Origin of the sequence: Yinghuangia soli (assembly GCF_021502675.1) — a bacterium.
In the GTDB taxonomy this organism is placed as follows: domain Bacteria; phylum Actinomycetota; class Actinomycetes; order Streptomycetales; family Streptomycetaceae; genus Yinghuangia; species Yinghuangia soli.
The window spans coordinates 369,374-414,188 of the sequence record NZ_JAKFHA010000002.1; the positions used below are offsets into that span (position 1 = coordinate 369,374).

General features: G+C 72.0%; 44 protein-coding genes, 4 tRNA genes and 1 pseudogene. 24 read left to right on the plus strand and 25 right to left on the minus strand.

Annotated features, from left to right (window positions below; genetic code table 11):
- Positions 1-121: 121 nt before the first annotated feature.
- The 4 genes and pseudogenes from LZ495_RS05845 (at position 122) to LZ495_RS45215 (ending at position 3,857) form a co-directional block, all read left to right on the plus strand.
- On the plus strand, positions 122-484 hold the full coding sequence (locus LZ495_RS05845) for a hypothetical protein (protein WP_235050881.1): 363 nt from the start codon (positions 122-124) through the stop codon (positions 482-484).
- The gene (locus LZ495_RS05850; RefSeq protein WP_235050882.1) at positions 481-2,520 is read left to right on the plus strand and encodes a hypothetical protein; all 2,040 of its coding nucleotides are present in this window, start codon (positions 481-483) and stop codon (positions 2,518-2,520) included. The genes LZ495_RS05845 and LZ495_RS05850 overlap by 4 nt, the downstream gene beginning before the upstream one ends.
- 468 nt (positions 2,521-2,988) lie before the next feature.
- Positions 2,989-3,642 (plus strand): annotated as a pseudogene (locus tag LZ495_RS43800) (DUF5753 domain-containing protein); the annotation flags it as partial.
- 98 nt (positions 3,643-3,740) lie between these two features.
- Positions 3,741-3,857 (plus strand): DUF397 domain-containing protein, encoded by a 117-nt coding sequence (locus LZ495_RS45215; protein ID WP_372498525.1) that lies wholly within the window; start codon positions 3,741-3,743, stop codon positions 3,855-3,857.
- Between the two features lie 163 nt (positions 3,858-4,020).
- On the opposite strand, the gene LZ495_RS05865 is transcribed toward LZ495_RS45215, so the two are convergent.
- The 8 genes from LZ495_RS05865 to LZ495_RS05900 all read right to left on the minus strand — a co-directional run bounded on the left by LZ495_RS05865 (position 4,021) and on the right by LZ495_RS05900 (position 9,487).
- A complete protein-coding gene (locus LZ495_RS05865; RefSeq protein ID WP_235050884.1) occupies positions 4,021-5,262 on the minus strand; it encodes a phage major capsid protein in 1,242 nt (413 codons plus the stop codon).
- A 256-nt stretch (positions 5,263-5,518) separates the two neighbouring features.
- Positions 5,519-5,809: a hypothetical protein gene (locus LZ495_RS05870; protein WP_235050885.1), complete on the minus strand. Its 291-nt coding sequence runs from the start codon at positions 5,807-5,809 to the stop codon at positions 5,519-5,521.
- Positions 5,806-5,985 (minus strand): hypothetical protein, encoded by a 180-nt coding sequence (locus tag LZ495_RS05875; protein ID WP_235050886.1) that lies wholly within the window; start codon positions 5,983-5,985, stop codon positions 5,806-5,808. The genes LZ495_RS05870 and LZ495_RS05875 overlap by 4 nt, the downstream gene beginning before the upstream one ends.
- A 207-nt stretch (positions 5,986-6,192) precedes the next feature.
- A complete protein-coding gene (locus tag LZ495_RS05880; RefSeq protein WP_235050887.1) occupies positions 6,193-6,633 on the minus strand; it encodes a hypothetical protein in 441 nt (146 codons plus the stop codon).
- Complete coding sequence (locus LZ495_RS05885; RefSeq protein WP_235050888.1) at positions 6,596-6,871, minus strand: hypothetical protein; 276 nt, start codon at positions 6,869-6,871, stop codon at positions 6,596-6,598. Before LZ495_RS05885 ends, LZ495_RS05880 begins: the two co-directional genes overlap by 38 nt.
- Entirely contained in the window at positions 6,868-8,973 is a 2,106-nt protein-coding gene (locus LZ495_RS05890) for an AAA family ATPase (RefSeq protein ID WP_235050889.1), read from the minus strand. The genes LZ495_RS05885 and LZ495_RS05890 overlap by 4 nt, the downstream gene beginning before the upstream one ends.
- The gene (locus LZ495_RS05895) at positions 8,970-9,200 is read right to left on the minus strand and encodes a hypothetical protein (protein ID WP_235050890.1); all 231 of its coding nucleotides are present in this window, start codon (positions 9,198-9,200) and stop codon (positions 8,970-8,972) included. The genes LZ495_RS05890 and LZ495_RS05895 overlap by 4 nt, the downstream gene beginning before the upstream one ends.
- A gap of 77 nt (positions 9,201-9,277) precedes the next feature.
- Positions 9,278-9,487 (minus strand): DNA-binding protein, encoded by a 210-nt coding sequence (locus LZ495_RS05900; protein WP_372498526.1) that lies wholly within the window; start codon positions 9,485-9,487, stop codon positions 9,278-9,280.
- Between the two features lie 129 nt (positions 9,488-9,616).
- On the opposite strand from LZ495_RS05900, the gene LZ495_RS05905 reads away from it, so the two are divergent.
- Both LZ495_RS05905 and LZ495_RS05910 read left to right on the plus strand, forming a co-directional pair.
- Positions 9,617-10,120, plus strand: a complete 504-nt coding sequence (locus LZ495_RS05905; protein ID WP_235050891.1) for a helix-turn-helix domain-containing protein — start codon at positions 9,617-9,619, stop codon at positions 10,118-10,120.
- Entirely contained in the window at positions 10,101-11,300 is a 1,200-nt protein-coding gene (locus LZ495_RS05910; RefSeq protein ID WP_235050892.1) for a tyrosine-type recombinase/integrase, read from the plus strand. Before LZ495_RS05905 ends, LZ495_RS05910 begins: the two co-directional genes overlap by 20 nt.
- Before the next feature lie 96 nt (positions 11,301-11,396).
- Here LZ495_RS05910 and LZ495_RS05915 read toward each other — a convergent pair.
- Positions 11,397-11,472, minus strand: a tRNA-Lys gene (locus LZ495_RS05915).
- Between the two features lie 1,001 nt (positions 11,473-12,473).
- Between LZ495_RS05915 and LZ495_RS05920 the strand changes: the two genes are divergently transcribed.
- Positions 12,474-14,036: a substrate-binding domain-containing protein gene (locus tag LZ495_RS05920; protein WP_235050893.1), complete on the plus strand. Its 1,563-nt coding sequence runs from the start codon at positions 12,474-12,476 to the stop codon at positions 14,034-14,036.
- Between the two features lie 98 nt (positions 14,037-14,134).
- Here the strand turns inward: LZ495_RS05920 and LZ495_RS05925 are convergent, their stop codons facing one another.
- The gene (locus tag LZ495_RS05925) at positions 14,135-14,737 is read right to left on the minus strand and encodes a winged helix-turn-helix transcriptional regulator (RefSeq protein ID WP_235050894.1); all 603 of its coding nucleotides are present in this window, start codon (positions 14,735-14,737) and stop codon (positions 14,135-14,137) included.
- A 197-nt stretch (positions 14,738-14,934) separates the two neighbouring features.
- Between LZ495_RS05925 and LZ495_RS05935 the strand changes: the two genes are divergently transcribed.
- Entirely contained in the window at positions 14,935-15,870 is a 936-nt protein-coding gene (locus LZ495_RS05935) for a thioesterase family protein (RefSeq protein WP_308267659.1), read from the plus strand.
- A 150-nt stretch (positions 15,871-16,020) separates the two neighbouring features.
- Here LZ495_RS05935 and LZ495_RS05940 read toward each other — a convergent pair whose 3' ends face one another.
- The 5 genes from LZ495_RS05940 to LZ495_RS05960 form a co-directional block, all read right to left on the minus strand.
- Positions 16,021-18,216 carry a DEAD/DEAH box helicase gene (locus tag LZ495_RS05940; protein ID WP_235050895.1) on the minus strand — a complete coding sequence of 732 codons (2,196 nt, stop codon included), beginning with the start codon at positions 18,214-18,216 and terminating at the stop codon, positions 16,021-16,023.
- Between the two features lie 269 nt (positions 18,217-18,485).
- Positions 18,486-20,216 carry a hypothetical protein gene (locus tag LZ495_RS05945; RefSeq protein WP_235050896.1) on the minus strand — a complete coding sequence of 577 codons (1,731 nt, stop codon included), beginning with the start codon at positions 20,214-20,216 and terminating at the stop codon, positions 18,486-18,488.
- Positions 20,217-20,360: 144 nt separating this feature from the next.
- On the minus strand, positions 20,361-20,735 hold the full coding sequence (gene crcB / locus LZ495_RS05950; protein WP_235050897.1) for a fluoride efflux transporter CrcB: 375 nt from the start codon (positions 20,733-20,735) through the stop codon (positions 20,361-20,363).
- Positions 20,732-21,223 (minus strand): fluoride efflux transporter CrcB, encoded by a 492-nt coding sequence (crcB, locus tag LZ495_RS05955; protein WP_235050898.1) that lies wholly within the window; start codon positions 21,221-21,223, stop codon positions 20,732-20,734. Before crcB (LZ495_RS05955) ends, crcB (LZ495_RS05950) begins: the two co-directional genes overlap by 4 nt.
- A gap of 161 nt (positions 21,224-21,384) precedes the next feature.
- The gene (locus tag LZ495_RS05960; protein ID WP_235051083.1) at positions 21,385-21,726 is read right to left on the minus strand and encodes a metallopeptidase family protein; all 342 of its coding nucleotides are present in this window, start codon (positions 21,724-21,726) and stop codon (positions 21,385-21,387) included.
- Positions 21,727-21,871: 145 nt separating this feature from the next.
- Between LZ495_RS05960 and LZ495_RS05965 the strand changes: the two genes are divergently transcribed.
- The 4 genes from LZ495_RS05965 to LZ495_RS05980 all read left to right on the plus strand — a co-directional run bounded on the left by LZ495_RS05965 (position 21,872) and on the right by LZ495_RS05980 (position 23,282).
- A tRNA-Glu gene (locus LZ495_RS05965) sits at positions 21,872-21,944 on the plus strand.
- Between the two features lie 86 nt (positions 21,945-22,030).
- A tRNA-Asp gene (locus LZ495_RS05970) sits at positions 22,031-22,105 on the plus strand.
- A gap of 37 nt (positions 22,106-22,142) precedes the next feature.
- A tRNA-Phe gene (locus tag LZ495_RS05975) sits at positions 22,143-22,216 on the plus strand.
- A 172-nt stretch (positions 22,217-22,388) separates the two neighbouring features.
- On the plus strand, positions 22,389-23,282 hold the full coding sequence (locus LZ495_RS05980) for a phosphorothioated DNA-binding restriction endonuclease (protein WP_235050899.1): 894 nt from the start codon (positions 22,389-22,391) through the stop codon (positions 23,280-23,282).
- Positions 23,283-23,355: 73 nt separating this feature from the next.
- Here the strand turns inward: LZ495_RS05980 and LZ495_RS05985 are convergent, their stop codons facing one another.
- The 3 genes from LZ495_RS05985 to LZ495_RS05995 form a co-directional block, all read right to left on the minus strand.
- Entirely contained in the window at positions 23,356-23,760 is a 405-nt protein-coding gene (locus tag LZ495_RS05985; RefSeq protein WP_235050900.1) for a VOC family protein, read from the minus strand.
- Positions 23,761-23,850: 90 nt separating this feature from the next.
- Positions 23,851-25,008: an aminotransferase class I/II-fold pyridoxal phosphate-dependent enzyme gene (locus LZ495_RS05990; RefSeq protein ID WP_235050901.1), complete on the minus strand. Its 1,158-nt coding sequence runs from the start codon at positions 25,006-25,008 to the stop codon at positions 23,851-23,853.
- A gap of 63 nt (positions 25,009-25,071) precedes the next feature.
- Positions 25,072-25,440 (minus strand): MerR family transcriptional regulator, encoded by a 369-nt coding sequence (locus LZ495_RS05995; RefSeq protein ID WP_235050902.1) that lies wholly within the window; start codon positions 25,438-25,440, stop codon positions 25,072-25,074.
- 59 nt (positions 25,441-25,499) lie between these two features.
- On the opposite strand from LZ495_RS05995, the gene LZ495_RS06000 reads away from it, so the two are divergent.
- Together LZ495_RS06000 and LZ495_RS06005 are read left to right on the plus strand one after the other, a co-directional pair.
- Positions 25,500-26,429, plus strand: coding sequence for an aldo/keto reductase (locus LZ495_RS06000; RefSeq protein WP_235050903.1), 930 nt, complete (start codon positions 25,500-25,502; stop codon positions 26,427-26,429).
- Positions 26,426-26,923: a nitroreductase/quinone reductase family protein gene (locus LZ495_RS06005; RefSeq protein ID WP_235050904.1), complete on the plus strand. Its 498-nt coding sequence runs from the start codon at positions 26,426-26,428 to the stop codon at positions 26,921-26,923. The genes LZ495_RS06000 and LZ495_RS06005 overlap by 4 nt, the downstream gene beginning before the upstream one ends.
- Positions 26,924-27,106: 183 nt before the next feature.
- On the opposite strand, the gene LZ495_RS06010 is transcribed toward LZ495_RS06005, so the two are convergent.
- Positions 27,107-27,598 (minus strand): GNAT family N-acetyltransferase, encoded by a 492-nt coding sequence (locus LZ495_RS06010; RefSeq protein ID WP_235050905.1) that lies wholly within the window; start codon positions 27,596-27,598, stop codon positions 27,107-27,109.
- Positions 27,595-28,476, minus strand: a complete 882-nt coding sequence (locus LZ495_RS06015; RefSeq protein ID WP_235050906.1) for a LysR family transcriptional regulator — start codon at positions 28,474-28,476, stop codon at positions 27,595-27,597. Before LZ495_RS06015 ends, LZ495_RS06010 begins: the two co-directional genes overlap by 4 nt.
- 181 nt (positions 28,477-28,657) lie before the next feature.
- Between LZ495_RS06015 and LZ495_RS06020 the strand changes: the two genes are divergently transcribed.
- Entirely contained in the window at positions 28,658-29,188 is a 531-nt protein-coding gene (locus LZ495_RS06020) for a DUF6817 domain-containing protein (RefSeq protein ID WP_235050907.1), read from the plus strand.
- A gap of 57 nt (positions 29,189-29,245) precedes the next feature.
- Here the strand turns inward: LZ495_RS06020 and LZ495_RS06025 are convergent, their stop codons facing one another.
- Complete coding sequence (locus LZ495_RS06025; protein ID WP_235050908.1) at positions 29,246-29,794, minus strand: YbaK/EbsC family protein; 549 nt, start codon at positions 29,792-29,794, stop codon at positions 29,246-29,248.
- 394 nt (positions 29,795-30,188) lie between these two features.
- On the opposite strand from LZ495_RS06025, the gene LZ495_RS06030 reads away from it, so the two are divergent.
- Positions 30,189-31,412, plus strand: coding sequence for an LLM class flavin-dependent oxidoreductase (locus LZ495_RS06030; protein WP_235050909.1), 1,224 nt, complete (start codon positions 30,189-30,191; stop codon positions 31,410-31,412).
- A gap of 161 nt (positions 31,413-31,573) precedes the next feature.
- The gene (locus LZ495_RS06035; RefSeq protein ID WP_235050910.1) at positions 31,574-32,116 is read left to right on the plus strand and encodes an SMI1/KNR4 family protein; all 543 of its coding nucleotides are present in this window, start codon (positions 31,574-31,576) and stop codon (positions 32,114-32,116) included.
- A gap of 169 nt (positions 32,117-32,285) precedes the next feature.
- Here the strand turns inward: LZ495_RS06035 and LZ495_RS06040 are convergent, their stop codons facing one another.
- Both LZ495_RS06040 and LZ495_RS06045 read right to left on the minus strand, forming a co-directional pair.
- Positions 32,286-33,164 (minus strand): MOSC domain-containing protein, encoded by an 879-nt coding sequence (locus LZ495_RS06040; protein WP_235050911.1) that lies wholly within the window; start codon positions 33,162-33,164, stop codon positions 32,286-32,288.
- Between the two features lie 163 nt (positions 33,165-33,327).
- Positions 33,328-33,753, minus strand: coding sequence for a nuclear transport factor 2 family protein (locus LZ495_RS06045; RefSeq protein ID WP_235050912.1), 426 nt, complete (start codon positions 33,751-33,753; stop codon positions 33,328-33,330).
- Between the two features lie 128 nt (positions 33,754-33,881).
- Between LZ495_RS06045 and LZ495_RS06050 the strand changes: the two genes are divergently transcribed.
- Positions 33,882-34,757: a carboxypeptidase regulatory-like domain-containing protein gene (locus LZ495_RS06050; protein ID WP_235050913.1), complete on the plus strand. Its 876-nt coding sequence runs from the start codon at positions 33,882-33,884 to the stop codon at positions 34,755-34,757.
- A 112-nt stretch (positions 34,758-34,869) separates the two neighbouring features.
- Complete coding sequence (locus tag LZ495_RS06055; protein WP_235050914.1) at positions 34,870-36,030, plus strand: CapA family protein; 1,161 nt, start codon at positions 34,870-34,872, stop codon at positions 36,028-36,030.
- Positions 36,031-36,138: 108 nt separating this feature from the next.
- On the opposite strand, the gene LZ495_RS06060 is transcribed toward LZ495_RS06055, so the two are convergent.
- The gene (locus tag LZ495_RS06060; RefSeq protein ID WP_235050915.1) at positions 36,139-36,585 is read right to left on the minus strand and encodes a nuclear transport factor 2 family protein; all 447 of its coding nucleotides are present in this window, start codon (positions 36,583-36,585) and stop codon (positions 36,139-36,141) included.
- Positions 36,586-36,761: 176 nt separating this feature from the next.
- On the opposite strand from LZ495_RS06060, the gene LZ495_RS06065 reads away from it, so the two are divergent.
- On the plus strand, positions 36,762-37,877 hold the full coding sequence (locus tag LZ495_RS06065; RefSeq protein ID WP_235050916.1) for a S1C family serine protease: 1,116 nt from the start codon (positions 36,762-36,764) through the stop codon (positions 37,875-37,877).
- Positions 37,878-37,931: 54 nt separating this feature from the next.
- Positions 37,932-38,828, plus strand: a complete 897-nt coding sequence (locus tag LZ495_RS06070; RefSeq protein WP_235050917.1) for an RDD family protein — start codon at positions 37,932-37,934, stop codon at positions 38,826-38,828.
- 49 nt (positions 38,829-38,877) lie between these two features.
- Here LZ495_RS06070 and LZ495_RS06075 read toward each other — a convergent pair whose 3' ends face one another.
- Positions 38,878-39,069 (minus strand): ferredoxin, encoded by a 192-nt coding sequence (locus LZ495_RS06075; RefSeq protein ID WP_235050918.1) that lies wholly within the window; start codon positions 39,067-39,069, stop codon positions 38,878-38,880.
- A 281-nt stretch (positions 39,070-39,350) separates the two neighbouring features.
- Between LZ495_RS06075 and LZ495_RS06080 the strand changes: the two genes are divergently transcribed.
- The 3 genes from LZ495_RS06080 to LZ495_RS06090 all read left to right on the plus strand — a co-directional run bounded on the left by LZ495_RS06080 (position 39,351) and on the right by LZ495_RS06090 (position 44,752).
- Entirely contained in the window at positions 39,351-40,121 is a 771-nt protein-coding gene (locus LZ495_RS06080; RefSeq protein WP_235050919.1) for an ABC transporter ATP-binding protein, read from the plus strand.
- A 4-nt stretch (positions 40,122-40,125) separates the two neighbouring features.
- Positions 40,126-42,678 carry an FtsX-like permease family protein gene (locus tag LZ495_RS06085; protein ID WP_235050920.1) on the plus strand — a complete coding sequence of 851 codons (2,553 nt, stop codon included), beginning with the start codon at positions 40,126-40,128 and terminating at the stop codon, positions 42,676-42,678.
- Positions 42,679-42,862: 184 nt separating this feature from the next.
- Complete coding sequence (locus LZ495_RS06090; protein WP_235050921.1) at positions 42,863-44,752, plus strand: serine/threonine-protein kinase; 1,890 nt, start codon at positions 42,863-42,865, stop codon at positions 44,750-44,752.
- The last annotated feature ends 63 nt before the right edge of the window (positions 44,753-44,815 follow it).

A 44,815-nucleotide genomic window follows, 5' to 3' on the forward strand; every position in this document is an offset into this window, starting at 1 on the left:
CCCCCCCCCCCCCAACGCACCCTTGTGTGGGCCCCGGCCGGGGGGGGGGGGGGGGGCGCCCCCCCCCCCCCCCCTCGACGACCAGACGGCGCGGAATTCCGTCACGATCCCTGACGCAACTGTGGTCCAGACGGGGACGGTTGACGGCCCGAACCATGGCTATACCGCCACGGTTGCCGAAGGGTACGGACTGGTCCGTACCCCTGACGCGGATCACTCCGGCAGTTCCCGCAGTGATGACGTCGGCGGTACCGACCCCATCGTCGCCGAGGGTGCGCAGAATGTGCGTACCCCTGACGACGAGATCCGTACTGCGGATGCCATGTCCGATGCCGACCTGCGGAAGGCCGCGCGGAAGCTGCAGCGGGACGCGCTCCGGACCACCAAGGGTTCGGTGACGATCCAGACGCTGCAGACCGAGCTCGGCCTGTCGCGCCGGCGGGCTGCCGAGCTGCGGCGCGGCGTGGTCGGGGGCCGGTCATGACGGTGACGATCGAGGGCCGTCCGGACGACGAACCGTCGGCGTTCTCCCGGGCCGTGGTGCCGCTCCGTTCCCCGGAGTCGCAAACCGCGGTGCGGCGGCCGGACACGGACGAGATGCTGCGGCAGGCCGGTTTGGTGGTCGGCGCGGTGGTAGCCCGCAGCACCATCCCACTGTCCGCCGGAGCGGCCGGGACGACCACCCACACGACCATCCCGGCGACCGGCAAGACGACCAGGCGGCGGCTCGTTCACCGCGTCACGGGTGGTCGTCGGGTGGCTCCCCAGGTGGTCGTCCGCGCGGCCGGCCAGACGCTCGTCCTGGGCACCGTCGGGACGGTCCGCGGTGCCGGTCATCTGTGGCGGTGGGTGCGCGCCGAGGAGTACGCCGACCACCGTGCCGAGAAGCCGGAGTTCGTCGAGAAAGTCCGGGCGCGGCGCCGGAAGTCGGCGGCGTGGGCGGTCGGCGGTGTGGCCGGGTGGGTGACAGTCGACTCGTTCCCGCTCGTCGACAAGCCGGTCGACTGGATGCTCGGCCGTCTCGGCCTGGTCGGCGACGTCCTCGGCACGGTCGGAGGTATCGCGCAGTGGCCGGCCGCGCCGTACCTGCTCGGCGCAGCGGTGTTCGGCACGGCTGCCGTCGCGGAGCGGAACAGGCGCAGGCCGGCCGACGACGGGCCCGCGCTGGTGACCGGCCGCATGGGCAGCAAGGCGGTTCGGGAGGCGTTCGCCGCGGCGAAGCTCGGCGCGGTGCGCGTGGTCGGGCCGGTCGCCCGGGACGGCGGTGCGTGGGTCGCGATGGTCGAGTTGCCGGGCGGCATGCCGGCGGACAAGGCCATCAGGAAGTGCCCGGAGTTGGCGTCGGCGTTCGGCACGGATCCGGCGCAGGTCGACGCGGCCGCGGTCCGGGGCCATGGCGGGCGGGTGCTGCTGCGGGTGTACGACGAGCACCCGTTCACCGGCACCTCGCCGAGCAATCCGCTCGCGCGTCCCGGTGCGGGCCCGGTGGACATGTGGGAGCGGGTCGAGCTGTTCCGCGACATCCGGGACCGGCCGGTGACCGTCTCCGCGTTCGAGGGCTCGTTCCTGTACGGCGGGCAGCCGGGCGCCGGCAAGTCCATGTCGGCCCTCGCGTTGCTGATGGCGGTCGGCCTGGACCCGCGCGCCGAGCTGTGGCTCACGCCCGTGAAGCGCGGCGTCGACACGCAGGCATGGCACCCGATCTGCACGCGGCTGTCCGTGCCAGACGACGCGGGGTCGGTCGTGTCCCTCCTCGAGGACGCGGTCGAGGAGATGGGCCGACGGTACGACGTGATCCTCGGGAAGGGAGCCAAGAAGCTCGCGCCGGAGATGGGCCTGCCGCTGCTGTTCCTGTGGGTCGACGAACTCGCAGGCCTGTGCCTGGATCCCGAGCACGGGAAGGCCGTGAAGGAACTGCTCCGCAAGATCGGCGCCGAGGGCCGGGCGGCCGGGATCGTGCCGGTCCTGCTCACCCAGAAGCCCGAGGACAAGGTCATCCCGTCGTTCCTGCGGGACCTGGTCAAGTACCGGTGGGCGGGCCGGTGCTCGACACCGGAGATGTCCGACACGATCCTCGGGCGCGGCATGGCCGGGCGGGGGTTCTCCGGGATGGAGTTCGCCGAGGAGCACCAGGGCGCCGGCCTGTTCCTCGCCGAGTCGTCGACGCCGCGGCGCGTGCGCGGCTTCTACACACCCGACGAGCGGGCCGACGACGTGGCCCGGCGCGCGTACGCGCTGCGGAAGGAGGCTGGGACGCTGCCGGGCGCCGGCGAGGACGACCCGCGGGCGGTGCTCCTGCAGACGGTGCTCGGCATCATCGGGGCGGACCGCGACCGGATCACCTCCGCCGAACTCGCCGACAAGCTCGACCAGGCCGACGACGTCGACCACCTCGCCACCCTGCTCCGGCCGCTCGGCGTGACCCCGAACCCGACGCACTTCCCCGGGGTCGGCACGCGCCGCGGATACCGGCGCGACGACGTCGAAACGGCCCTCAACCGGTTTGGGACAACGGGGTAAGGAGGGCGGAAGAAATCACGCCGAGCCCGTAAGGATCTCCCGGGACACGCAAGAGGGGCGCAAGGCCGCGACCTGCGATCTTGCGCCCCTCACGGGCCCTCAGAGAGCCGCTCGTCCCCCTCCGCGAGCCGTCGGCGACCGCCGTCCCTCCGGGTGGCGATCCCGGGCGGTGTCCGGAAACCGCCGTACGCGTTGTACCTGGACAACTAGCTTCAGTCACAGACACCTTCCCCATGACAGGAGGGCACCATGAGCCACAGACCGCCGCCGGGAAACGCGGCGTTCGTCGCAGCCAGGCACGCGCGCGGCTGGTACTCGCAGGCCGAACTCGCCGAAGCTTTCGAGCACAAGGCCCGGAGTCTCGGCGTCCGACTGGACGTCAGCGTCCGCCAGGTACGGCGCTGGGAAAGCGCAAACCCGCCGTGGCCCAACCCCGAATACCAGATGGTGCTTCAGGCCCTGTTCGGGATGGACCTGACCGCCCTCGGGTTCACCCCGCCGTACGGGACCGCCGTCCAAGCCGAAGCCGTGCAGAACGTGCGCGCCGCCCGGCACACCGGATGGTGGCGCGCCATCGTCGACGACCTGCCCGACCACCTCGACCGGCTCGCCGCACTGGAATCCGAATCCGTCGGCGTCCGCTCCTACCAGACCACGATGATCCCCGGGCCGCTGCAGACCTACGGCTACGCGTGCACAGCCATCCGCGCGACCGGCCCCGCCCTCAGCGACGAAGCCGTAGCCCAGCGCGCCGAGCTGCGCATGGAACGGCAGCGCCGCTTCCGGCCGGCCCCGGACCACCCGGTCTGGTTCATCGTCGACGAGTCCGCGCTGAGCCGCACCCTGGGCAACCCGAACGTGCTGTGCGACCAGCTGGCGCACCTGCTCGCCGAAGCATCCCGCCGCCCGGAACTGCGCATCCAAGTCCTGCCCTTCGACGCCGAGACCGCCATCCCGCAGCCCTTCGTCATCTACGACCTGCCGTCGCCGGCACGCCGCGTCGTCTACCTCGAGGCCGTCGGCGACGCGATGTGCACTGACGCTGTCGAGGTCGTGGCGGGATACTCCATCTCGTACGAGAGCCTGCAGGCGGCCGCGTTGTCGCCGGCGCGCTCACTGGAGCTGATCACGAGGAGGTTGGCCGACCTGTGGAACCCAGACGCGACACCCTCCCCGGGTGGCGTAAGTCCAGCTACTCGGGAGACACCGGATGCGTGGAAGTGGCAGCCGGAACCGCGACCGTCGGCGTCCGCGACAGCAAGTCCGCAGACTCCCCGGTGATAGCCGTCGGGCGTGAGGAGTGGGGAACGCTCCTCGACGCCGTCCGGCACCGGTAGGACCGCAACGTGAAGGCCCGCCCCCGGGGGAACCAGGGGCGGGCCTTCACCATGAGCGCTCAGGTCCACATGATGCACGACCGCCCAGACAACGGGCAGTGCCCGGCCCGAGGGAGTCGTGGCCGGGCGCTGCAGTCCGCGGGGATGAGGAGGCGCGGACGGATCAGGCGGTCAGGTCGATCTCGACGATCGCGGACGGCTGGAAGATCTTCAGGCCCGCGTCCATCTCCGCGCGGAAGCGGATCATGTTGCGCTGGAAGTCGGATGCGCCCACACCCTCGCCGAGAGCGTCCGGGTCGTACATGTTCTCCGACCAGTCCAGCCGCACGTCCTCGACGACCTGCAGCTCGGTCGCCATCCCGAAGTTCGCCAGGTGCCCGACGCCCGCGGTCTGCGCCGTCGTCGTCACCACCGGCAGGCCCCAGATGCGGCGGGAGTTCACGTCGACGGTCTGTACCGGCCCGCCGAGGAAGTAGTCCGCCTCGTTGTTCGCCAGCAGCTCGACCGACTCCCAGTCGTTCGGGTGCAGCACGTACGCCGCACCGTCGACGAAGGACAGCACCTCGAGCTTCGTCTTCGCCTTCCGCAGCGTCGTCAGCAGGTCCGTCGCCCAGGCCTGCGCCTGGGACCCGGACACGTTCGCGATGCCGGTCATGTTCTCGCCCGAACCCGACCCGTTGATGATCTGCGCCTCGAGGGCGAGTTCGATGCCCAGGCGCATCTCGACGTCGAGGACCTGGCGCAGCGCCGGCGCGTCCCGCAGGTCCTGCCGGGCGATCGGCTCCGACAGGTGCGCGATCGTCCGCGTCCGGTCGTCGATCCGCTCCCATGTGAAAACGCTGGTCGGCTTCAGTGCCCCGCGGGCGACCGGCGCCGCGTTGTTCGTCCGCGTCGTCTGCCGCAGGTACCCGAACCGCGACGGTCCGGCAACCGTCGGGATGAGCTGGCGAAGCGCGAGGACCGGCACGCCGATCCGCACCGGCTCCGGGTCCAGCGGCACCGTCAGCGGCACCGCGCCGCCCGCCAGGATGCCCTTGTACCCGGCCATGTCGGAGACCGCGTGCAGGACCCTGTTGCCCCAGTCCGAACCACCGGCTGCCTTCACCCGCGGGTGCAGGCGATCGCCCGGCGTCTTCGCGTAGCCGCCCCCCGGTGTGCGCGCGGCAGCGCTGGGGTCCAGGCCGATCGCGTCGCCGAGATCGGCGACGGCCTTGCGCAACGCCTCGTCGCCCTTTGCCTTCTCCGCCAGGGGCTTCAGCGCCTTGGCCTTGTCCAGGTGGGACTTCACGTCGGCGAACTCCGCTGCGGTGTAGTTCCGCCCCTCCTCGTCGACCTGCGCGGCAACGGCCTGCGCAGCTTCCATGTGCTGCTTGATCTGGGCAGTGATCTGCTCGAACGTGGACATGACCCGTCCTCGGAAGTCGTGGTGGTGTGACCGGACTTCCGGAGACGTGCCGCGGAATGCGCGGCTGGCCTGCGACGGAACGACCGGCGGCCTCGAACTGAGCGGGCGAGATGGGTGGGCGCCTCCGGGACGGGCGGCGCTCAAGAGACGGGCACCCGCATGGCCTGACGGCGGTGCGACTGCTGGCCTCTCGGCGCCTGCTCACGGTCTGGGAGTCCGCCGGCCTTCGCTGGCCGTCGATCAACCTGAACTCAGGCTACCCGACGCGGCCGACGCACCGGCCGATCTCGACGCCGGCGCGGAACGTCGTCAACTCCGCGCAGGCGCACTGGCAGTCCAACGCGATCATCCGCTCGACCGTCGCGCCGTCCGCGTCCACGAACCACGTGACGCCGGCGCCGTCGAGGACGGACCGGGCCACCGCGCTCGTCGTCCACGGCCGCGGCACCATCACGTCCGTCTCGGCGACCGCGGACACCACGGCCAACACCAGGCTCATCCCGGCCGCTTCCGACCCGTCCACGGGCCGCGTCAGACGCCCCGTCATGCCGGGCTCCACAGTCGGGCGTCCCAGTGCTGCGCGGCGTCCATGGGTGCCGTGAGGGGCTTCTCGTCGGGCTGCCCGTACGTGCGCAGCCTGGTCGGCACCGTCACCTCCGGCAGCGGCGGCACGGCCGGCACCTCCGCCGCGCGGGGGCCCTCCTGCTCGTCGTGGTCGTCCATCTCGGTCTCCTCTCGGTCGGCCGGCACCCGCCGGAGCCGGTCCAAATCGGACATTCGGGGTGAAGGGGGGTCTATGGGTTGAGCGACCGCGAGGCCAGTTCACCCCGGCGGCCCTTCAGCGATCATGGTCAGGGATTCGAACTCCCCTACCATGACCGCACGTTTGGTGTTGTTATGTCCGATTCGGGATCGGGTTGTTGATGTTGGTCAGGCCGCTGCCGGCGGGTCGGTGTCGTCGTCGGGCGGGTTGCCGAGCTGGTCGGGTCGGGCGGTCGGCGCGGCGGCGCCCGGGGGCCTGCCGGCGTCCCCTTCGGCGGGTTCGGGTCCGTTGTTGTCGGCCATGAGCCGCGCGAAGCGGACGAGTTGGGCCGGGCTGATCTGGGAGGGGATGCGGGCCTGGTCGCCGAGTTCGCGGGCGTGCCGGAGTTCGTCGGGCGTGTACTCGGTCGGGTCGGCGTGGTCGGTCATGCGGGTCTCCTGGTTGCGGGTGAGTTTCTGGGCGTGGCGCCGGCGGAGTCCCGCCGTCCGGGCGGCGGCGAACGCGGCCCGGTCTTCGGCTTCGCGTTCGCGGCGGCGTCGGGCCTGCTCGACGAGGCGGCGCACGCGGTCGTCAGCGTCCGTCAATCCCCCGCCCGGGGTCCCGTCCATCGGTCACCTCCCCGCCGGGGGTCTGTGCCCACGCGTGCCACGTCGGCCCGATGAACTCGGCGAGGAACTTCCGGAGGTAGGCGGCGGTGTGTGCGGCGTAGAACCCCTGCTGCTCGTCGCCAGCGCGGACGTTGGTAACGATCTCCTTCTCAAGCTGGGTGATGCGTGCGGCGATGATGCGCGTGGTGAGCTTGAGTCCGGGGATGAGTGGAGAGTCGGGCTGCTCCATGTAACTCACGCGGCAGTTCCTTGGGTAGAGGAAGGGCGGTCGCAATCGCCGCCGGGGTGGGTGGTCTGGCCGGGCTCGATCACGGCCATGTCGTCGTGGCAGACGGTGCACTTCGCGATGACGAGTTCGGGCAGCGAGGGGGCGCCCGGGACGTCTTCCGGTGACTCCGCGGCGACTACTGGGGGTGACTGCCGTTCGGACAGTCGGGTCACGGTTTCCTCAGTCGGTCCAGTCGGTTCAGCACTTTGGGGCGTGACCCGACTGGACTGACTGTGGTCCGACTGGGCCTCATGAGGGTGCACCCACACGGTTCCGCCCCCGAAGCCCTGACGCTCCGTAGTCGTCACCTTGGCCTTGCCGCGGGCCCTCTTGATCGTGGACTCGGAAAAGCTCTGGGCCTTCGCGGCCTTCATCACGTCCGCCCGGGGGGCTTCGCCACCGTTGCTCGCGAGGTACCCGAGCAGCCACGTCACGGCCTCCGCGCGCTCGCCTGCTTCTTCGGTGTCGATGGGGGCCGACAGGGTGTCCTCGACGCTGCGGTCGGTCGGGCCGGTGAACTCCAGGCACCCGACGTTGGCCACGCCCTTGGGCGTGACGACGTCGGTGCTGTCGATCCGATAGCCGAGGGACGGCAGGTCGAGCAGGCGGCCAAGGCTGTTCTTCGTCTGGGTCATCACCTGCTCGTCGCTCTCGCGGTCGCGGGCGAACGCGATGACGGCGCGGGCCAGATCTTTGAATGCCCCGGATCCGGAGATCAGTTGCGATGCGTCGTTGCCGCCGGCCTTGTTGAAGTGCGCGATGCCGAGGGTGAGGCACGCGGTTCGCTCGGCCATGCGCACTACCGGCTCAAGGGCCTTGCGTACGTCCTGGGTGCGGTGGGCGTCGGTGCCAGTGCCGAGGGTGGACATCAACGGGTCGATGATCAGCGCGGCGGCTTCGTGCTCGACGATGGCCTCCTCCACGAGGAGGCAGTCGTGCGGAAGGCTGATCATCGTCTCGCCGTGCTCGGCCGTCTCCACTTCCAAGCGGTAGACGAGATCGAGGTTGGCGTCCGCGGCCATGAGCCGCGGTACGAGGGTGCGCGACCACGAGTCCTCGACCGCGGCGTAGAACACGGCTCGCGGGCGGCCGCGGAACGAGCCGGGCAGGTTGCCGCGGGTGAGCTGGGCGGCGAGCCAGATCCCGAACGAGGACTTGCCGGTGCCCTCCCGTCCGGCCGCAAGCGTCAGCGCTCCGGCGGGAATCCGGCCTTCCCCGGGCTCGGGTTCCCATGCCCAGATCACCGGTTCCGGGGTGATCTGGGACGCGGGCGTCAGCTTGATGCGGCGCTGCGGCGCAACCTGGGGCAACGGCGTGGCGTCGTCGGCGAGGGGGATGAGTGCGTCGAGCCCCAGGCCGTAGCCGAGGTGGTCGGCGGCGTCCTTGCCGGCCGCGGGTTCGACGACGCGGAAGGGGAGTCCGGCGCGTCGCAGCGACTGGGCGACCTGGGCGGCGTGCTTGCGTCCGGCCTTGTCCTTGTCGGCGATGACGACGACTTCCTTGGCGCCGACGAAGTGTTTCGTGTCTGCGTCCTGCCACTTGCCTGCGCCGCCGGTGTTGGTCGTGGCGACCACCCCGATTGCTGCGAGCGCTTCGACGTCCTTCTCGCCCTCGACGACCGCGATGCGTTCCCCATCGGCGGCGGCGCGTACGACGTCCGGCAGCCGATAGAGCACCTTCCCGATGCCCTTGACGCCCGCGGACCCATCAGGTCCGTACTGCCGGAACGTCTTCTTTTCGCCGTTGAACCCGGGTTCGTAGCGCTTGACGACGTAGAGCACTTCGCCGTGCTCATCGGTGTACGCGTACTCGGCGGCGACCTGGGCGTGCACGTGGTGCCTCTCGGTTCGGGGCTCGTCGTACAGGTCGGCGAGCTTCAGGTCGAGCGCGGTCATCACGTCGCCCGGAAGGCATCCGGCGTGGCAGTTGATGACCACCCCGTCGCCGGCGGCGTTGATGTTGACCGACAGGGACGGAGCCTGGTCGGGGTGTGCCGGGCACTGCCACGACGACCCGCGGCCGCTGCAGCCGCGGGCGGTAAGCGCGTTGGTGATGCGGTCAAATGCGGTCATGCGCTCACCCGCTTGCGGCCGAGCCGTACGAGGTAGGTGGTGTTGCACGGGGCGCGCCGTATGCCGGGCTGCCGGTGCCGGTGAAGCCGGCCGCACTTCGGGCAGGTGACGACGACCTCGAAGGTCCCGCGGGTGACGAGCACCCGGCCGCGGATGATCGGGGGCAGTTCGATGAGGACGCCCTGAGTCGGGCGGGACTCTCCACGTGCATGGGAGGGCTGTGCCACGATGGCGGCAGACCCGCCGCCCGTGTGGTCTTTCGGAGACCCGCCAGTTAGCCCCTGGCGGGTCTCTGCGCGTCCGGTCATGCCGCGGCGCCCCCGTGGACGGTCCTCTCGTCCAGCCACTTCAGGACGGCAGACGCGCGGTAGAACACTCGGCCGGATCGCCCCGGCGCGGTCTTCACGTAGTCGGGGCCGGTGCCGCGCCACCTGCGTTCAGCGAGCGACTGCGGAGTCGGGAACGGCGAGGGCCATCGTTCGCACACCTGCTTGGGCGACAGGAGCTCGTCCACGAAAGGCATCCTTTCTCGGAACATGCGTTGCACGTTAGCACCAGATGGGCCTATGCTGCACCCATGAAGCTGATGGTAGCCGATACCGGGAGCAAAACAATGCGGGCCTTGGTGCATACGCTGAGGCCCATGACTGAGCAGCAGCGCGGGCGGCGCGCGATCGAGACCGGGCCCACTGGAAAGACCGTCGCGGAAAACCTTGCGCGACTGAGGAAGCTCCGCGGGCTCACCACTCGGCAACTCTCGGCGCTGCTCGAACGCAACGGGCGATCCGTGCCGGCATCCGGAATCACGCGGATGGAGAAGGCCGAGCGGCAGGTGACGGCGGATGAGCTGATGGCGCTGGCCGTCGCTCTCAACGTCTCGCCCGTAACGCTCCTTCTGCCGGCCGACGCCCGTGGCCAAGCACAGCTCACGGGCGGTGGCACGGTTGATGCGCGCGACGCGTGGCTCTGGGCGTGGTGCACAGACCCCCTGACGCTCCCGGAGCACGAAGAGGAGGCGGATCGCGCAGTCACGGAGTTCCTGCTCAACTCGCGGCCGATCGGCCTGTTCTCCACCCAGGACGACGACAGGCTCATGCCCTTCTCGCCCCGAAGGAGGAGGCGGCCCGATGGCTCGAGTGTGGATTGAGGACCGGGAGACGCACGCCGACTACCTTGCGGCGATCGCGAAGTGGAAGGTGGCCAAGAAGGCCGGCAGCAAGCGCAAGCCGCCCGGCCGGTGGCGGGTGCGCTGGTACGACCTCGACGGCAAGGGCAAGGGCCGCGTCTTCGCGAAGAAGCCGGACGCCGAAGACTACGTCCACACCATCGAAACCAGGCTCCGGGACGGTTCGTACCGCGACCGGTCCGCATCCAAGATGCTGTTCGGGGAGCTCGCCGACGAATGGCTGAAGTCCCGCAGCACCTTGAAGCGTTCGTCCCGCGGCCGGTACGCGCACAGCCTCAAGCTGTACGTCCTGCCGCGCTGGGAGTCGATGCAACTGTCCGCAATCCGGCGCGAGGACATCGCGGCGTGGTCCGCCGAGCTGGGCGCGTCCGGCGGGAAGAACGGGAAGCCGCTCGGGCCGTCGTCGGTCAAGGGTGCGCGCATCGTGTTCGGCATGGTCATGAAGTGGGCTGTCGAGACGAACCGGCTCGCATTCAACCCGGCGGCCGGCCTTGCGCTCCCGCGGCCCGCGCCGGCGGACCACGTCTATCTCGACCACGCCCAGGTCGCGGCGCTCGCGGAAGCCGCGGGTGAGTACGCCGAGTTGATCCTGATGGCGTCCTACACCGGGATGCGCTGGGGCGAGGTGTCGGCGCTCCAAGTGCGCCGGGTCGACCTCGACACGCGCCGCGCGCACGTCGTCACGGCGTTCGCCGAGGACAACGGCGAGCTGTACGAGGACACCCCGAAGTCCTGGGCGCGCCGGAAGGTGCCGCTGCCCAGGTTCCTCGTCGAGCGGATGCGGCCGCGGCTGGCCACGATGAAGAAGACGGACCTGCTGTTCACCGCGCCGGGCGGCGGGTCGCTGCGGCTGCACAACTTCCGCCCTCGCGTGTTCGACCCGGCGGTGAAGGCGGCCGGCCTCGACGAACTCGGCGTGCACCCGCACGTCCTGAAGCACACCGCCGCTTCGCTGGCCATCGCGGCAGGCGCGGACATCAAGACGCTTCAGACGATGCTCGGGCACAAGTCCGCGACGCTGACCCTCGATACGTACGGGCACCTGATGGACGACCGCCTCGATGACGTCGCCGACCGCCTCGAGGCGGAGCGTGAGAAGGCGCTCAAGAAGACGGAAGAGAGGCCCGGGAAGGGCCCCTAGTCCCAAGCATGTGTCATTTGTGCGTCACGCGGCGCCGGATCCGCTCCGGCGCCGCCCAGCCTTCCGGCCGTTGACCTGCATCGCAGGGTGTTGCACTGGTGGGGCGCCAGGGGATCGAACCCTGAACCCGCGGATTAAAAGTCCGCTGCTCTGCCGATTGAGCTAGCACCCCGTGGGCCCGTGGCGGTGGTCGCCGTCATCGGGCCCAGGGGGAAGAGTACCCGGATCGCCGGGGGGATGCGTCGGGGTATTCGGCGTGGCGCGCGGGGGTGCGGGCGGGGGCGTGCGCGGGGGTGGGGGGCGGCGTGCGGGGGGTGGGTGGCGGTGTCGCCACTGTGGGTGGCGAAAGGGCGGCGCACCGGGTGGTGTGCGGGAACCGTACGGGTGGGTGGGGGCGGGGCGGGGAATTCGCGGGGCGGGATTGCCTTGCGTGACTCTCCGCGTGCCGGGGCGGCCGGGAGCGGGTAATTCCCCCGGCGAAACGGGAAAGATGTCGGAATTGCTGGTTCCGGTACCGGGGGCGGATCTGACGCGCTGTTAGGAGCGGGATCAGTGGGCTGGCCTGCGGGTGAGCGGGCGGATGGGAATTTGTCGGCATAGCGAGAGGGCATGCCGAGTTACTTTCAGTAATATGCGCATTTTTGAATGATCTTGCTTTATTCGCGGTATTGTTCCGACTGGTGTTCTTTGGCACGTCGAATTCCTTCTTCAGACTTCGGATACGTCGGGGGACAAGGATCGATGGCGAGCAGACAACGGCGTCATGGGCAGGGAGGCTCACGCGGGCACCGCAGGGTGAATCCCGTGGATCCCCGGGACTTACCGCACCGGCCGCCGGCCGGCGCGCCCTGGTCCGCGGCCCCCGCACAGCCCGCACAGCATGCGCGTGGGGCGCGGCAGGCGTACGCACCGCCACCGGCGCACCAGGCGCCTCCGGAACCGGTGCGGGTGGACCGGCGGAGGGGGCGCGGCGGTGTGCGGCCCGCGGGCGGCGGGCGGCCGCGGCGCGGGGCAAGGCGCGGGCGCGGGCGGATATATGCGGTGCTGGCGTTCCTCACGGTTTTCGCGGTGGCGGCCGCGTACGTGCTGATCTATCACCGGCCCGATCAGGACCCGCCCAAAAGCGGGCCGCTTGCGGCAGGTTCATGCAGTGGTGGTCAGGCGCCGATCCGCGTGGCGGCGTCGCCGGAATTCGCGCCGGTGGTCGCGAATCTGGTCGGCAAGGTCAATGAAAGCCGCGGGTGCGTGGCCGTCGAAGTGACCGGCCGGTCCGCCGCGGAGCTATTGGCCGCACTGCGGTCGAATGCCGAGCAGCCGCCCGACCTGTGGATCGCGGATTCGTCGATGCGGCTCCAGGAAGCCGCGGCGGCGCTGGGCGACCGGAATCCGTACCCGCTCACCGGTACGCCGCTCGCGTTCACGCCGCTGGTGGTGGCCGTCCCGGAGACGGTCGCGGCGGCGCAGAAGTGGGGCGAGAAGCCGCCGGACTGGCTCACGCTGCTCAACCGCATCGACGACCGGACGCTGCCGCGCTTCACGGTCAGCAACACGCGGACGACCGAGGGGCTCCTGGGCGTCGTGGCGGTCAGCGCGGCGATGGCGGCGGTCAACAAGGACCAGAATGTCGCGGCGATGAAGACCTTCGCCTTCCGGAGCAACATCAGTGATGCGGAGACGCCGGCGGCCACGCTGCTGGCGAAGTCCGCCGGGCTCGGCGATGGACGCCAAGTGCTCTCGGAGGTCGGCGGGTTCGTGGTGACCGAGCAGGCGCTGTGGGCGTACGACAAGGAGCACCCGGCTGTTCCGTACGTGCCGCTCTACCCGTCCGGGACGCTCGTCCAGGCCGACTTCCCGGCCGTGCTCTCGCAGGCCGCGGCCGCCGACAAGCAGACCGCGGAGCGGGCCAACGAGGTACTGGGGCTGCTGCGTTCGCCGGAGGGCGCCAAGGCGCTGTCGGCGGCAGGCTTCCGCGGCATGGACCAGCAGCCGCCGCCGAGCGTGCTGCCGAGCGTGAAGTTCGCGCCGCCGACCCCGCAGACCGGGCCGCCGGGCGACCTGTCCCTGGTGGTCAAGATGGTCCAGGCCTGGGCGGACTACAAGCCGATGCCGTTCCGGGTGCTCATCCTGGTGGACGGCTCGGGATCAATGAATGAGCCGGTCAAGGGCAAGGACGGCAAGACCAAGGCCGACATCATGCGCGAATCGAGTGTGGAGACGGCGCAGTTGCTCGGCAAGACGACCGACGTCGGGGTGCGGCACTTTGCGGTCTCGCCGACCCAGAAGGGGCCGTGGATCGAACGCGTGCCGCTCGGTGCGCTCGAGGCCCCGATCGGGGACAGCACGCGCAAGGAAGTGGTGGTCAAGACGCTCACCGGCTTCCAGGCGCAGAACGGCGCCGGCACGCCGCTGTACCGGGCCGTGCTGGACGGGATCGCGGATGCGCAGAAGCAGTACAGCCCCGGTGCGTTCAACCAGATCTTCCTGCTCACCGACGGGAAGGACGAGGACACCCCGTTCAGCATGTCCAAGCAGGCGTTCCTGACCGAACTGCGCAAGCTGCAGAACCCGCAGAAGCCGCTGCCGGTCTTCGCGGTCGGCTACGGCGCCAATGCCGACATGGCCACGCTGCAGGAGATCGCCAAGATGACGGGCGGGCTCGCGGTGCCGTCCGTCGACCCGGGCGATCTGGTCAAGGCGATCTCGCAGATCCTCGTGTTCAACCGGCCCACCGGCTGAGCCGGGCGGCGACCGGACGACGAGCGCTCGGACGGCGGGCAGCGGGCAGCGAGCGTCGGAGAAGGGTGAAGCGGCGGGCGGTCGGCGGGAATTGCCGGTCAGCAGGCGCCGGGGGCCTCGGCCTCCGGCGCCTGCGGCGCGTCGGGCAGCGCCCCCGTCGCCCCCGGCGGCGCCGGTTGCGCAGGAGCGTGCGCCGGGCCGCTGCGCGGCGCGAAGCGGCCCGCGGCGACCGCCGCCTCGGCCAGCTCCGCGGGCAGCCCGGGGCCCGGCAGCGGGTCCATGTCCTCGATGCGCAGCTCGTCCCCGCACCCGGCGCACACGACGGCGGCCCGGGTCTCGTGGCCGCAGGTGCGGTGCCGGAGCACCACGGGCGCCCCTTCGTCGCCGGCCAGCCACGTGTCGCCCCACGCGATGATCGCGGCGAGCACCGGGAAGAAGTCGCGGCCCTTGGCGGTCGGCACGTACTCGTGCCGCAGCGGCCGGTCCTGGTACGGCAGGCGGTCCAGCATGCCCTCGTCCACCAGGCGGTTGAGGCGCTGGGCCAGGACGTTGCGGCCGATTCCGAGGTTGCGCTGGAACTCCTCGAACCGGCGGCTGCCGAAGAACGCCTCGCGCAGGACCAGCGGGGTCCACCAGTCGCCCAGCAGGTCGACGGCGCGTGCGATGGAGCACGGCCAGGTGCCGAACGGAGTCCTCTTCATGCCCGGAACAGTAGCCGGAAGCGCGGCGCCCGCCAGGGCTGCCGGAAGCAGGTTTTCCGAACTTCTTACCCGCCAGTAACAAACCCCTGATATCGTCCGTTGCTCTAACGAACTCACCTGGTCGACAGGGTGCGGGACCGGCGCTGACCGGCCTGCACCGCACGGTCCGGCCAGGACAGGGCAAGGAGGCGATGGTTGTGGCAGGCTTCGCAGCCGCTACCGCGGTGACCCCGGTGGCATCGCGTCCGGGCGGCCCGGCCGACCCGGCGGCGCAGGTGGACGGGGCGGCTCTCGGCCAGGTCTACGCGGTGGATCTGGACCCGGCCTGGACCATCGGGGGCAAGCCCAACGGCGGCTATCTGCTGGCCACCGTCGCGCGCGCCGCGGTGGCGGCCGCGGCGGACGCGGACGCCGGTCACCCGCACCCGCTCACCGCGAGCGCCACGTACGTCGGCGCCCCCGACCCCGGCCCTGCCGAGGTGCACGTCGAGCTGATGCGCACCGGACGCTCGGTCAGCCAGGCCCGCGCCCGCCTCGTGCAGGACGGCCGCATCTGCATCGAGGCCTCCTTCACGCTCGGCAGCCTCGCCGAGGACACCGAGCCGTGGTGGGGCGTCAACCCGCCCGCCCCGCTGCCCGCCCCGGGCCACCTGCTGCGCATCCCGACCGACGAGCCGAGCAGCGGCATGACGCTGCCGATCATGGCCGAGGTGGTGCTCGAACTCGACCCGGCAGGGCTCGGGTTCGCGGTCGGCGCGCCGGGCGGCACCGGCGAGTTCAGCGGCCTCGTGCAGTTCGCCGACGGGCACCCCGCCGACCCGCTGGCGCTGCTCCTGGTCGCCGACATCCTGCCGCCGGTGACGATGGACCTCGGGGCGATGGGCTGGATGCCGACGCTGCAGCTGACGGTCTACGTACGCGCCGTCCCGGCCCCCGGGCCGCTGACCGTGCGGCATCACGCGCGCCTCATCGAGGGCGGGCTCATGGACGAGGTCTGCGAGATCTGGGACGCCCGCGGCCGCCTCGTCGCGCAGTCGACCCAGCTCGCCTCCGCGCGGCTCCCGGAAAGCGGTCCGGCGGGCGGCGCGTCCGGCTCGGCCGGCGCGCGGGCCGGGCAGGCCGCCGGGCGCTGAGCCCGGGTCGGCCGGGAGTTCCTCGGCCGCGCCTGCGCGGTGACGGGCCGGAAACCGCAAGACGACGAACGACGAAGAGGGGCTGGACCAGATCACTCTGGTCCAGCCCCTCTTCGTCGTTCAGTGCTTCACGGCCTCACGGCCGCCGGTTCAGCTCTTCCAGCGCGGCTTGCGGTCGCCCTCGCGGCGCGGGCCGTCGTGCCGGTCCTGGCGCGGGCCGCGGTCGAAGGACCGGTCGCCGCCGCCGCTGTACGGGCGGTCGCCATAGGACGGACGCTCGGCACGCGGGCGATCGTTGTACGGACGGTCCGTGCGGGGGCGGTCGCCGTACGACGGACGGTCGGTGCGGGGACGGTCGTTGTAGGACGGACGGTCGCCGTACGACGGGCGGTCGCTGCGCGGGCCGCGGTGCGCCGGGCCGTCGTGGCGGTCGCGCGAGAAGCCGCCGGTACGGCCGCTGTCGCGGTAGCCGCCCTCACGGCGCGGGCCGCGGTCGCCGGCTCCGTAGGAACGCTCGCCGTAGGACGGGCGGTCGTCGCGGCGCGGGCCGCGGTCACCGCGGTCGCCACCGTACGAGCGCTCGCCGTACGAGCGGTCCCGGTCGCCGTACGACGGACGGTCGCCGCGCGGGCGGTCGTCGCGGCGCGGGCCGCGGTCCGCGTACGAGCCGCGGTCCCCGCGGTCGCTGCGGTCGTAGGATCGCTCGCCGCGGTCACCGCGCTCGGCACGGTCGTACGACCGCTCCGAGCGGGCCGGCCGCGCGTTGTCGCCGTCCTCGGACTGCCGGCGCGGCGGCGCCTCGGCCAGCTCGGCCGCCTTGCGGCGCAGCTCCGCCGCCTTGGCCTTGAGCTCGACGATGCGGGCCGCGAGGCGCTCGGCCTCTTCCTCCGCGGCGACCGCCGCGTCGGCGACCGACTGCGCCTTGACCTCGTGCAGCGTGCGGGCACCGGTGACGCGGCGCATCTCCGGGTCGCTGCTGCCGGTCACCCGCAGGCGCTCCGGCTCCACGCCGGCCTGCTCCATGAGCCGGTCGACGGTGCGGCGCTGGTGCGGCAGCGCCAGCGTCACCACGGTGCCGGCCTCGCCCGCACGGGCGGTACGGCCCGCGCGGTGCAGGTAGTCCTTGGGGTCGCCGGCCGGGTCCACGTGCAGCACCAGGTCGATGCCGTCCACGTGGATGCCGCGGGCCGCGACGTCGGTGCAGACCAGGACCGGGGTCTGGCCTTCCTTGAACTCGGCCAGCGTGCGGGTGCGCGCGCCCTGCGTCATGCCGCCGTGCAGCGCCTCGGCGCGCACCCCGGCCTCGCGCAGCTGCGCGGCGACCCGGTCGGCACCGAACTTGGTGCGCACGAACACCATCGTCCGACCGCGGCGGGCGGCGATCGCGGCGGTGACGTACACCTTGTCCTTCGGCTGCACCGTGAAGACGTGGTGGGTCATGGTGGTGACCGACGACGCGTGCGGGTCGACCGAGTGGGTGACCGGGTCGGTCAGGTAGCGCTTGACGATCGCGTCGACGCCGTTGTCCAGCGTCGCGGAGAACAGCATGCGCTGGCCGCCGGCCGGCACCAGGTCGAGCAGCGCCGAGACCTCGGGCAGGAAGCCCATGTCGGCCATCTGGTCGGCCTCGTCGAGGACCGCGATCTTGATGTTGTCGAGCGAGCAGGCGCCGCGGTCGACGAGGTCCTGCAGGCGGCCCGGGGTGGCGACGAGGATCTCGACGCCCCGCTCCAGGGCCATGATCTGGCGCGGCATCGACATGCCGCCGCAGACCACCTTCATGCGCAGGTCGAGCACCCGGCCGTACGGCTCGAGCGCGTCGTGCACCTGCATCGCGAGCTCGCGGGTCGGCACCAGCACCAGCGCCAGCGGGCGCTTGGCACGGGCCTTCTGGCCGGTCAGGCGGGTCAGGGTGGGGAGGCCGAAGCCGAGGGTCTTGCCGGAGCCGGTGCGGCCGCGGCCGAGGATGTCCTTGCCGGCGATCGCGTCGGGCAGCGTGGCGGCCTGGATCGGGAACGCGTGGCGGACGCCGCGGCGGTCGAGCGCCTCGACGATCGCGGTGGGGATGCCGAGCTCGGCGAACGTCGGGCCGGGGGCCGGGGCGTCCTCGTCGGAGTCGCCGGCCTCGTCCGCGGCTTCGGCCGCCTCGTCCGCGTCCTCGTCGTCTTCCTCGGTCTCGGTGTCGGTCTCGTCCTCGGCCTCGGTGAGGTCGTCGGTCTCGTCGGTGATGTCGGTGTCGACGTCCGCCACGGCGGCGTCGGCGGGCCCGGTCTCGTTCACGTCCGCGTCGGCGGCCTCGACGACCGTCGTGATGACGGTCTCGTCGACGTCGGCGTCCACGGGCATGGGCGTGACAGAGTCATGGGACAGCGGGGGCATGCAGAACCTTCCGAATACGGCACGTCGGAGGTCCGCAGCCCGGAACCGGTCGCATCTGGCGACCATCTGCTGAGTACCTGGACGAGCCTCTGAGGCGCCGCGCTTTCGAGCCGGCGCCTGGAGATGAACACGAGTCGATCTACCAGCCTACAGGACAATGCCGCCCGGATCTGCCGGCACCCCACCTCGAAGGCAGTGGCACCCGGTCTGACCTGGGCTTTCGCTCTTCCGGACGATCACCTTGCGCGCAGGTATTCGACCCGGATACCGGCGTCCTCGCGGACCACGACGAGTCGGGGACGGTCCCACGACCACCGGTCCGGCAGCAGGAACAAGCGCCCTTCGGCGCGCCGGAGAAGACGCAATCCGCTGTACCGGAAGCGGTACGTCGAGTCCTTGCCGGCCAGCTGCTCCATGGTGATGCCCTGGTCGGCGGCCACCCGCAGATCGTTCGCCGAATACACGACGACGGCCGTGCGGGACGGCAGCCCGGCGACCGTCCGCAGCCCGGCGGCCTGCCCGTCGGCCTTGGCATACGCGCCGAGTGTCCAGAACAGGCAGAGCACCACTGCTGCGGCGGTCAGTACGACCGACAACGACCAGGGGCGCACGCCCATTCCCGTGGCGCGCCGGTGTGTGCCGACCTGACGCGAGATCAGCACCCCGTACGCGGACACCGCGACGCCCACGGTCATCGCGGCGGGCAGCAGAAGCGGCCACCACAGCACCCAGTTCCCCGGCCATCGGCACGCGACGGTCCAAGTCCCGACCGGCACGGCGAACCACGCGCAACGCAGCACCCACGACATGCGGGACGCGGCGCGGCGGTGCCGGCGCAGGCGTACCAGGAGGTGCGGATGCAGCATGCGCGCGGCCAGCAGGATGCCGACGACGGCGAGCATCGGGCGGTAGAGCGTGTCGACGCTGCGGAGCAGGTACTCCTTCGTCGTGAAGCCGAGCACTTGTTCGTCGTAGCCGAGGAAGTCCGCCATGGCGGCGCTGCGCGCCCAGCCGAAGTAGTACAAGAGTGCGGTCAGCGCGACGGCGGGTGCGCCCAGCAGCACCGCCACTTCGAAAGGACCGCGGGTAGGCCGGAGTTCGGATCCGGTCAAAGATTCGAAGGCGGCGAACTCGGGTTCGCGCTGCTCGCTCGCGCTGTGCCGCCCGCGGCGCAACTCGATTTCGCGCGGCGGGGGTTGGTAGGCGGATTCGAGATCGAGGGCGGCCGCCGCCGTGGTCGCTGTCGTCGTCGACATCGATGGCGAGGCCATGGTTGCGGCACCCGCAGGTTGGGCCGCGAAGGCGGCGCGGCTGCCGACGACCTGGCCGGGGATGTACAGCGGTGCTTCGTCGTAGTCGTGCGCGGCCGCAGCGTACGCAGGAGCCGGCTCGGGCTCGTAGTCGTACTCGTGTGCGTGCTCGGGCTCGTAGTCGTACTCGTGTTCATGTCCGGCCTCCGGCCCCGCCTCGGGCGCGTGCTCCGGCTCGTCCGGCTCATCCGATTCCGCCGGCGCGGCCGGTTCTTCCGGCGCGACCTCGGCGGCCTTGGCGACCACGACTGCCTCAGCGGCCGTGACAGCCTCGAAGGCCTCGCCCCGGGCAGGCTCGGCCTCGACCCGCGCAGGCTCGGCCTTGCCCGGGATGGTCTCGGGGCGACGCGGGGCCCGGAGCCGGACCGTCGTCTCCTGCTCCTCGTCCTCGTCTCCGTCCTCGCGGTGGTCGCGGTCGTCGTCGCCGGGCAGTACGCGCCGCGCGCCGCGGGCCCGGGGGACTGCGGCCTCGACCATCTGCCCGGGGCCCAGATCCGCAACGTCGTCCGAGTCGCGGTCCGGGTCCGCGTCCGCCTCGGGCGCACCGCCGAATTCGGTCCAGGTGCCGACGCTCAACGGAGGTTCGGCAGCTGCTCTCGGGCCCTGCGGGAAGGCCGGTTCCTCGAATTCGCGTGCCCGCCCGGCGTCCTCGCCCATTGTCGCCCTCCCGCCCCGAGTCCGTGTCTGGATCCTTGGCGGACCCGGTCGGCACGAACCCTCCGGCGGTGCCGCATCACCCGTACGAGCGAGCGCGGCAGACGGTCCCTCTCACGGCGCGGCAGGGGCGCATGCGAGGCCGGCTCACGGCCACCACAAGTCGGCGGCGGCCGCTCCCGCGAATGCCGCCGCGCACCCCGCGCCGAGGCTGAGCACGACGTTGGCCAGGGCGTACCCCGCGCGTCCGCGCTCGGCGAGCCGGAGCGTCTCGTACGAGAACGCCGAATAGGTCGTCAGCGCCCCGCAGAAGCCTGTGCCGACGAGCAGTTGCACATGCTCCGACGCGGCGTCGGCCGCCACCGCGCCGCCCACGAAGCCCAGGACCGCGCTGCCGGCGACGTTCACGATTACCGTGCCCCAGGGGAACTCCGGGCCCTGCCAGAGCTGGACCGCACGGTCCGTCAGATACCGCAGGGGTGCCCCCACGGCCGCACCCACCACGACGAACACCCAGTTCACGCCCGCGCCTCCGTGCCCGTGCCACCGGCACGCCCGGCGATCCGCCGCGTAAGCCACGCGGCGGCTGCCACGCACACCAGGGCCAGCACCAAAGTCCCGAACAGATACGCCACGGCAAGCCCCGCCCGACCGGCCTCGACCAGCCTCTGGAAGTCGACCGTGTACGTCGAGAACGTCGTGAAGCCGCCGAGCACCCCGGTGCCCAGGAACGGCCGGACCAGCGGATGCGCCGTCCGGACCTCCGCCACCAGCACCATCAGCACGCCCATGGCCGCGCAGCCGGCTGCGTTCACGAGCAGCGTGGTCCAGGGAAACCCGACCTCCGGCGTTGGCCACAGCAACCCGGCCCCGTACCGGGCCGAAGCCCCCAGGGCGCCGCCCGCGGAGACCACCGCGAGGACCGCCCACACCGGCGGCGTCCCCGCCGCCGGTCCGAGCACGACGTCCGGATCGACCGGCTCCTCGTCCCCGCCGGACGCGCTCGGCATGGCCCCGCTCCTCGCTTCCTGCCCGCGCCCGCACCGGGCCCGCCGAGCGCCGCAGCCGACCCGCCGCCGGCGCTCCCGACCCGCCCAGGCTAGGCCGCCCCCGCACCATCCCCGCGGACCGCCCCGCCGGAGCCCCTCGGCCGGCCCCAGACCTGCCCGGCCTACCCGTACCCGAGCTCGTGCAGCCGCTCGTCGTCGATCCCGAAGTGGTGCGCGACCTCGTGCACCACCGTGATCTCCACTTCCTCCACCACGTGTTCGTACGTCTCGCAGATCCGCAGCGTCGGGTTCCGGTAGATCGTGATGCGGTCCGGCAGCACCCCGGCGTACCAGTCGCCCCGCTCGGTCAGCGGGATCCCCTCGTACAGCCCGAGCAGCTCGGGCCCGCCCGGTTCGGGATCGTCCTCGACGAAGATCGCGACGTTGTCCATGAGCGAGGTCAGCTCGGGCGGGATCCGGTCGAGCGCCTCGGCGACCAGCTCCTCGAACTCCTCACGCGACATCTCCAGCACCCGTCCATTCTGCGTGCCGAGGCCCGCCGCCGGGGTGGTTGCGAGGCCCCCGGGAATCCGTTTTGCTCATCGGGCCGACGACCCCGTATAGTTCTGACCGTCCCCGACGGCAACAAGACGCCGGAACGGCCACCCAGCCCCCATCGTCTAGTGGCCTAGGACGTCGCCCTTTCAAGGCGGTAGCACGGGTTCGAATCCCGTTGGGGGCACGCACGAAGCCGGACGGCCAGTACGGTAGAGTGAGGGACACCGAGAAGGGCAAGGAAACAAGCCCCGATCGACAACAAAAAAGCAAGGTCCTGTGGAGCAGTTTGGAGTGCTCGTCACCCTGTCAAGGTGAAGGCCGCGGGTTCAAATCCCGTCAGGACCGCTGGAAGATCCGCCGCAAGGCGGATTTCTCCTCTCCAGGCCAGGTAGCTCAGTTGGTACGAGCGTCCGACTGAAAATCGGAAGGTCGGCGGTTCGACCCCGCCCCTGGCCACTCGCTCAACAAGCCGAAGAGCCGCTGCAGTACTGCGGATCAGCCCCGAAGTCGATCACATCGACTGCGGGGCTTCTTTGTTGTCCGGGGTGGATGCGGCCGGTAAAGGTGCCGGGCGGGGTGTGTGGTCTGCGCCACCTTCGGGTGTGCGCGGGCGCTTAGGATCCTCGGCATGGATTGGCCGGCGCGGGCTGCGTCTCTGCGGCAGTGGACGAGCAACGGTGTCCGCGCCCCTCACAAGCCGCTTCTTTTTCTCTATGCCCTCGGGCGCTACCAGCAAGATGCCGAGCAGGAACTGGCTTTCAGCGCTGTCGAGGAAGATCTCAAGCGGTTGCTCGCGGAGTACGGGCCGGGGAATCGGACCACGCCGGCGTATCCGTTCCACCACTTGGTGAGCGACGGGGTGTGGGAGGTGCGGACGCGCCGCGGGGCGGGGAGTCCGGGGAGCGGGGTGCGGGAGCTGCGGGAGTCGGGGGCCGCCGGGCGGCTGGCTCCGGAGCTGCGGGCGGCGCTGCGGCGTGATCCGTCGCTGCTGGGACGGTTGGCGCGGACGCTGCTCGATCTGCACTTTCCGCCTTCGCTGCACCAGGAGTTGTGCGAGGCCGCGGGGCTGGAACTCGAGTACGCCGAGACGCTGCCGGTGGTCCCGGGGCGGAGGTCGCGGAATCAGGCGCTGCGTGAACTGGTGCTGACCGCCTACGAATACCGGTGCGCGTTCTGCGGGTACGACGGGCGGATCGGCACGATTCCGGTGGGGCTGGAAGCTGCGCACGTGTTCTGGTGGGCGCTCGGGGGACCGGACGAGGTGGAGAACGCCCTGTGCTTGTGTTCGCTGCATCACAAGCTTTTCGACAAGGGTGTCCTCGGGGTCAGCGACGAGGGCCGCGTGATGGTCACCCAGCGGTTCGTCGGGCACAGTGCGGCCGCGCGCGAGCAGGTGCTCGTGCTTGCCGGGCGCCCGTTGCTCGGTCCCCAGCCGGGGATGCCGGCGATAGCGGCGGCGCACCGGGCCTGGCATACCGCTCAGGTTTTCCACGGGCCTTCGCGTCCCGCTGTCGCGGCGTAGCGCCGGGGCCCGGGGGAGCCGGGATCCCGGGAGGCCGCCCGCGTCGGGGCGGGCGGCTTCTCCTCGGGGCCGGTCAGGACTCGAAGGCGGCGGGGTCCATGTACATGAGTTCCCACTGGTGGCCGTCGGGGTCCTGGAAGGAGCGGCCGTACATGGGGCCCTGGTCCATGGGGTCGTTGGTCTTGGCGCCGCCGTTGGCGAAGGCGAGTTCGGCGATGCGGTCGGCGTCCTCGCGGCTTTCGACGCTCAGGCAGTTGATGGCCTCGGTGACGGAGGTGGCGTCGGCGATGGGCTTCTTCGTGAAGTTGCCGAAGAAAGCCTCGGTGATCAGCATGACGAAGATGGTGTCGCTGATCACCACGCAGGCGGCGTTCTCGTCGGTGAACTGCGGGTTCACGGTGTAGCCGAGGGCGGTGTAGAAGGCCGTGGACTTGTCGAGGTCCTTGACGGGGAGATTGACGAAGATCTGCTGGGGCATGGCGGTCTCCTGCGGGGGTGGGCGGCCTCGTCCGGGAGCGGACGGGCTGGAAGCGCTCTCCCATAGGTAGACCGGATCGGGCGGTCCGAATCATCGGGCCGGGGTGAACTTGTCTCCTCGGTCGTCGAGCCAGGCGGCGAAGGTGTCCAGGGCGGGCTGCGGGTCGGCGCGGCCGACGCCGAGGCGGAAGCGGTCGGCCGGGGCGTCCAGGAGTTCGGAGCGGTAGAGGCCGGCGGGCAGGAGGAGGACGCCGGCTTCCTCGACGAGCGCGTGGCAGAAGGCGTCCACGCCGTCGGTGCCGAGGTAGCGGGGGTAGGCCACGCAGCCGCCGTCCGGGGCCTGCCAGGTGAAGAGGCCGGGGTACGCCGCGAAGAAGGCGTCGAAGCGGGGGATGTTGGCGGCGATGATGCCGCGGTTGCGGGCCAGGATCGTCTCGCGGGCCTTGACCGCGATGCGCGCCAGGATCTCGCTGGGGGCGGCATTGCAGATGGACGTGTAGTGCTTGGCCCGTTCGAGGTGGGAGAGCAGTGCGCGGTCGCGGCAGGCGATCCAGCCGACGCGCAGGCCGGGCAGGCCGAGGGACTTGGAGACGACGTTGAGGGACAGGGCGCGCTCGGAGAGCTCGGCGGCCTGGGGGAGGGTGCGTGCGGGGTCGCGTTCGAGGCCCCGGTAGACCTCGTCGCTGAAGAGGTGGATGCCGCGCTCGTCGCAGATGCGCACGAGTTCGCGGAAGGTCTCGGCGGAGACGACCTTGCCGGTGGGGTTGTTGGGGAAGTTGACGGAGACGACCCGGGTATTGGGGCGGAGGGCGGCGATCACGCGGTCCAGGTCGAGGGACCAGTTGTCGTCCGGGTCGAGGGGGACGCCGGTGACCTCGCAGAGCGCCAGGGGGACCGTCTCGGCGGACTGGTAGTTGGGGACGGTGACCACCGCGTGGTCGCCGGGGCCGAGGAGTACCTGCATGGCGAGGTAGATGGCTTCCTCGGCGCCCGCGAAGCACAGGATGTCGTCAGCGGTGACGGTGCCGGCGTACGTGCCGGCGATCGCGGCGCGGAGGCCGGGGTCGCCGTACGTCTCGGTGTAGCCGAGGGTGAGGCCGTCCCATGCGGTGCGGTCCTCGGCGTCGGCGAGCGCGAGGAGTTCGGACATCGCCATGGTCTGCGCGTCGGACGCGGTGAGGTGGTACCGCGCGGTGAACTCCCAGCGGGAGAAGTAGGTTTCGAGGCGGAAGTCGGGGAGCGGGGGCACCGGCAGCAGTCCTTCAGGGCGGGGGCGAACGCCGTGCGGGCGGTCCGCCGCGGGGGTACGGGCTCAGGCGGCGGCGAGTTGCCGGGGTGCGGGGGCGGCGGTCGTGCCGATGAGGGCGGTGAGGGCGGAGCGGGTCTCCTGGAGTTGCGCGATGCGGCTCTCGATGCCGTCCAGGTGTGCGCGCAGGTGCTGTTCGGCGCACGCCTCCAGTTCGGTGCCGCCGGTGAAGCAGTCCATGAGTCCGGCGATCACGCTGGTCGGCAGGCCGGCGCCGAGGAGCATGCGGATGCGGGCGACCGCTTCCACGGTGTCCTGGGTGTAGCGGCGGTGGCCGCTCGCCGCGCGCTGCGCGGTGATCAGGCCCTGCTCTTCGTAGTAGCGGAGCAGCCGGGGGCTGACGCCGGTCTCCCGGGCCAGGTCGCCGATCTTCATGTGAGGCCCCTCACATCCCCTTGAATCTCACATCGGTGTCAGAAAATAGCGTTGCGGTCATGACGAACTCGAAGAACACCGGCCTTGTTCCCCCGTCCGCCTTCGCCCTCGGTGGCGATCTGAACGTCACGCGCATCGGCTACGGCGCGATGCGCCTTGCCGATGGCCCGGAGCGGCCTGCGGATCCCGCCGCCGCGGCGATATGGCGGCCACCGGCGGACCGTGCCGCGGCCCTGGACGTGCTGCGCGCGGCGGTCGAGGCGGGGGTGAACCTGATCGACACCGCCGATGCCTACGCGCTCGGCGCCAACGAGGAACTGGTCGCCGAGGCGCTGCACCCGTACGCGGAGGGCGTCGCGGTCGCCACCAAGATCGGCGTGCTGCGGCCGGCCCCGGACGAGTGGGTGCCGCTCGGGCATCCGGCGTACCTGCGCCAGCAGGCCGAACTCGCGCTGCGGCGGCTCAAGGTGGACCGGCTCGACCTGCTCTACCTGCACCGGCTCGACCCGGCGTATCCGATCGCCGAGCAGGTGGGCACGCTGCGCCGGCTGCAGGAGGAGGGCAAGGTCCGGCACATCGGGCTGTCCGAGGTGACGGTGGACCAGGTGCGGGAGGCCCGCGAGACGGCGCCGATCGCCGCGGTGCAGAACCTCTACAACCTGGCCACGCGCGGCCACGAGGCGGTCGTGGACTATGCGGCGGAGCACGGCATTGCGTTCGTGCCGTTCTTCCCGATCGCGATGGGTGCGCATGCGGGGCCGGACGGACCGGTGGCGGAGGTCGCCCGGCAGATCGGGGCGACGCCCGCGCAGACCGCGCTTGCGTGGCTGCTGCGCCGGTCGGACACGATCGTGCCGATCCCGGGAACGTCCTCCGCGGCGCATCTGAAGGAGAACCTGGCGGCACTTGAACTGGCGCTGAGCGACGAGCAGTTCGCAGCGCTGTCGGCATTGGGGCAGGACGAGGCGGCGGACGGGGTGGCGGCATGAGCACGGTGGCGGAGCAGGCAGTGGCGGTGGGCGCAGTGGCGTTGGAGGCAGCGGAGGTGGACGCCGTGGTCGGCGCTCCGGAGAGCAACGCGAATCCCTTCAACCGGCAGGTGATCGCGGAGTTCCGGGCGAACGGCGGTGCGGTGGGCGGCCCGCTGGCAGGCCTTCCGCTGCTGCTGCTGACCACGACCGGGGCGCGCAGCGGGGTGGCCCGCACCACGCCCGCGGTCTACCTGGCGGACGGGGACCGGCTGGTGGTTTTCGCGTCGAACGGCGGTTCGCCTACCGCGCCCGGGTGGTTCCACAACATCAGCCGGGATCCGGAGGTCGTGGTGGAGGTCGGCGCCGAGCGGTACGCGGCGCGCGCCGAACTGGTCGACGAGCGCGAGCACGACGAGCTGTGGACGCGGCAGATCGCGGTGGACCCGAACTTCGCGCACTTCCGGGGGCGGACCTCCCGGACGATTCCGGTGGTCGCCTTGCGCCGCCGGTGAGCCGCCCGTGAGCCGCGGGTGTCCGGTGCGTCCGGACGGACCGGACGCCGAGGGCCCGTTCGCGCCGACCGGCGCGGCGGGCCCGCGGCGTGCGCGGGCGCGGGGGGCCGGCGGCGCCGGGGCCGGGGGGCCGCGCCGGGGCGGGGGGGCCGGCGGGCCCCCGCGGCCGGGTGCCGCGGCAGGTCAGAGGTCGTAGCCGAAGCAGACCAGCGGGATCGGGCCGTGGTCGTCGCGGTACGGGGGGATCCGGCGGTAGCCGAGCGCCTCGTACAGCGCGATCGCGGCGGTGCGCTCGGGCAGCACGTCCAGGAGGCAGCGCGGGGCGCCGGCCGCACGGGCGCGCTCGTGGAGGGCGTCCATGAGAGTCCGGGCGACCCGGGCCCCGCGTGCTTCCGGCGCCACGTACAGGCGCTTGACCTCGACGTCTGGGCCGAAGAAGTGGAAGCCGACGCCGCCCACCGCGCGGCCGCCGAGCCGGGCGACGAGGTAGCCGCCGGGCGCGCCGTAGTACGCGGCCGGGTCGTCGTAGTCGGTGCGGAAGTAGTCGGGCAGCTCGGCCGGCGTCGCCCACGTGGGGTAGCCCATCTCGGTTGCCGTCGCGTTGTAGTACGCGAACAGCAGGTCCGGAGCGGAGTCCAGGTCCTCGGTGACGGTGAGCGTGGGCGACGTGGTCATGCCGACGACTCTACGAAGTCGGCGAACTCGCGGGCCGCCGGGGCCAGCGCCTGCCACTGCCGGGCGGCCCAGCCCACGGTCAGCGGCGGCAGGCCGCGGATCGGTATGAGCCGCAGCGGGCCGTCCGGGGTGCGGGCCAGGTTGGGCAGGTCGGGCACCACCGCGTGGCCGAGGCCGAGCTCGGCGAGGAGCATCGCGGTGTCCCAGTCGGCGACGCCGGTGGTGGCCGGCGGCCGGATGGCCCGGGCCTCAAGGTGCGAGTCGAGCCGCACCCGGGAGGTGGACGTCTCGGGCAGGCGGATGTGGTGGATGCCGGCCAGGTCGGCGAGGTCCAGCGAGGTGCGGGCGGCCAGCGGGTCGTCGTGCCGTACCGCGAGCATCCAGGGGAGTGCCGCGACGGGCCGCTGCTCGACGCCGCGGACCGGCTCGCCGACGGTGATCCAGGCCAGGTCGGCGCGGCCGGCCGCGACCGCTTCCAGGCAGGTGCGGCTCGAACTCTCGGTCTGGAACTCCAGCGAGGTGTGCGGGTTGCGGCGCCGGAACGCCACGATGGCGTCGGTCATGAAGTGCCGCACGGTGGTGGCGCCGGTCGCGATGCGGACCGTGCCGCCGTGCCCGTCGCGCAGGTCGGCGAGCCGCCGCAGCGCCAGGTCCAGGCCCGCGAGGCTGTCCGCGGCGGCGGTGCGGAGGATTCGGCCGGCCTCGGTGGGGACCACGCCGCGCGGCCGGCGCTCCAGCAGGTCGAGGCCGGTCTCGTGCTCCAGGCGCCTGATGTGCTGGCTCACCGCCGACTGCGTGCAGCCGAGTTCGCGGGCCGCCGCGCTGAGGTTGCCGTGCCGGCAGGCCGCGAGGAAGGTACGCAGGTCGTCGAGGGTCATGGGGCCAAGCTATTGCTTGGAGATCACCGAGTAAATCCTAGGATTGACTTGGGTGTTGCCGGGGCGGGACGCTGGATGCAGGGCCCAGGGGCGGCAACCCGCCGCGTGTCTGTCGACGACGTGCGGCGGATGCCGACCCCACCCATGTCCTGTGCCCGGACCCGGAATTGGCGGTGAACCAGTGGTCACGGCGGATGCCGTCACATTGCTGCGCGACCTCGGCGCCGAGGACATCGCCCACTCGGGCGGGAACCTCTTCGACCACCTCGTACGCGTGCACGACCGGCTCGCCGAGTGGGGCGCGGACCGCACGCTCCGCCTGGCCGGGCTGTGCCATGCCTTCTACGGCACCGACGGCTTCGCGGTCGCGCTGTACGGCCTGGAGCGCCGTGCCGAACTCGCCGCGCTCATCGGCGCCGAGGCCGAGGAGCTCGTGTACTTCTACGCCAGCTGCGACCGCCGCGCCTCGTACCCCGGACTGCCGGACGAGCAGGGCGAGTTCGTGGACCGGTTCAGCGGCGTGCGGTACCGGCCCGAGCTGCGGCTGCGGCGCGCGTTCGCGGAGCTGACGGTGGCCAACGAGCTGGACTTCGTGGCGGTCAACCCGTTGTTCGACGAGATCGAGGCGGAGGGCTACTACGCGCTCTTCGCCCCCTGGCTGCCGCTGCTCAGCCCGGCGGCGTGCGGCGAGGTGGAGCGCGCGTACGGCTGACCGCGCACCCCGAGGCACCCGCGGCCCCCTTCCCGGGCGGGCCGCGGGCCCCGGGACTCAGCCCAGCGGTACGCCGAGCCCGTCCAGCACCTCGGCGCCGGGCAGCTCGGCCAGTGCCCGGCCGGGCAGCCGCAGCTTCGACCGGCGGTTGCCGGACCCGATGATGATGCTCGGCAGCGCGGCGGCGGCCGCGTCGACCAGGATCGGCCAGCCGGCCGGCAGCCCGATCGGGGTGATGCCGCCGTACTCCATGCCGGACGCCTCGGCGACCTCCGCCAGCGGGGCGAAGGAGGCCTTGCGCGCCCCCAGGTGCTTGCGGACCAGGCCGTTGACGTCGGCGCGGGTGGTCGCGGCGACCATGCAGGCGGCGTACGTGACCTCGGCACCGCGCTTCGCCGCGACGACCACGCAGTTCACCGACTCCTCCAGCGTCACGCCGTAGTGCGCGCAGAAGGCCGCGGTGTCGGCCAGGTCGGGGTCGATCTCGGCGGCCTCGATCTGCTCGACCGGCACCGATCCGGACCATTCCTTGAGGGCCTCGGCGACCGGGGCGGCGAGCAGGTCGAGGCGGGTGAGGGCGGGCTGCAGATCCAGGCTTTCTCCCATGGAGCCCATCCAAGCGGATCGCCGCGGCGGATGGCGCCGGTGCAGGCCGGGGCGCCTGCCGACGCCTGCTTTCGGGTGCCGAAGCGGGCCGACCTGCCCGCTATGCAGAGCCGAAATAGCCAAATCTGATCGACGCCGATCACATCGGCGTTACGTGTGTGCGGCTTACACGTGTCGCCTTTGCAGGGCAGTGACAATCCGTGTTGTTACCAGCGCGTGGAGAGACAGTTAGCAGGTCGGGGGCCGTATGTGAACCCCCTTGCCAGCAGCGGTTTCTGACGTGACGTTAGACACCTCTCACCCCAAGTCTTCGACGGCCGCGCGTACATTGCCGCTGTACGGGCGCAGCCGCCAGACGCGACATTGTTGAACCAGGCACTTTGGGAGGCTCCACGTGGAGTTCGGCATCTTCCTGAACGGTTACATCCCGGGACCGGCTGCGCACGATCGCGCTTCCGAGCACCTGATGCTGCAGCGCGAGCTGGAGCTGGCCATCAAGGCCGACAAGCACAACTGGAAGTACGCCTGGTTCGGTGAGCACCACGCACTGACCGAGTACAGCCACATGTCGGCCCCCGAGGTCGCGATGGGCTACGTGGCGGCGAAGACCGAGCGCATCCACCTGGGCACCGGCATCAACTCGCTGTCGCCGCGCAAGGAGCACCCGGTCCGCTTCGCGGAGCGCGCGGCGATGCTGGACCACATCACCGAGGGCCGCTTCGAGTGGGGCACCGGCCGCGGCGCCGGCAGCCACGAGGTCGCGTCCTTCAACATCATGGACACCAACTCGACCAAGGCCGAGTGGGACGAGGTCGCGCCCGAGATCGTGCGCATGTGGGAGCAGTACGACTACTCCTTCCACGGCGAGCACTTCACCGTGCCCACCCCGCACAACATCCTCCCGAAGCCGTACGGGCACTCGCACCCGCCGATCTGGATGGCGTGCGGCAACCCCGGCTCCTTCGCCAAGGCCGGTTCGCTGGGCATCGGCGCGATCGCGTTCAACTTCGAGCCGATCTACAACCTGAAGGGCCGCATCGAGGCCTACAAGGAAGCCGCCGCCAACCCGGTCGAGATCCTGGGCGACTACCAGAACAACAACGTCATGATGACCAACGGCGTCATCTGCCTGAACGACCGCAAGCGCGCCCGCGAGATCGGCATCAGCAAGGGCCGCGGCTACCTGGTCACCATGGTGAACCTGTACCACGACACCATGCCGAAGTCGGCCGACGCCATCACCTGGCCGGAGCCGCCGTTCGACCTGTCCGCGGGCGGCGAGGAGTTCCTGGACTTCGCGATCGACGCGGGCCTGATGCTCTGCGGCACCCCGGAAGAGGTCTGCGAGCAGATCGCCGCCTACCAGGAGGTCGGCTGCGACCAGCTGGTCTTCGGCATCAACGACGGCATGTCGCACGAGGAGAACCTCGAGATGATCGAGCTCTTCGGCGACAAGGTCATCCCCGAGTTCGACAAGAACCCGGAGCACTCCACCGCGGTGTACCGCCGCAACGCGGGCGGCCCGAAGTTCCCGCCGTTCAACGGCCCGGTGAACCCGGACCTGGTGCACACCGTCCTCCCCGCCAACGCCATCATCGGCGTCGACGGCAAGAAGTGACGCTGCGCAGCAGCCGCACCGCCAGCTAGGCGCCCGAAGGGCCCGGCCACCCGGCCGGGCCCTTCGGTATTTTCGCGGCGCGTGCACCTGCGAACGTGAGGGTGGGGTACGACATCCTGTACGCGGGTGCGCACCGCGCGTACTCGTACAGGAGGAAACGCATGGCCACGGTCACGGAGGGACTCGACGGCGTCCGCCGCGAGCTGGACAGACTGGACCGCAAGGTCGTGGGCCTGTTCGAGCCCGGGATTTCGGCGGAGTCGGTGCGGACCCGGCTCGCCGGTGCGCCCGACGAGCTGGTCGCGTGGTTCGGCTGGGCGGACGGCACCCGGGCCGAGGAGGACCAGACGGTCGACGAGGCCTCCTTCATCCCCGGCTACGTGCTGATCAGCCTGGCCGAGGCGCTGGAGTTCCGGGACGAGGTCGAGGTCGAGTCGGACGGCGACGAGGAGTGGCTGCCGCTGCTGGTCTCGCCGGCCGGGGACTTCTACGCGGTCGCGTGGACCGCCGACGAGGGCGTCGTGCAGGTGTGGAGCTACGTCGACGGGGCCGACGGGCAGACCGACTACCGGGATCTGGAGCGGATGCTCCGCACCTTCGTGGAGAGCTACCGGACCGGCGCCTTCGAGGTGGACGACGAGGGCTACCTGGACATGCACCCGGAGCTCGCGGACCGCGTGTACGAGGCGGTCAACCGGGGCTGACGCGGGCCCGGACCATGGATTTGCAGGCTGACCGTGTGATTGTGCTAAGGTATGAATGCCTTCGGCGTGCTCAAGCGTAGGATCCATGACTGAGCCCGGAGGACCAGACTTCCGGTGGGCCCGGCCGCGTGCGGTCGGGCCCACCGACGTTTCCGGGCGTCCCCGCAGGTCAGCGCACCGCCACCGCATCGTCCAGGCCGAGGACACCGGGCCGCACCACCGAGGCGTAGACCCCGACGTTGTGCCCGGTCTTGGCGTGCACGGTGCGCAGCAGGGCCCGGTCGGCGGGCAGGTCCGCGAGCGGCACCGGGTGGCTGATCATGACGCAGCGCGGGCAGGCCGACTCGATGCGCAGCACCGCGGTGCCGATCTGCACCTCGCGCCCCACCCACGCCAGCTCCGGGAAGTCGCCCTCGACCTCTTCCGGCACCGAGATCACCAGATTGGGCCGGAAGCGGCGCACGTCGGCGTCGCTGCCCGGCGACAGCTTGCGCAGCGATTCCAGCGTGCGGTCGGTCACCGCCATCAGCGGGAACGCGTCGAAGTGCGTGCCCGGCAGCGTCTGGCTCTCCCACAGCACCGGCGGCAGGGCGCCGAGGTCGGGAAGTTCGGCGCCGGTCTCCACGCCGAACAGCTGCTCCAGCCAGGTCTGCCAGTCGCCGTCCTCGGGCGCCGGGCGGCGGTAGTACGCCTGGTCGCCGGCCGGCCGCCGGGCGTGCAGCGTGGCGGGGCGGCCGAGGATCTCGGCGGCGAGCTCGTGGGCGTCGGCGTCGGTGGAGCGGAACGTCCGGCCGTCCGGGAGGGTGATCTCCACCGGGGGCACCGGGTCCGCGGCGCTGATGGGCCGCGTGTACCGGGCGGTGAGGCCCAGGAGCCGGGCATTGCGCCGCGCGTCGGCGATCGCGTCGAGTTCCTCGTCGCGTACCGCCCAGATGCGGTCGCCGCGCATGCCGTCGGCGTCCAGCCGGGCGAGTTCGAGGGATTCGCCGGCCATGCTCTTCACCGGGTAGCGCCAGATCGCGGAGACGTACGGGAGTTCGGCGGACATAGGGCTCCCTTTGCCGGGCGCGCGGATACGGACCGCGGCGCCAGGTCGATTGTCGAGGTGGGAGCGGGCCGAAACGATACTCCGGTGCCCCGCCGGCCGGTAGAGGCAGGCGGGGCACCGGAGTTCGCCGCGCCCGGCGGCGTGCCGGGGCCGCGGCGGCGGATCAGGCGAAGCCCTTGGCGATGTGCTCCAGCCACCACGCCGGGGCCGCGTTCATCAGCGTGTTGAAGTCCCAATAGTCGTGCCAGCGCACGAGCTTGCCGTCCGGGCCGACCTCGTGCACGGACACGAACGGCAGCAGCACGCTCTCGCCGGTCTCCCAGAACCACTTCTCGGCGTGCTCGGTGACCACGACCGTGTCGTCGGCGACGATGTGCTTGAGGTGGTGCTCGTAGCCGGAGAGCATCTCCAGGCCGAGGCGCAGCCGGGCGGCTATCTGCGCGGGACCGTAGGCACCCGCCCCGGGGGCCGGGACGTCGGTGTAGTGGCCGTCCTCCGCGAAGTACGCGCCCACCTTGTCGAAATCGCGGTCGTACAGGTCCTGCCAGAACTGCTCCACGAGCTTCTTGTTGTCGATGCTTCGGGACATACCTGTGGCCTCCTCGGGGCGGATCGCTCCGGAGCTTAGGCATACAGTCGTGGGGAAAACAGGGGCTTCGCGTCCGGGTGGGGGGAACCGGCCGGACGCGGGCGATCAGGCATCCGGGGGGATGACTCATGTACGGGTTCAGAGGGCCGCTCCGCCGCGCGCTGGCCGCGTCCGTCGCGGTACTGGCACTCGGCGGTGCGCTGGGCGCATGCAGTCCGTTCGAGGACGACAAGGACGGCGCGGGGAGCACGGGAACGGGCTCCGCGGCCGCTTCGGCCGGGTCGGGCGGCGACGCCAAGGGCGGGCCGCAGGAGCCGTCCGGGAAGGTCGAGGCCGGCTGGGTGAAGGGCCGCGTCGTCGACACGCAGGGCCGGCCCATCAAGGGCGCGGAGGTCGTGGTGGACAACCAGCTGCTGTACGACAGCAACCTGGTGCTGACCACCGACGCGAACGGCGAGTACCGCGCGGAACTGCCGCCGATCGCCGCGACGTATGCGGTGACCGCGAGCTTCAAGAAGACCTACGAGAACAACAAGTACACCTTCGCGCTGCAGGCGTCCGACCCCGAGCCGTTCGTCGGCAAGACCGGCGCGGTGCGGGACTTCACCTGGCAGCTCACGGGGGAGCGGGCCGACATGCCGGACTCCTTCCACGGCGCCACGGTCGTCTACTACCTGAGCCCGACGAACCCGGTCGACGACAGCTACGCCGACTCCGCGAACGTGCGGCTGACCCTCACCCCGGTCGGCCCGCTGGTGGACGGCAGCACCGGGAAGACCATCGAGCGGAAGCCGGAGAACACCGGCGACGGCTGGGCGGTGCGCGACGTCCCGGTGGGCAAGTACAAGATCACCGCGAAGTTCGCGGACGGCGCGGGCGGGCGCACCCAGCCGCTGGAGGTCCGGATCCGCAACGGCGGCGGGTCGTTCGCGGCCGAGGTGACGACGGTCTTCAAGCCGGAGCTGACCGACCGCCAGATGGTCTCGCTCGAACTGCAGTTCTGAGGCCGCGGGGCCCGCGGCGCGGGGCCGGGCGGGGATCCCGCAGGTCGGGGGGCAGACGGAACAAAGGGGGCGGGCCCGTACCGCACGCCGGATCCTGGGTTAGCGTGTGCCGGTGCTTACTCCCCCTGCCCGCCCCGTCCGGGCCCTCGTCGGCGTCCTCGCCCTGGCCGTGCTGTCCGGATGCTCGCTGCTCGGGGATTCGGACGACGGCGACAAGACCGTCCCGGTGGCGAGCGGGGCCGCGACCGATGCGGTGCTGCCCTCGCTGCCCGGCAGCTCTTCGGGCACGCCTTCGCCCGGTGCGTCGGCGGGGTCGACGGCACCGGGCGGCAAGCCGGGCGCGATCACCCTCGCATTCGGCGGCGACGTGCACTTCACGGACCGCACCACGGCGCGCCTGAACGCCGGTGCCGAGACCGCGCTCGGTCCGATCAGCAGCGCGCTCTCCGCGGCCGACCTCGCGATGGTCAACTTCGAGTCGGCCATCACCGAGCGGGGCACCCCGGAGGGGAAGACGTACCACTTCCGGGCGCCCGCGTCGGCGCTCGGCGAGCTGCAGAAGTCCGGTGTGGACGTGGTCAGCATGGCCAACAACCATGCGGTGGACTACGGCGCGGTCGGCCTGCAGGACTCGCTGGCCGCGGTGGCCAAGCCCGCGGTGCCGGTGGTCGGATTCGGTGCCGATGCGGCAGCCGCGTACCGGCCCTGGACGACCGAGGTGAAGGGCGTCAAGGTGGCCTTCCTGGCGGCCAGCCAGGTGCAGGACCTGACCAACCAGAAGTACGCGGCGGGCCCGGGCAAGCCCGGCATAGCCTCGGCGCTGACCTCGGACCGGCTGGTCAAGGCGGTCAAGGACGCCAAGGCGCAGGCCGACGTCGTCGTGGTCTACATGCACTGGGGCATCGAGGGCGACAAGTGCCCGTCCCCCGACCAGACCGGGCTGGCCCGCAAGTTGTCCGCGGCCGGCGCGACCGCGGTGGTCGGCACGCACGCGCACGTCATGCAGGGCGCGGGCATGCTCGGCGACACGTACGTGGGCTACGGCTTCGGGAACTTCCTCTGGTACGGCACGTCGCCGTACCCGAACTCCAACGACACCGGCGTGACCACGCTGACGATCGAAGGGGGCAAGGTGGTCGGCGAGGCCTTCACACCGGCCTCGATCGACGGCCGCGGGGTGCCGGTGCCGCAGAAGGGCGCCGAGGCCAAGCGCATCACGGACCGGCGCGACTCGCTGCGGCCGTGCACCGGGCTGACCGCGGTGCCCAAGTAGGACGGGCCGGCACCGGCGCGGACGGGCCGGCGCAGACCGATCGGAGCAGACACGCCGGAGCGGGCGGGCCGTGGGCCCGCCCGCTCCGTGCCGTCCCGCGCGCTGCGGTCAGCCCATGCCGGGCGTGGCCGGGGCTATGTACATGTAGCTCTTCTCCTCGACGCGCGTCTTGATGCGCCAGGCGCCGTCCACGCGCACGAACGTGTCGAGGTACCACAGGCCGCACATCATCAGGCTCTGCTCGCCGTTGTCGCCGGGCAGCACCATCGGGTTGTGGCACATCGTGCGGCCGGTCGCGGTGTCGCCGTCCACCGTGATCGACGAGTTGCTGATCAGGTGCTGGAAGGCCGGGAAGTTCGGCATGACGTCGGCCAGGAACTTCTTGGTGGCGGCCAGGTCGCCGGTGGCCCCGCCCATCGCCGAGTAGTCGATGTGCGCGTCCGCGGTGAAGACGTCGTCCAGCAGGTCCCACTGGCGGGTGTCGACGGCGTGGGAGTAGCGGACCATCAGATCCTGGATCTCGAGGCGGTCCGAGATCTCCTGCAGCGACAGCATGGGTGCCTCCGGTTGCGCTGGTCCATGATCCCGGCGGGCGCGGTACGGCCCGCCGCGACGGCAATGTCACCCGGGTTCGGCCCAGGAAGCAAGAGGCGGCGGGCGGCGGGCGTTTCCCGAGGCGACATTCCGGGCATCCGCCCGCGGTCCCGGACGGGTGCGCGCGAGGAGCGGCGATGACTTCAGCGGTGGGCAGGTCGGCGGCGGCGCGGCGCGGGCGCCGGGCGGGAGCACTCGCCCTGGCCGCCGCGGCGCTGTTCGCCGGCGTCGCGGGGTGCTCGGACGGCGGCGGCAAGGACGACGGCGGCAAGAATGCGCCGGCCCGGGCCTCGGCGAGCGAGTCGGCGGCCGCGGCGCCCGAGGGCGGCTCGGACGACCTGCAGTCGGCGTACCGCAAGGTGGTCAGGGACGTGCTGCCGTCCGTCGTGCAGATCACCACGTCCGACGGCCTGGGCTCCGGCGTCGTCTACGACGACAAGGGCCACATCGTCACCAACGCGCACGTGGTCGGCAGCGCCACCGCCTTCCAGGTCACGCTCGCCACCGGCAGCCAGCCGCTCACCGCCAAGCTGGTCGGCACGTACCCGCCCAACGACGTCGCGGTGATCAAGCTGGACAGCCCGCCGGACGGCCTCAAGCCCGCGCAGTGGGGCGAATCGGCGGCGCTCGAGGTGGGCACCATCGTGCTGGCCATGGGCAACCCGCTGGGCCTGTCCGGGAGCGTCAGCCAGGGCATCGTCTCGGCGCTCAACCGCACCCAGAGCGAGGCCGGGGACCGCAATACGCCCGGCGCCACCATCCCCAATCTGATCCAGACCACCGCGGCCATCAACCCCGGGAACAGCGGCGGCGCGCTGGTCGACCTGACCGGGAAGGTGGTCGGCATCCCGACGCTGGCCGCCGCGACCGGGACCGACAGCCTGGCGCCGGGCATCGGCTTTGCCATCCCGTCCGACACCGCCAAGAACCTCGCGGACCAGATGATCAAGGACGGCAAGGTCACCGACTCGGACCGCGCCGCCCTCGGCATCACCGCCACCACGGTCGTCGGCCGGCAGGGGGCACCGGCCGGCGTGGGCGTCGTGCAGGTCGACCCGAACGGCGCCGCGGCCAAGGCCGGCATCAAGGCGGGCGACGTGATCACATCAGTGAACGGCACCGAGACGACGAGCCAGGCGGCGCTCTCCGAGGTGCTCGCCGGACTCAAGCCGGGCGACCAGGCCAAGGTCGCGGTGACCCGGTCGGACGGCAGTACCGCGACCGTCGACGTGACCCTGGGCGAACTGGCCTGAAACGAGGGAAGGTCCGCTTGACGGCCCGGGCAAATACGCGGGAACGTCCGGTACATGACGTTCCCTCAGCAACCGGGCCAGACCCCCGGGCCCTGGCCGCCGCAGGGACCTCCGGCGGCCCAGTGGCAGCCGCCGGCGATGCAGCCGTACAGCGGCCCGCCCGGCTCGCCCGGCCTGCCGCCGGTCGAACCGCCGCCCGCCGACTTGCCGTTGGCGTCGCGGTTCCTGCGGCTGCTGGCGCGTACCGTCGACTACCTGCTGATGACCGCGCTGGTCGTCCCGCTGTGGTTCGCGGCGTACCACTACCTGCAGGGCAAGGCCGCGGACCTGCAGAACACCACGTTCAAGAAGACGTTCTGGGCGCTGCTGACCGGTGACGGCGACAAGGCCAAGCGCGCACCGCTGGAGGCGGTGGACGGGCTCTGGGACAAGACCAAACTGCTGCTGCTCCTGCTGGTGCTCGCGCACTTGCTGCTGCCGACCGTCTACGACTGGCTCATGCACGCCCGCTACGGCCGCACCCTCGGCAAGATCATGTTCGGTATGAAGACCGTCCCGCAGAATGGCGGCCCGGCGCGCCTGGGCCTCGGCCGGGCCGGACGCCGCACGCTGATCGCGGTGTTCGTGCCGTGGGCCGCGCTGATGCTCATGTGGTACGAGCTGATCCTGCGCGCCTGGACGCTCGCCGCGGTGTGCGGGATCGTCAGCCTGATCGGCTTCCTCGACCCGCTCAGCGTGCTCGGCCGGCGCCGCCGGACCTGGCACGACCGGATCGGCGGGACGGTCGTGGTCAGCGTCAAGCCGCTCGGCCGGGCCGCCGAACTCGGGCGCGGCGCGGGCAGCGCGATGCGCCAGGCGGGCGCCGCGCTCCCCGGTCAGGCCGCCCGGTTCGGTGCCGGCGCGGCGCAGAATGCGCAGAGCGTGCGGGACCGGCTGCGCCGGAACCGCTGACGCCGCCGCGGACGCCGCGGGCCCGGTCGGAGGGCCGACCCGCGAAGGCTCAGCCCTCGATGGTGATCGCCCGGGTCGGGCAGACCCGGGCGGCCTCCTCGACCTGCGTGCGCAGTTCCTCGCCCGGGTTGTCCTGCAGGATGTAGAGGAAGTTGTCCTCGCGCACCTCGAAGACCTCGGGCGCCTCGGCCATGCACAGGGCGTTGCTCTTGCACTTGTCGAAGTCGACGTTGACCTTCATGCGGACCTCCCGGACCCGGCGGTGCCGATCGGCGGGCGACCGGCAGCCGATCGGCAATCGACCGGCTCTGGCAGGCCTATCACGCACCCTCGCCGGTAAGGCCAGACTTCCCCGGGGCCCGGCGGGCGGATTCGCCCGACCGAGGGATCTCCGCAGCAGGACGGTGGGGACAGCCCCACCCGGAATCCGGGCGGCCGCCGGATCGAGCCGGGCCCCCTGCAGCGGACAGGCTGGTGGCACATCGTCCGGAAGGGTCCGGACGCGTCACCGGAGGTCCGGATATGCGCAAGCACGCCACTGCCGTCATCGACGCCCCGGCGGGTGCCGGCACCGCGGCCATCGCCCTGCGCGGCGTCACCAAGGTGTACGGCCGCGGCGACGAGGCGGTGCACGCGCTGCGCGGCGTCGACCTCGCGATACGCCCCGGGTCCTTCACCGCGGTGATGGGCCCGTCCGGCTCCGGCAAGAGCACCTTCCTGCACTGCGCGGCCGGGCTGGACCGCCCCACCGGCGGTCAGGTCTTCCTGGCCGGCACCGACATCGCCGGGCTGTCCGAGACCAAGCTGACCGAATTGCGCCGGACCCGCGTGGGGTTCGTCTTCCAGGCCTTCAACCTGGTCGGCTCGCTGACCGCCGAGCAGAACGTCACGCTCCCGCTGCGGCTGGCCGGCACCCGGCCCGACAAGAAATGGGTCCGCGAAGTCCTCGGCCGCGTCGGCCTCGCACAGCGCGCCGGCCACCGGCCCGCCCAGCTCTCCGGCGGCCAGCAGCAGCGCGTCGCCATCGCCCGCGCCCTGGTCACCCGCCCCGACGTGCTTTTCGCGGACGAGCCGACCGGCGCCCTGGACACCAAGACCGGACGCGAGGTCCTGGGCCTGCTGCGCGAGGTCGTGGACACCTTCGGGCACACCGTCGTGATGGTCACGCACGACCCGGTGGCCGCCTCCTACGCGGACCGCGTGCTGTTCCTGGCCGACGGCCGGCTCGTCGACACGCTGGAGAACCCCAGCGCCGAGGCCGTCGCGGACCGCATGATCCACATGGAGGGCTGACCGCATGCTCCGCCTCGCTTTCGGCACGCTCCGCGCCCGGCTCGCTGGGTTCGCGGGCGCCTTCCTCGCGGTCGCGCTGGCCACGGTGCTCGTCACCGGCGCGGGCGTGATGCTCGAGTCCGTCCTGCGCACCCACGCCCCCGTTGAGCGCCTTTCCGGTACGGACCTGGCGGTCGCGGCGTCCGACAAGCTCGAACGGACTCCCGCGATGGGCAAGGGCTCCGGTGAGGGCGAGTCCGAAGGCGACAAGCTCCAGCAGACGCCGCGGCTGCCCGCCGGCCTTGCCGCCCGCATCGCCGCGGTGCCCGGCGTCCAGGCCGCGGTGCCGGACCGCACCGTCCCGGTCGCGCTGCCCGGCGGCCTCGGCGCCGAGGCGCACGGCTGGGACAGCGCGCAGCTGACCCCGTACCGGCTCACGGCCGGCACGGCCCCGCAGACCGGCGGCCAGATCGTGCTCGATGCCCCGACCGCCGCCGCACTCGGCGCCGGACCCGGCACGAAGCTGGAGATCGGCACGCCCAAGGGCGCGCGGTCCGTCACCGTCAGCGGCATCGCCGAAGGGCGGGGCGCCACCGCGGTGTTCCTGGCCCCCCAGACGGCTGCCGAGCTCGGCGCGGTCCCGGACCGGGCCGACTTCATCGGCATCACGCTTGCCCCGGGTGCGGACGCCAAGCAGGTCCGGGCCGCCGTCAAGGCCCTTCTGGCCGACGCCGGACCGCAGTTCGGCGACCCTACCCGCGGGCAGCCGAAGGCCCAGGTGCTGAGCGGCGGTTCGCTCGCCCGCCTGGAGGCCCCGGCGGCGACCACGGCCCAGGAGGCGACCGTTCCGGTGGTCGCGGTCTTCGGCGGCAGCGCCGCCTTCACCGCGATCTTCGTGGTGGCCGGCACCTTCGGCTTCTCGATCCGGCAGCGCACCCGCGAGATCGGCCTGCTGCGCGCGGTCGGTGCGACGCCCGGCCAGGTCCGCCGCATGATCGCCGCCGAGGCGCTGCTCGTCGCCCTGGCCGCGGCCGCGCTCGCGGTGCCGCTGGGCTACGGATTCGCGCACGTGCTCGCCGAGTTGTTCGACAAGGCGGACGCGCTGCCGCCCGGCTTCACGATCGTCAAGAGCTGGCTGCCCGGTGTGGTCGGGGCCGGAAGTGCCTTGCTGGTGACCCAGATCGCCGCATTCGCGGCGGCCGCCCGGGCGGCCAAGCTGCGGCCCACCGAGGTGTTCGGGGCGACCGCCAAGCGCCGCATCCTGGTCCCGCTGCTGCGCTACGGGCTCGGCGTCCTCACCCTGGCCGGCGGCGCCGCGCTCCTCGCGGTGTCCATGAACCTCGGCGGCGACGACGGTGCGAGCAGCTCGATCGGCATCGTCTTCACGCTCATGCTCGCGGTCGCGCTGCTCGGACTGCCCATCGCCCGGGTCGGCGTGGCGCTCGTCGGCCGCCTGGTGAACCCCGCCGGCGGCGCCGCCGGCCGACTGGCCCGGGCCAACGGCGCCGCCGAACCGGGCCGGGTCGCCGCGGTCGCCGTTCCGGTCGCGCTGACCATCGCGTTCTCCTGCTCGGTCCTGTTCATCGGCACCACCGTCGCGGACGAGACCATCGCGCAGAGCAAGGCCCGCACCAGCGCGACCTACGTCGTGGACGGCACGGGCCGGGCAGGCCTCGCACCGGATGCGGTGGACCGCATCCGGGCCCTGCCCGGGGTCGCTGCCGCCGCCGGCACCGTGGCCACCACCGTGATGGACGGCTCGGTTTCCGACGCGCTCGAACTCGACGCCCGCGGCGTCGGCCCGGACACCGCCGCGGTCATGGACCTCGGGGTGCGCGCCGGGGACCTCGCCGACCTGCGCGGCCCGGACACCGTCGCCCTCGGCAGCCGGCATGCGGAGGCCAAGGACAAGGGTGTCGGCGACCGGATCCGCTACTGGCTCGGCGACGGCACGCCCATGGAGGCCCGCGTCGTGGCCCTCTACGACAATGCGTTCGGGTTCGGCGACTACCTGATGCCGCAGGAGGTCGCGGCCGCGCACAGCACCGCCTCCGGGTACGACAAGGTCTTCGTGACCGCCGCGCCGGGCGCCGACCGGGCAGCGCTGACCGCCGAGTTGGCCAAGGAGGGCCGCGTCATGGACCGGGCCGCCTACCTGGACGAGGTGGCCGACGACGCCAACGAGGGAGCCTGGGCCAACGCCTTCATCCTCGGTGCCATCGCGGTGTTCACCGCGCTCGGCGTCGTCAACACCATCGTGATGGCGACCGCTTCCCGGGCCCGCGAGTTCGCGGTGCTGCGGCTGGCCGGCACCACGCGGCGCCAGGTGACCGCCATGCTGCGCCGCGAGTTCGCGGTGGCCGCCGCGGTCGGCATCGGCATCGGGACCGGCATCGCGTGGCTCACCCTCGGCGCGTTCGCGAACGGCATCACCGGGAGGTTCGACCCCGCCATGCCGCCGGCGATCTACCTCCCGCTGGTCGCCGCGACGGTCGCGCTGATCTACGGCTCCGGCCTCCTCGCGGCCCGTTCGGCCCTGCGCCGCGATCCGGTCGAGGCGATCGGCGCCCGCGACTAGTCCCGCGGGCTCGAGGACGGGTCCGCCGCCGGGTGCGTCCGGCGGCGGACCTGACGCGGCGTCGGCGGCCGGGAACCATCCGGCCGCTGACGACGTGTCATCGCCTGGGGCAGCGGGTGAGAGGATGCCCGGACGAGGAGGCGCGCGCTCGGGGCCGGCTCCGGGAGACCAGGTGCGAGGCGGAATGGCAGCCGAAGCCGGTGCAGGCATACGCCCGCTCGGAGACGCGGATCCGCGGAGCGTGGGGCCGTACCGGCTGACCGGACGCCTCGGATCCGGCGGCATGGGCACGGTGTTCGCCGGTGTCGACCACTTCGACCGGCGCGTGGCCATCAAGATCGTGCACGCGCAATTCGCCGACGACCGCGAGTTCCGGGCCCGGTTCACCCGCGAAGTGGCCCTGCTGCGCCGGGTGCAGGGCACCTGCACGACGCCGGTCCTGGACGCCGACGTGGACGCCGTGCAGCCGTGGTTCGCCTGCGAGTACGTGCCCGGCCCCACGCTCGCGGAACGTGTGGAGCGCCAGGGACCGATGCGCGGCGACGAGTTGTTCGCGCTGGCCGCCGGCCTCGCCGAAGCCCTCGTGGCGCTGCACGCGGTCGGCATCGTGCACCGCGACCTCAAGCCGCAGAACGTCGTCTGCTCGCCGGCCGGGCCCCGCGTCCTCGACCTGGGCATCGCCCGGTCCATGGAGGACAGCGGGCTCACCCGCACCGGCATGATGATCGGCTCGCCCGCGTGGATGAGCCCGGAGCGCTTCCGCGGCCAGAACAGCACGCCGGCCGCCGACGTCTATGCCTGGGCGATGATGGTGGCCTACGCCGCGACCGGCGTCATACCGTTCGGCACCGGCGCCCCCGAAGTCGTGGCGATGCGCGTGCTGCAGGAGCATGCCGACACCTCGGGTGTCCCGCAGGCGCTGCGCGGCATCGTGGACTGGAGCGCGGACAAGGACCCGCTGCGGCGCCCGGCCGCCCCCGACCTGCTGGCCAACGTGACCCATGCGTGGCGCGGCACGCTGGGTGCTGCGCAGACCGGCGAGCTGGACCCCGTCTCCGACGCCACCTCGCTGATCCACCTGCACTGGAACCCGCAGGCCGGCGCACCCGCGGGCGGGCAGTACGCCCCGCCGCCCCCGCAGGCCGCGTACGGCGCCCCGATGGCGCAGCCCGGGACGGGCTACCCGGCGCAGGGCCACGGGGTGGCCGGGGACGGGATGTTCGCGGACAACTTGTTCCGCGACGACGGCCGCGCGCCCGCGCCGCAGGCCGCCGGCATGCAGGCCGCCGACGGGTACGGCGGCACCGCGGGCTACCCGATGGGCGGGCCGAGCGCGGAGGCGCCCGCCGAGGGCGGCGCGAGTGCCCCGTACCAGCTGTCCGACCTCGCCGAGGCGCCGCCGGCCGGCCGCCGCCGCGGCGGTTCGCGGCGCAAACTGCCGCTGAAGCCGCTGATCGCGGCCGCCGCCGTCGTCGCGGTGGTGGCCACGGCGGCCGTGCTGATGGCGAACTCCGGCGGCGACGGCAAGAAGAAGAAGGACCCCGTGGCACCGGCCGCGAAGCCGTCCGACACACCGCCGCCGGGCACCGTCACCGGGCCCGGCACATTCAACCTGCAGGGCGTGAAGTTCCAGGTGCCGGCGGGCTGGGATGCCCGCCCGATGAGCGGTGCCTCGGCCTGCGTGGCGCCCCTCGAACTGCCGGTCGCCACCCGCACCGACTGCCTCAAGGGCGGCCTGCGGGTGTGGGTGGGCAACGATGCGTCCCGGGTGATCGCGCTGGACAAGCCCGCCGGATGGACCCTCGGTGCGGCCGAGCAGTGCCCGGCCGGGGGGACCCCGATGTACGTGACCACGTCCGGGAAGAAGTTCGAGCAGTTGGGCTCGCTGCGCTACGAGTACGCGCAGTACCAGGTGTCCTGCCCGGACGACGTCCAGCTGCAGCCGCAGGTGTGGTGGCTGCCCACCTCGAAGATCTCGTTCAGCACCGGCGGGCTGCCCAAGAGCTACGACCAGGTGGTCAAGGCGCTGATCGCCGGGATGGACCGGGCGGGCTACAAGTCCCCCAAGTCCTGACGCGCCGCGGGGGGGCCGGGCCGCCCGGCCGGGGAGCGCGGGGGCGGCCGCCCGCCCGCTGTG

What these genes read in the sequence shown, in the direction of transcription:
- LZ495_RS05850 (WP_235050882.1), top strand. Translation starts at nt 481, where the DNA reads ATGACGGTGACGATCGAGGGCCGTCCGGACGACGAACCGTCGGCGTTC.
- LZ495_RS05865 (WP_235050884.1), bottom strand. Translation starts at nt 5,262, where the DNA reads ATGTCCACGTTCGAGCAGATCACTGCCCAGATCAAGCAGCACATGGAA.
- LZ495_RS05870 (WP_235050885.1), bottom strand. Translation starts at nt 5,809, where the DNA reads ATGACGGGGCGTCTGACGCGGCCCGTGGACGGGTCGGAAGCGGCCGGG.
- LZ495_RS05875 (WP_235050886.1), bottom strand. Translation starts at nt 5,985, where the DNA reads ATGGACGACCACGACGAGCAGGAGGGCCCCCGCGCGGCGGAGGTGCCG.
- LZ495_RS05880 (WP_235050887.1), bottom strand. Translation starts at nt 6,633, where the DNA reads ATGGACGGGACCCCGGGCGGGGGATTGACGGACGCTGACGACCGCGTG.
- LZ495_RS05890 (WP_235050889.1), bottom strand. Translation starts at nt 8,973, where the DNA reads ATGACCGCATTTGACCGCATCACCAACGCGCTTACCGCCCGCGGCTGC.
- LZ495_RS05905 (WP_235050891.1), top strand. Translation starts at nt 9,617, where the DNA reads ATGACTGAGCAGCAGCGCGGGCGGCGCGCGATCGAGACCGGGCCCACT.
- LZ495_RS05910 (WP_235050892.1), top strand. Translation starts at nt 10,101, where the DNA reads ATGGCTCGAGTGTGGATTGAGGACCGGGAGACGCACGCCGACTACCTT.
- LZ495_RS05925 (WP_235050894.1), bottom strand. Translation starts at nt 14,737, where the DNA reads ATGAAGAGGACTCCGTTCGGCACCTGGCCGTGCTCCATCGCACGCGCC.
- LZ495_RS05940 (WP_235050895.1), bottom strand. Translation starts at nt 18,216, where the DNA reads ATGCCCGTGGACGCCGACGTCGACGAGACCGTCATCACGACGGTCGTC.
- LZ495_RS05945 (WP_235050896.1), bottom strand. Translation starts at nt 20,216, where the DNA reads ATGGGCGAGGACGCCGGGCGGGCACGCGAATTCGAGGAACCGGCCTTC.
- crcB (WP_235050898.1), bottom strand. Translation starts at nt 21,223, where the DNA reads ATGCCGAGCGCGTCCGGCGGGGACGAGGAGCCGGTCGATCCGGACGTC.
- LZ495_RS05960 (WP_235051083.1), bottom strand. Translation starts at nt 21,726, where the DNA reads ATGTCGCGTGAGGAGTTCGAGGAGCTGGTCGCCGAGGCGCTCGACCGG.
- LZ495_RS05980 (WP_235050899.1), top strand. Translation starts at nt 22,389, where the DNA reads ATGGATTGGCCGGCGCGGGCTGCGTCTCTGCGGCAGTGGACGAGCAAC.
- LZ495_RS05985 (WP_235050900.1), bottom strand. Translation starts at nt 23,760, where the DNA reads ATGCCCCAGCAGATCTTCGTCAATCTCCCCGTCAAGGACCTCGACAAG.
- LZ495_RS05995 (WP_235050902.1), bottom strand. Translation starts at nt 25,440, where the DNA reads ATGAAGATCGGCGACCTGGCCCGGGAGACCGGCGTCAGCCCCCGGCTG.
- LZ495_RS06000 (WP_235050903.1), top strand. Translation starts at nt 25,500, where the DNA reads ATGACGAACTCGAAGAACACCGGCCTTGTTCCCCCGTCCGCCTTCGCC.
- LZ495_RS06005 (WP_235050904.1), top strand. Translation starts at nt 26,426, where the DNA reads ATGAGCACGGTGGCGGAGCAGGCAGTGGCGGTGGGCGCAGTGGCGTTG.
- LZ495_RS06010 (WP_235050905.1), bottom strand. Translation starts at nt 27,598, where the DNA reads ATGACCACGTCGCCCACGCTCACCGTCACCGAGGACCTGGACTCCGCT.
- LZ495_RS06015 (WP_235050906.1), bottom strand. Translation starts at nt 28,476, where the DNA reads ATGACCCTCGACGACCTGCGTACCTTCCTCGCGGCCTGCCGGCACGGC.
- LZ495_RS06025 (WP_235050908.1), bottom strand. Translation starts at nt 29,794, where the DNA reads ATGGGAGAAAGCCTGGATCTGCAGCCCGCCCTCACCCGCCTCGACCTG.
- LZ495_RS06035 (WP_235050910.1), top strand. Translation starts at nt 31,574, where the DNA reads ATGGCCACGGTCACGGAGGGACTCGACGGCGTCCGCCGCGAGCTGGAC.
- LZ495_RS06040 (WP_235050911.1), bottom strand. Translation starts at nt 33,164, where the DNA reads ATGTCCGCCGAACTCCCGTACGTCTCCGCGATCTGGCGCTACCCGGTG.
- LZ495_RS06045 (WP_235050912.1), bottom strand. Translation starts at nt 33,753, where the DNA reads ATGTCCCGAAGCATCGACAACAAGAAGCTCGTGGAGCAGTTCTGGCAG.
- LZ495_RS06050 (WP_235050913.1), top strand. Translation starts at nt 33,882, where the DNA reads ATGTACGGGTTCAGAGGGCCGCTCCGCCGCGCGCTGGCCGCGTCCGTC.
- LZ495_RS06060 (WP_235050915.1), bottom strand. Translation starts at nt 36,585, where the DNA reads ATGCTGTCGCTGCAGGAGATCTCGGACCGCCTCGAGATCCAGGATCTG.
- LZ495_RS06065 (WP_235050916.1), top strand. Translation starts at nt 36,762, where the DNA reads ATGACTTCAGCGGTGGGCAGGTCGGCGGCGGCGCGGCGCGGGCGCCGG.
- LZ495_RS06070 (WP_235050917.1), top strand. Translation starts at nt 37,932, where the DNA reads ATGACGTTCCCTCAGCAACCGGGCCAGACCCCCGGGCCCTGGCCGCCG.
- LZ495_RS06075 (WP_235050918.1), bottom strand. Translation starts at nt 39,069, where the DNA reads ATGAAGGTCAACGTCGACTTCGACAAGTGCAAGAGCAACGCCCTGTGC.
- LZ495_RS06080 (WP_235050919.1), top strand. Translation starts at nt 39,351, where the DNA reads ATGCGCAAGCACGCCACTGCCGTCATCGACGCCCCGGCGGGTGCCGGC.
- LZ495_RS06085 (WP_235050920.1), top strand. Translation starts at nt 40,126, where the DNA reads ATGCTCCGCCTCGCTTTCGGCACGCTCCGCGCCCGGCTCGCTGGGTTC.
- LZ495_RS06090 (WP_235050921.1), top strand. Translation starts at nt 42,863, where the DNA reads ATGGCAGCCGAAGCCGGTGCAGGCATACGCCCGCTCGGAGACGCGGAT.